This is a genomic window from Halostagnicola bangensis, from assembly GCF_054653435.1.
Window position 1 is genome coordinate 3,152,614 of the sequence record NZ_BAAIGG010000002.1, and the last position, 54,408, is coordinate 3,207,021.

Sequence of the window (54,408 nt, forward strand, 5' to 3'; positions counted from 1 at the left end):
GGTTGATGGACGTACGGGAGCGGTCGCTCGAGGCCGACAGCGAACCCCCACAGCGGCATCAGCGTCGCGACGAAAACACCCCAGAGCATCAGCCCGTACACTACCCCGGCCAGAGCGGTCACGGTCGGGAAGCCGGCGTACCGCTCGAGTACCCCCACCCCGGGTAGGTCGGTCGCGCTCAGCAGTGTTATCACGCCGAGAAAAAAGACCCCGGCGAAGATGCTATGAGCGGTGTGAATCAGCCACCCGATGTGAACTCCGTCCTGTCCGTAAAGAGCCGCGACGGACTCCATTCGTCCCGTTTCGTGTAACAACAGCCCGAAAGCGGCTCCTGCGATGAGTGCGCCCACCATGGCGCTGGTGAACGCTTCGTTCTCCGCATCTCGAATACCCACCGCTTGTTCGACGGCCATTCCTGCTGGAACCGACGGGGCATCGTTCGATTGTTATGGGGAGAATACTGCGGCGTACCTGTTTGCGAGCGTTCCGTCCCGCCCCTGCTCGAATCCGCAATGTGAGTTGCGTTCGCGACGGATTGTGATAGCCAGAGACACTTGTACAGCGGTGTCCGCGATGGCACTCGAACTCGAGGGGGCGTGCTCCGCGTAACGCCGTCGAAAGAGCCACCGAAGTCGGTCGCGTTCGGTGCGTCCAAACCGAAAACCGAAAACCGATCGATAAACCGAGTCTCGGCGCGAGGAATCGAGGAAGAGAGCGATTCGCTCGAGGGATTGACGATCCACCACGTGTACTCACTCGCCTTCGAACTCCGTCTCGGACGACGGCGAATCGAGAGGGGGATCTCGACCCGCGATGGGGGTTGCTCCGAGCCGACCCGGCCCGGGGAACCATCGAGGAACCCGCTCGCAGTACTCCTCGTAGGCCTCGCCGTGTTTGTCCGCGAGGTGTGGCTCTTCGTACTCGAGAACGCGCCGATGAAACCCGAGCCAGCAGACGACGCCCCACCAGAGGACGTGGAGCGATTTGTACCGGACGGCCTGGCCGCCGATAGCCAGCACGACGCCGAGGTACATCGGATTTCGCGAGTACGCGTAGACACCGCCTGTGACGAGTTCCGGAGGTTCGTCGCTCGGCGACGGCGTTCCCGAGCCCTCGGTTACAAATCGCCCCGCCGTGTGCAGGTACAGAACGATTCCGGAGACGAGCAACGCGTAGCCGACCGTTCGCACGCTTCGGCGCTCGAGGGTCGGTGATCGGCGATCGTACCGAGCCAGCACTCGGGGGACGAGCCCCGCGACCGTTCCGGGAACGAGGACCGAAAAGACCGCCGTTTTCAGGAGCGGTGATACCATACGACCACCTCGACGCACACAACGAAAATAGTAGGGCTCGATTCGGAGGGCATACCCGTGTGTGCCAGCCAGCTATCGGCGATGGATAACATAGTGTGCCAGCCAGCTACCCTCGACGGATAAGACAGTGTGCCAACCGGCTCCCGCCAGCGGCTGTCGTGAGAGTGTTGGCCCAACCGCCGGTGCCAACGACATTACTGTGCCGGCCCGCCACTACTACCATACGATCTCATTTCACAAGACCCGGGGGCCAAACGGTGAACAAACGTGCGCAGTTGTCGGGGTGTAGTAACCGGTTCCTAACACAGACAATTATATTAATCCACATGTTGACTTAAATGACCGGAGTACCCAAGCCCGTTCATCAACCGGCTTGGCGCTGTTCGTTCGCATCAGTTCGATCCCAACAGAACGGGACACCGTCGATGGTCACATCTCTCGTTCGTCCCGACGGCAGGATCGACTGGACTACCCATGATACAATTCGAGTCCCACCCAGATCGCGTCAGTAGTATGAATACCCACTCGGACTCGAAAGTCACGTCCGGGGGTGGAGACAGATGACGACGATCGCAGAGATCACGATCACAGCGGCTGACTTCGCGCTCGCCGAGACGTGTCAGTCGAATCCGGATCTCGAGCTTCGAGTCGAGAGCGTGGTCGGAGAAGGGCAACAAACGATGCCACTCGTGTGGTTCTCGAACACCGAACGCGACGAGTTAGAGACCGCACTGACGAACGATCCGACGGTAGGCGGTTTCCAACAACTGCTAACCAGTTCCGACGGCGCGGAATGGCTCTACCGCCTCGAGTACGATTCGGCGGTCGCAGATCGGTGTAACTGCGTCTTCGAGCACGACGGGGCGATACTCGACGCGCAGGTTTCCGACGGTCAGTGGACGCTCAGACTGCTCTTTCCGCGGCGAGAGAGCCTTTCGAGTGCGATGGAGGCCATCGAACGCCACGACGTCGTCGTCGACGTTCGACGCATGGTCGAGGCGGGTCGAAACGCTGACCTCGAGGCGACCGCCGCACTAACGGAACCACAGCGTGAAGCGATCGCCGAGGCCTACCAGCAGGGATACTACGACGTCCCGCGAGAGATTTCTCTGGAGGAACTCGCTCGAGAATTGAACATCTCTCACCAGGCGCTCTCCGAACGACTTCGCCGAGCGAACCGCGTGCTCGCCGGGGAGCAACTGAACCAACCTCGAGGCGAGATTATCCGGAACTGAGAGCAGTCCCTCGCCGATAGACCCCCGGTCGATAGCTGAATGACGCGATTGGCTTTCCTGTCGATTCAACGATGACTTCTCGAGTGGTGGGACATGTCTCGTATTCGATGCCCCAAGAAAGGAATCCATACACCAGAGAGACAGTTTAACGGCCGGTATTGACTGATCTGTACCCTTTCGGCTTCGCGAACGAACGTGTCAGTTCTCACGCTAGTCTAGCTGTAGTGACGGATCGGCCAGCATACAGGAACTGTAGTGAAACACCCACGAAGGTTCTCCGCTCCCTGACGCGATAGCAGCCGGTGTATATATAGGTGCGAGTTCGTGGTGGTGACGGTGTGGACACCCCGTGATCGCCCGAAGATCACACTGTCCACGTCGATAGCGAGAGCTGTCTGCAAGCGTCGGGGCCGGTCGAACGGCCCTGATCGTTTCGCCCTGTGAGCGCCGGTCACCCTCTCCGGAGGGTGTTCGATCCGGCTGTTTCCCGGAAACAGTCCGCACCGAACTGATGGCCAACGACAGCATCGGGAGAGCGATCTTTCGTCGAGCGGGTATAACTGGCTGAAAGGGAGTTTATCTAGTCAACGAGCATTGCTGTCCTCTGAACGGATTCGACGGCGAACGGGTGGAATCTGACGGCGAACGGGCGGAATCCGACGGCGATAACGGGGAGTCGGAAGGACGTCCGATAGCGACATCGGACGGGTTTTCGATCCGTTCAGCATGTTCTAGAAGCAATCCTCGGTCGTGATTCTCCTTTTCTAGCGTTGAAATTCGCCGATGGACGGACCGATCAGAAGTACGCCTGCGTCTGGACGGTACCCGTCACGGTTACCGTTCGGCCGTCTTCCTCGACCGAGTAGTCCTCGAGGGTCGCAAATTCGTCGGTGATATCTCGGTTCCGGCGGACGTATTCTTCGACGTCGTCTGCCACCGCATACCGCTCCAAATCGAACAGGAAGACGGTAGAAACGTCCGTCGTCTGCCCGTCGATCGACTCGGCGCTCGTTCCGCCCAGCAGTCCCGTACGCCAGTCGTTTTCCTCTTCTTCGTCCTCCGTTTCCTCTTGTTCGTTCTCCGTTTCCTCGGAATCGTCATCGAATTCGAGCAAGAACCCGGAATTGACGTGTCCCTGGTCGAACTGCGACAACAGTTCGTTGGCATCGTCGTCGTCAGTGAGCCGGTCGGAGCCCTCGACGTTTGCGTCGATGACGATTTCGAGCGTCTCGAGGAGGTCGATATCCCTCTGATCGGACGTGACCTGGACGATCGTTTCGCCGGAGACACCGTACACCGCGTCGAAAGCTTCATAGAAGTCAAACCCTTCGTACTGGCCCTCATCCGTGAGATTGTCGTCGGCCCAGCTTTCGAGGTTCTCTTCGATCTCCTCGGGATCGAACGAGCCGCCGATAACGTCCACGCTGATGCTAGAGCTTTGCGATTCAGTTGCTTCGGACTGACTGCCGAACGATGTCTGTGTGTGAGTAAACTCCCAGTCCCACGTCATGGACTGGGTCAGCTGCCAGTCAATTTCGGACGCTGGCGCGCTCACTCGAGACCGAAGTCGGGAAACAGACCCTCCCTCGAGCGGTCCGTAATCGTCGAGTTCGTCCGCATTATCGAAGATCGCTTCGGGAACCGCACTCTCGAAGCTCATCTCGGAGCGGTTTCCATCCGAAAACTCGAAGTCTTCGACCCGATCTTCGTACTGGCTCGTATCCAGTATCTCCTCGAGCGTCGGATCGACGAGCCAGTTGCCGATCGGTACACTATCGTACTCGTCACTGAGAAACGGAACGCTTCCAGTACAGCCGGCCAATCCGGCGATACCCACCGCTGCAATGCCTGTGCTACTGTGCCGGATGAGATCCCGGCGTGATAGGTCTTCCCCCATACTCACCACGGTGACAATCAACTTGAATAACAATTCCGATTCAAGTAAAACTCAGGATTATTGACGATGAAATAGGTTTTACTATTTATATGCGGATACTATCGCGCGGCAACTCCTCGGCCACGTCGCACTGTTACTGGGCATACCACCCTGTCGATACTCAGGCCGCTCGCTCGAGCGTCTCTTCGTTCGCTTCGATCAACTGGATCAGGACCGAGGCGAACAGTGATTCGACGCTCCAGATTGCGGTTTCGCTGCCGTCGTCGTCGACGACGCTCAGGAGGATACTGTTGTCGTCGACGACCGCGATTCGACCGGAGCGTTCGTCCTCCGCTCGCGGCTCCAATGGCTCGTAGACGCGAACGTTCTCGCGGGCCTCGAGCCGGTCACGAACAGGTTCCGAACTGCTGAACGCGGTTACCGATACGCCGCTGGTCGCACGCTCTTCGAGGACCTGTTCGATCGACGAATCGAGCAGGCTCGGGAGGCGAGCGGCGAAGACGATTCGCTCCTCGGCGTTCGCCAGCAGATCGGCGACCCGATCGTTGATCCGACGGCTTCCCCGAACGGTCCAGATCTCCTCGGTGGTTTCCTCCGCGGGGGTATCTTCCTGTACCCGTTCGACGTACTCGAGCGCGCGCTCCTGTTCGTTTTCGAACCGTTCGCGAAGCGTCTCCCGAGCTTCCTCGACGCTGACCGGACGATACCGAATCGGACTTGCGTGATGGACCTCGAGAAGTCCCCGTTGCTCGAGGTTTTCTGCGACGCTGTACACCTGCGATCGGGGAACGTCGGTAATCTCGGCGATGTCCCGGGCCGTTCCCGAACCGAGGCGGTGGAGTGCGATGAAGACCTTGGCCTCGTAACCGGTGAGTCCGAGGCGTTCGAACGCGTCGACGGCGGCACCCTGGTCGTTGGAACCGGTCTCATCACCGCCGTGCGCTTCGTCGCTTCCGGTCGTCATTCGTTCTTACCCCCGCCGGCATTCGCGTCCGACTCCTCGGACTCGACCCGGCCCCCGTCGCTCGCGGCCGGGGTCGACGTTGGACTCCGAGAGGGATCGAAGGAGACGTCTGGGCCGAAATACCGCGTCCAGAGCACGAGCAAGGTGGGCAAGACGACGACGCTCGCGAGGAACGCGTACGTGATCGTCAGTGCGGTGATGATGCCGAACTGTCTGAGCACGGGCAGGATGGCAAACGCCAGCGTTCCGAAGCCACCGACCGTCGTCGCCGCGCTGCCAAGCAGTGCGCCGCCGGTTCCGGTCACGGTCGTTCGCATCGCGTGCCAGACGTTCCTCTGGCGCTCGAGCTCGAGTGTGTACCGCGCGCTGATGTGGATGCTGTAGGCGACGCCAAGCCCGATCGTCAGGCTCGTGATCATTCCGGTCAGGACGTTAAAGGGCATCCCGATGAGGTACATCGTTCCGAGGATCCAGCTCACGGCGAACGCCACCGGCAGGAGCGTCACCGCGCCGAGGGTCGCGCTGTTACCCGTGAGCCGGTAGGCCGCCGAGAGGAAGACGAAGACGGAGACGAGCGTGATCATCAGACTCTGCAGGACCGTATCCAGGAGGTCCTGCTCGACGACGTAGTTGACGACCGGGTCGCCGGTCGCGATGGCGCTCCAGCGCTCGTCCGGATCGGTGACGAACTGGTCGCCGCCGCCACCGCTGTCGCCGATCCCCGCCGCGATCTCGCGCATCTCATCGGTCGTATCCTCGAAAGCGGCGTCGCCGTCGGTGGCCACGACGAGCCGGACCGACTCGTACTCACCGTCGGCGTTGCGATGGATGACTTCGTTCGCCGCGTCTTCGTCCACCTCGAACAGCTCGTCGTACAGCGCGGAGACGTTCTCGTCGGGAACGTTGTCACCCGTCGTATCCGCCGCGGTGAACGACTCGTTGAACGACTCGTTCTGGGCGGCGACATCTTCCATCACCGAAAGCGGGCTCTGAACGTCGGCCTCGCCGTTGGGAAGCGTGTACGCGATGTCGCTCTCCGAAGCGTCCTCTTCGGCCGCGTGGATACGCTCTAGCGTCTCGTCGTGGGCGACATCACCCTGGGTTAGTATCTGAGCCTGTGAATCCTCCCGCTGGAAGTTCTCGTTGACGTACTCGAGGTCGTCGGTCGCCTGATACTCGCCGGGGCTCATCGGCCCGGGCAGGTTCTCCGTCCACCCTGGCGGACTCTCGGCGAGGAAGTCCTCCTCGTCGAAACTCGTGTCGACCTGACTCGCGCCGTAGACGCCGCCCGCGGTGAGCAACAGGACCGCCACGAGGAGGATTACCGGCGCTTTTCTGGCCGCGGTCGAACCGACCGTGAGAACGTCGCTGAACCGCCCCTCACCCGTCCCGAACGCTCGTTTCCGGCGATCGTAGCCGCGGGACTCGAGGAACGTGTCGATCTCGATTTTCGCCGCCGGAATGAGGCCGCCGAAGACAATCAACGCGGCGACGATACCGACCGAACTCACGATGCCGAACTCCTGGATAGGACCGATCGGACTCACGAGATTCGCGAGGAAGCCGATCGCGGTCGTCGCGGTGACCCAGACGAGCGCGACGCCGACGCCCGCGAGGGCGACGGTCATCGAGCCCCGAACCGTGTCCGTGGCCTCGTCAGCCTCCCGTTGCTCCCCGGTCGCTTCGCTCCCCGTTCGTTCATCCGAGGTGCGTTGCACCTCGCGTTGCTCCCGATGGCGCATAAAGACGTGAATCGCGTAGTCGATAGAGAGCCCGATGAGCAAGACGGGGACGGCGACGAACATCTGGTTGAACGAAATCCCGACCCAGCCCATGAAGCCGAACGTCCAGACCAGGACGGCTCCGATTCCCGCGACGCCGAGAACGATGTCGATCGGATCTCGGTAGGCGACCAGCAGGGCACCGACGACGAACAACAGTGCGAGCGGTCCGACGATCGCCAGACTGTCCTCCATCGAGCCGTCGATCTCGTCGGTGAGAATGCCGCCGCCGAAGACGATGTACTCGCCGGCCATTTCGTCGTCGTACTCGCCCGCGAGTTCCCGAATGTCGAGTTGGCTGTCGACTATTTCGTCGTCGACAGCACCCATCTCCGCGTCGACGCCACCGTCGGCCGACTGCGTGATCGACGTCATCCGAGCGTCGGCGTCCGTCGAGCCCGGATCGTAGGACGACGCCATGAGTCCGAGTGCGTCGTTGTTGCCTTCGTCGTCGTCGAGCGTCTGTTCGACGATATCCTCGAACGCCTCGTCGTCGAGCTCCTCGAGCGCCTCGATCTGTTCGTCGAGCGACGGCTGGTCGTCTTCTTCGCCGCCTTCACCACCCGCTTCGAGCTCCTCCTGGTCTTCCTCGAGCTGTTCGGAGTCCTCCTCGAGTTGGGCGTACTCGTCTTCGAGAACCCCCATCGTCGCGGCGGTGTAGACGCCCTCCATCTGCTCCGTGAGTTCCTCGTAGGCGTCCTGCTCCGTGGCTTCCTCGCCGTACTCGGCCTCAAGCTGTACGAGCTGAGCCTCGATATCTCGAGCGTCGTCAGCCGCCTGTTCGAACTGGGCGGTCTGTTCGTCGTCGAGACCAACTGTGGCCTCCTCTATCGCCTCGTCGAAATCACCCTCCAGTGCTTCGGCCTGTTGTTCGTACTCGGGGTCGTCGGGATCGGTCGTCGCGTTCAGCTCCTCGTAGTCCCGCTGGGTATCTCGCACGTCGTCGATCCCTTGCTCGAGTTGCTCGCTCGTCGCGTCGAGTTCCGCGCTTCGGTTCTCGATCTCCTCGCCCCGCTCCTCGAGTTCGGTGACCTGTTGGTCGGTGATCGCGGCGAACGCGACCATGTTTTCGACGCCGAATATCGGATCGTCCTCGACAAGGGTCTCGTTGATCGACTCGTTCTCACGGAGTTGTTCCTGGAACTCGAGCGATTCGATCAGCGACTCCTGCGTGAGGACGCTCTCGCCGGCCCGATCGCCGTCGTGCTCGTTTGTATAGATTAGCTGGAGACTCGTCGTGTTCTCGGCCTCCTCGATGGTGAAGTTGTCGTCGATGTACTCCTGGGCCTGTCCTTCGGGCGAGTCGCTCTCGAACTGGTCGAGCGAGGAATCGTCGTCGACCATCGTCGCTCCCGCGCCCACGAGCGCGGTCAAGACCAAGAGGACAACGAGGACGATTTTGGTGTGTGTCGTTACGATATCGGCGAGACGTTCGGGAACGCTCATCGAGACGGACCTCCGGAGACGGGTGGGAAATCGGCGGAAACCATTCTGTTGTTACGATCCTACAAAACGCTCGCTCAAGTACTTATTGGGAATCTAACACTATTGTGAATGTCACAACTGTTGATAATACGGAAGAAAACGCGCCAACAGTGACGTATACAGCAATCGCGATTATATTTGGAGAAACTATCACCAAAGTATGACATACCAACCAACCGAGTCAACGCGCCGGTCGGGTTCGAAACTACGTCTTCAGGTGAGGCCGTTCGTCAGGAATAGCGCTCGCGCTGGGTAACAAAAATATCGGCGGCGAACACAGTACGTCCATGGGTCACGATCACGCAGATCCCGAGTACGCCGGACGACTCCATCACGTCGAACTCTCCGCGTCGAATCTCGAGCGGGCGGTCGAGTTCTGGGAGTGGTGGCTGGGCGAACTCGGTTACGAACCGAAAAGCGAGTGGGACGGAGGCCGTTCCTGGACCAATGGGTCGTTGTATATCGTCCTCGTGCAAGCCGAGGACACCGACCACCCGTTCGATCGCCGGGCTCCCGGGTTGGACCACCTCGCCTTTCACGCCCGTTCACGCCGACAGGTCGACGAGTTCACGGCGGGTGTTCGAAACCGGTCGGATGCAACCGTTCTCTTCGAAGATCAACACCCCTACGCCGGCGGCTACTACGCGCTCTATTGTGAGGGGCCGGACGGGATGAAGATCGAACTCGTCGGGTCCGAGTGAGCCCGCCGAGTTCCGAAGGACTTCCGACCGAATGTGACAATCCCCGGGACCTCGAGGATCCTCTCCGTCGAGGAGCCGCCAAAATCACGTAATCGTGACCGTCTGAAGGTCCTCGGCGAATCGAACGTCACCGTCGTACTCGGCCGAAATGGACTCGAGCATCTCCTCGTGACGACCCTCGGTGTGGGGATAGAGGTGGGTCAGATAGACGCGTCCGATATCCGAGCCGGCGAGTTCCGCGCCGAGTTTCTCGGGCGTCGGGTGGTTCGACACGTCGACGTCGTCGGGGAACGAACAGTCGTGGAGCAAAATGGCGCATTCCTCGGCGAAGTTCACCAGTCCGGCGAAGGCCTCGCTGTCGCCGCTGAACGTGAACCGATCGTCGAATCGATAGGCGAGACAGGGCAGTGAATGTCGGGTTTCGTAAGCCGAAACGTCGAACCCGGCGACGTCGAAATCCCCGGCGACGACCTCCCTGACCTGCAACTCGAGTTTGTCCTGCATGTACTCGTGAACCTCGAGAAGCCCGTCGATCATCGCCTTCGTCCCCTGCGGGCCGACGATCTCGAAGGTCTCCTCGCCCGCGAGCCAGCGGGCTTTCATCAGCGGTAGCAAGTCGGCCACGTGATCCAGATGGTGGTGAGTGAGCAGGACACTCGAGATTTCTTCGTAGCCGATCCCCGATTGTTGGAGCCGGTGGAGGACGCCCGATCCGCAGTCGATCAGGAGCGTGTGTTCGTCCTCCTGTACGACGATCCCCGTCTGGAACCGTTCGCCGGTGGGCATCGCGCTTCCGGTCCCGAGGAAGGTGATTCGCATGGTCGGTTCGACACCGCCCTGCCCGATAAACGTGGCTCTCTGCTGCCTTGAGCGAGGCGGGCCGCTCGGCTCGTCCCGGTAAACGGTGACGGACTCGCGCAACGATACCTCTCGAGTAGGATTACCTCTCCAGTAACAGAGGCCCTATTACCCCGCCAATTCGGCCGCTCGTTCAGTGCGTGTCGATGTGATGGACCGCTTCGGGAGACAGCAGGCGATCCGTCGGGAGCTTGACCCATCCGTTCGCGAGGATCCGGACACGGCCTTCGTGAAGAACTGTTTCGCCGTCGATATCGCCGTAGACGACGGCGTCCTCATATTCTTGCTCGAGAAACTCGGCGAGATCGAAGTCGACGGCAGGCTCGGTTGAGAGGACCATAAGATACCATCGAATTGAACGGTCAAAAATGTGACTGAGGCGGGTAAAACTTTGACCGAGAGTGGACTGAGACTTCGACCGGACTCCCGTTCGAGTTCCATTCCCAGAGAGACCCTTAGCGCGCGTCAGAGACGGATCGCTGACGACCTTTCGGCACGACCGACTGCAGTTCGCCGTGGACGTAGAGTCCGACACCGAGGGGCTCGAGCTTCCCTCCTTCGACGGCATCGCCGTCTCGCCCCGGTCGCCCCTCCGACTCGACCCCGATCTCGTGCGCCGCGATCAGGTACCCCCAGTCGCCGTCCCACTCGAGTTCCTGATCCTGGCCGTCGGTGAACGCTCGAGCCTCCTCTCGGGAAAGTTCGATGACGCAGTCGGTCGCGTGCGGACCGAACCGCTGGACCGCGTCGGTCGTCGGCTTCCAGTGTTCCTGACGCGTTCGCAGACAGGTCATCCCGATCGCTTCGATCTCGATCGGCGAGGGAGCTTCGCCCGCGTAGACCCAGATCTTGCCCGCGCCCTTCTCCCAGAACGTATAGTCGTCGAAGGTCTCCGGCGGAATCCCGAAGCGGTCGTGGAAGTACTCGACGACTTCCTCCCGGCTCGCCCGCCCTTCGACCCGACGCTCGTCCGCGGTCGCCGGCAATCGATCGAATCGATAACCGACGTTCTCCTCGAGTTCGCCGCTCTCGGGCGTTTCGCTCGCACGCTCATCGTCGCCCTCCGAACGCTCTCCAGCCATCACGCGGTCACCTCCAGTTTCGCGACGAAAAAGCCACCAGTATCGTTCTGGTGGGGGTAGATCCGCGCCGCCTTCTCGAGTGACGAATCGAACTCCTCGTCGTCCCAGCTCTCGAGGCCGGACGAGTGCTCGAGGTCGAGATCGAAGTCGACGACCTCGCAGGACTCGGTCTCGAGGGCGTGCTGGACGACGGCCTCGTTCTCCTCGGGGGCGAACGTACACGTCGAGTAGACGACGGTGCCACCCTCTCGAGTGGTCTGGATGGCCCGTCGAAGGATCCCCTTCTGAATGCCCGCAACGGAGTGAAGGTGGTCCTCGGACCAGTCCTCGAGTGCGTCCGGGTTCTTTCGAATGGTTCCCTCGCACGAACACGGGGCGTCGACGAGCGCCCGATCGAAGGAATCGAAGTCGAACGGCTTCATCGAGAAGTTTCTGGCGTCTTGATTAGTCACCGCCAGGCTCGTCGCGCCGAGTCGTTCCGCGTTGAATCGGAGCGCCGAGAGTCGTCCGAGATTGTTGTCGTTCGCGACGACCGTTCCCTGGTCGTCCATCAGCGCCGCGATCTGGGTCGTCTTCCCGCCCGGCGCGCCGCAGGCGTCCCAGACGCGCTCACCGGGTTGGGGGTCCAACACGCCCGCCGGCACCGCCGAGACTTCCTCTTGTCCGTAGGTGAACCCGTGAAACGACGTCCACGTCGATCCCGGCGAATCGGTCTCGAGGGTTAATACGCGCGGGTTCCAGTCGGCCTGTTCGTACGCGACGCCCGTCTCCTCGAGCACCGCGATCGTTCGGTCGACCGACGCCTTGATCGTGTTCACGCGGACGGCCGTCCCGAGCGGCCGCCGGCACGCCTCGAGAAACGCCTCGAAATCGTCGATAATCGGTCGATACCGCTCGAATGGCTCCATTGCACCCTCTTTCGTTCGCACCTCGTTTGTGGGTTTCGAACCGCCGGCGAGAGCCCGATTCGACCGCCATCCGATCCGTTCGGTTGCGATTTGCCTATTGATTTATAGTGATCCCGCCGGTCTCAACACGTATGTCACGTGTTCGCTTACAGGGGGCACAAGCCGACCTCGAAAACGCCACGCTCGTCGAGGGATTTCCCGGCATCGGGCTGGTTGGAAAGATCGCAACCGACCACCTCATCGAGGAACTGGACATGCGCTACTACGCCAGCGTTCACTGCGAAGGGTTGCCCCGGGTCGGCGTCTATCGCGAGGGCGATCGAACCGTCCAGCCGCCGGTTCGCCTCCACGTGAGCGAAGAACACAACGTGCTCGCACTGCAGAGCGACACGCCAATCAGCGCGAGCGCCGTCGACACCGTCGCCGACTGTGTCACGAGCTGGATCGTCGATCAGGATGCACGACCGATCTACCTGAGCGGCCGTCCCACGGAACGAGAGGGAACGCCGACGATCAGCGGTATCGGGACCGGAAACGCCGGGGACGAACTCGATGAAATCGGAATCGATCCCCCCTCGGAAAACGGGGTTGTCAGCGGTCCAACTGGTGCGCTGATCAATCGAGCGGCCCAACTGGACTACGACAGTCTCGGTCTAATCGTCGAATGCAATCCGAACTTTCCCGACCCCGAAGCGGCCAGTGCCCTCCTCGAGAAGGCGATCGCCCCAATCGCGGATCTCTCGATCGACGTCGAGGCGCTTCTCGAGCGAGACGAGGAGTTCCGAGAACACCGCGAACAGTTCGCCCAGCGAATGCAAGAGATCGGGCAGGACGAAAGTACGCAGGCGAGGCCGCTTCGGATGTATCAGTAGGTGCGGGCCGGTACGAACGTATCACTCTGGTCGGTATATCGTGGATGAAATATATTCGGGTTCAGAGTTGAACCGACTCGTTTCGGTCGGCGCTGCCATCCGGTTTTGACGGCGTTTCCGAAAAACGGACTTTCACACTGGCGTTCCGTTCCTGTCGGTTGTTTTGCGTCAGAAAGGTACCACGTGTTTTTTAGTGCAGGGTTCGTTCAGGAAGGATAGAGATGACTACCGAATCCCACGATGTCGTGGTCGTCGGCGGCGGAACCGCCGGTTGTTTCGCTTCGGCGACCGCAGCACGGGAGGGGCTCGACGTCGTCCTCCTCGAGCGGAAAACGGAGGAGGAGGGTGGGAAGATCGCCTGCGGTGACGGTCTGAAAGGCAAGAGTTCACTCCCGGACGTTATCGACCGAGATCGACTCAAATCAGAGTCGTTCACCAATCAACATATCGAACGGGCGATTTTCGAAAACCCCCAATCCGGTGAAGAAGTCGACATCCCCTTCAACGAAACCGGAGCCGTCATCGATCGGTGGAAGTACGGCCAGATCCTGCTCGACGAGGCGGATCGGGCCGGCGTGGATCTGCACTACAACACCGTCGTCAAAGACGTTATTCAGCCGAACAGACGGGTCGAAGGTGTAACCGCCGTTCGGAACGGCAACCCGATCGAGTACGAAGCTGACATCGTCATCGACGGTGCCGGTGCGCTCTCGCTGTTGCAGGACAAGACTGACTTCTCTACTTCGACGTTCGACACGCGCGTCGACTACTCGCAATTTTGTTCGGCCTACCGCGAAGTCGTCGAGGTCCCCGAGCCGGTGGAGTGGGACGACGCGCTCGTATTCAAGCCGACCGAAGAGCTCGGCTATCTGTGGTACTTCCCGCGTTCGTCGACCGAGATCAACGCCGGACTTGGCTTCCAGATGAACAAGCCCTCGATGCCCCTCGTCGACGTCCTCAAGGACGACCTCGCGAACCATCCCGAGTTTCAGGGCGCCGAGGTCAAGAACAAGCTCGGTGCGGCGCTTCCGACGCGGAGACCGTACGACTCCGCGGTACACCCTGGATACGTCGCTGTCGGCGACTCAGCCGGACACGTCAACCCCTGTACCGGCGGCGGCATTCCGGGAGCGGCGAAGGCCGGCCACTGGGCGGCCAAAATCGCGACCGAAGCGATCAGCGACGGCGACGTCAGCGAGGCCGCGTTGTGGGAGTACAATCGCCGCGTGCAGACCGACTTCGGGAAGCGCTTCGCCGCGATGGATCTGTACAACATCTTCGGTGGGGCACACGACATCGACGATCTCATCGGCGTTATTACAGCACTGCCCGGCCAGCAACTCGTCGACGCGCTGGGGAAGAAAGGGACCGCAGACATGACCCTCGGTCTGAAGCTCAAAACGATCGTGAAGACCTTTGGCCACTGGGACGTCCTTTACAAGCTCTATAAACTCCAACAGGAAGCGAACTCCCTCAAAGACGTCTACGATAGCTATCCGAACGATCCCGAATACTTCGACGCCTGGCGGCAGGAACGAGACGCCGTAATGGATGATGTTTACGAATTGACTGGTGCGGAGTCGAAGTACTGAACGCCCGTCACTCACCCCCGTCCGCTTCCGCTTTCATAACCCCCTTTTTTGCTCGTCACTGACTGGCTACACATGACAAGCGATATCGCCCCCGGAACGTGTCCAACCGCAAACGGTATGCCGATGCTCGGGCTCGGCACGTGGCAAAACACCGATCCGGAGCAGTGCGCCGAAAGCGTCCGAACCGCCCTCGAGATGGGGTATCGACACATCGACACCGCCCAGATGTACGACAACGAGGCGGCCGTCGGGGAGGGCATCGCCCGGGCCGACGTCGACCGGGAGGATATCTTCCTCGCGACGAAAATCGTCCCGGCGAATCTCGCTCGAGAGGACGTACTCGAGACGGGGCGCGAGAGCATCGAGCGCCTCGGCGTCGATTCCGTCGACCTGCTGTACGTCCACTGGCCGACCAAAGCCTACGATCACGAGGAGACCCTCGGCGCGTTCTCGGAATTATATAATGAGGGTCTCATCGATAACGTCGGCGTGAGTAACTTCGAACCCGAACAGCTCGAGGTCGCGGTCGACGTCTGTGACGCGCCGATCTTCGCCAATCAGGTCGAACTGCACCCGATGCTCCCTCAGGAGCACATCCGGGAGGCCTGTGATAACCTCGGCATCGAAGTCGTCGCCTACTCCCCACTGGCTCGAGGCGGCGTCTTCGACCAGCCCGTGTTACAAGAAATCGCGGCCAAACACGACGTGAGCGAAGTGCAGGTCAGCCTCGCGTGGCTCCGCGAGTGCGGTGTCAGCGCGATCCCGAAAGCGACCGGCGAGGCTCACATCCGAGACAACTGGGAATCGATCACCCTCGAACTGGATCGAGCGGATCTCGAGGCGATCGATGCGATCGAGGAGACGCATCGAGAGGTCGATCCGGCGTTCGGTCCGTGGAACTGAGTTAGACCGACGACCAGAGTGTCCTTCGGCGTACCCGATAGGTCTCGTTAACGCGGGTATGCCGCCGTTATAGCACTGAACGAGTGGCTATCAGCGATCGCGGAAGAGACAGGGCGACCCGATGAACCTCGGAGCGATCAGCGGTCCTCCTCGAGACGAGGACGGCTGACCGCTCGGAATGAACCACGTGATCGACGAGCGGATAAATACGTATCAGAGAAGGTGATGATTTCAGGATCGGATGGCGCTCCTTACATACGATAAAAGCCATTTGTGGCCCCTATATAGGGCATTTATCCCGTTTCAGGAAAATTCCGAACCATAGCATTTCCATAACAATATACGGTCAACTCATAGCCCGACGTGTAATGAATACACGAGGTGTTCCTGAATGAACTGTCTCTTTTTTACGAACACGCCTGCACACGTTCATCTCTACAAACACACCATCGAACGTCTCGAGGAACTGGGCCACGACGTCCTGGTGTTCGCCAGAAGTGACGAGTGTACGGAGGCGTTGCTGAGCGCTCACGACCTGCCGTATCGAATCTACGGCGGTCGAGGTGACGCGAAGCACTCACTGCTGTGGGAACTGCCCATCCAACTCGGACGAATCGTCCGCCGCGCCCGGAACTTCGACCCGGACGTCATCTTCGGAATCGGCCCCTACGCCGCGTACACGGGGATCGTAACGGGTTCGCCCGCTATCGCGGTCCTCGACTCGGAGCCCTCGCTGGATCACGTCGTCGCCCGGCCGTTCGTTCGCGCGTTTCTCACCCCCGAGGCGTTCCAGAAGGAACTCGGCGAGAACCACTACCGGTTCAAGGGGTTCAAGGAATCGGCGTACCTCCACCCCGAAATCTTCGAGGCCGATCCCGACATCCGCGACGCCCTCAACGTCGACCCCGACGAATCGTTCGCGATTGTTCGGCTCAACTCCTTCAACGGCCACCACGACGTGGGCCAAAAAGGGTTCTCGACCGAACAACGCCGACGGCTCCTCGAGACGCTCGCGGATGAAACGACCGTCTTCGTCTCCGACGAGGGAAGCAAACTGGACCTCGAGCGCCTCGACGTGCGCCCGTTCGACCTCCATCCGGCGAAGCTCCACGACGCGCTTTCGGAGGCCGACCTGCTGGTCGCGGACACCCAGACGATGGTCACCGAAGCCGCCCTGCTCGGAACGCCGGCGATCAGGTCGAATTCCTTCGTCGGCGAGTCGGATATGGGCAACTTCCTCGAGCTCGAAGAGGAGGGGCTCATCTACAACCTCTCCTCGTTCGAGGCGGTGCTCGAGCGATCGCAGACGCTACTCGCGGATGAATCCACCCCACGGCGGTGGGAGCGCCGCCGCGACGAGTACGTCTCGGATATGGTGAACCTGACCGACCTCCTGTGTACCGTCGCGCTCACGTTCACCGACTCGGCGCGCGAGACAACTCTGGGCGACGTCGCGGAGGTGAGCGGATGAACGTCTGCTCGGTCGTCGGGGCCAGACCGCAGTTCGTCAAGGCCGCGGTCGTCTCCCGAGAGCTTCGAGAGGTCGGCGAAGAGGTGCTCGTCCACACCGGCCAACACTACGACGAAGAGCTGTCGGACGTCTTCTTCGACGAACTCGAGATACCGGAGCCCGAGTACAACCTCGGCGTCGAGTCGGACACCCACGGCCGACAGACGGCGGCGATGATCGCCGAACTCGAGCCCGTTCTCGAGGAGACTCAACCCGACGTTCTCCTGCTGTACGGCGACACTAACTCGACGCTCGCGGGTGCGGTCGTCGGATCGAAACGCGACGTCGCCGTTGCACACGTCGAAGCGGGCCTTCGGAGTTACAACCGCGAGATGCCCGAAGAGATCAATCGGATCCTCACGGACCACGCCTCCGACGTGTGTTTCGCGCCGAGCAAAGCCGCCGTCGAGAACCTGGCCGACGAGGGGATCACGGACGGCGTCTACTGGACGGGTGACGTCATGTACGATACGATTCTCGAGGCCCGCACCCGGGCACACAGCCGGTCGGATATTCTCGAGGATCTCGACCTCGCTCCCGACGAGTTCGTGCTTGCAACGGTCCACCGAGCGAGCAACACGGACGACAGGTCGAACCTCGAGTCGATCCTCGAGGGACTCGCGTCCTCGCCGTTGCCCGTCGTCTTCCCCGCCCATCCGCGAACGGTTTCTCGACTCGAGGAGTACGAACTCTGGAATCGTGCAACCGACGAACTCGAACTGGTCGAACCGCAGGGATACCTCGACTTCGTTCGACTGCTGGATGCGGCCGAACGCGTCGCGACCGACTCCGGCGGCGTCCAGAAGGAGGCGTTCTTCCTCGAGACCCCGTGCGTGACGCTTCGGGAGGAGACGGAGTGGACCGAGACGGTCGAGTGCGGTTGGAACGAACTCGTCGGGCCCGACGAGGGTCGAATTCGAGAAGCGCTCGACCGCGAGCGGGGAACGCATTCGACTCCACAGCCCTACGGCGACGGCGTCGCGAGCCTTCGAATCGTCGGGCTCCTCCAGCAGGCGTTCGACGACGACTCGAGCCCCGACGTGGAACCGCTCCCGAACAACCTCGCGGACTGATGGTCCTCGACTCACCTCCCCGCGCGCTAAACCGGCACACAAACGACCTGAGAGACCACAAAGATGACAATCGACGGTGTTGCCGATCAGTGTATGCGGTCGTCGGAACCGAGGCAGTTCAATGGGAACAACCCTCATACGATAGATTCACCGGCGATCCGAACTTCCGACAGACGTTTCCGCTCCCCCAAAGCGTTTAACCGAAGTAATTATATCTAATTACAGACGATGACCGAAAACTTCCCCGAGTACGTCGACGTCGATTACGACGACGGCGACGGCCAGACGCCCGAGGAGTATCCACACATACACGACAAGATCGAGAAGGCCATCGAGGTTACCCGACAGGGACTCGAGCAGTACGAGAATCCCGCGGTCATGTGGACCGGCGGCAAGGACTCGACGCTCGTGCTCTACTTCGTCAAAGAGGTCGCGGATCGGTTCGACCTCGAGGTCCCGCCCGCGATCTTCATCGATCACTACCAGCACTTCGACGAGATCCACGACTTCGTCGACCACTGGGCAGACAAATGGGATCTCGATGTGATCTACGCCCGGAACGAGGACATCGGCGAGTACGTCGACGAACACGGCCTCGAACCCGGCGACGACATCGACATCTCCGAGCTCTCCGAACACAACCAGCACCACGTCGACAACATCCTCGAGTACGAGGAGGACACCTTCCCGTTCCTGCTCGATACCTACGCGGGCAACCACCTCCTGAAGACGGTCGCGCTCAACGACGCGCTCGAGGAGTACGACGTTGACGGCGTCATCTCCGGTGTGCGCTGGGACGAACAGGAGGCCCGCGCCGACGAGACGTTCTTCTCGCCGCGACACGATCCGGACATCTACCCGCCACACGACCGCGTCCAGCCCATCCTGCAGTTCGACGAGGCGGCCGTCTGGGAAGCCTTCTGGAACTTCGCGGTACCGGATACTGTTGCCGAATTCCCCGACGACGGTTACGTCCCACAGAGCGACGACGACCTGCCGAACGACCTCACGCAGGACGACATCCCGGTTTCTCCGAAGTACTTCGCCGGGTTCCGATCGCTCGGGAGCGAGGTTTCGACCGAAAAGGCAGACAACGACCCGGCTTGGTTGCAAGACCTCGAGGGAACGACCGAACGCGCGGGCCGCGCCCAGGACAAAGAGGACCTGATGGAGCGCCTGCGCGATCTCGGCTACATGTAAGACGGTCGAACGTCGACGACGAAGCGTACAGTCGCTGTTCTTTCTTCGAGTTCGCCGCTCGAGGCGTCGCACCTACGTTCGAAAAATCGTCGGTCGTTCCTATCGCGCTCTCTCTCAGTACGTCGCTCTGTACTCGCCGTGTTTGACGCCGATTGCGAGCATGATCGCACCGAACAGCGCCATTGACGGCAGGACCATCATCATGATCGTGTCCGTGGCCATCGGGGCCATCGGTGTCAGTTCGGGAAGTGCAAATAGCGCTCCGGTTCCGGCGGCGAGAACGAGCGCGAACGCGCCGATCGTCTTGGTCAAGTCGAGTTCCATAGCAAATCTGGGTAACAGGTCGACCTAAGTCGAACGGAATCAGAACACAGTTCAAAAAAGTGGATTGTGATGATCGCGAGTCGAACTGAGTAGTTGGTACTGCTGTTTCTTTATTCAAAGTTGGGCGTGTGACTCGCGGTAAGTACAGGCGGAGACGTTACCGCTGGAGTCCAGCGCAAGCGCAGCACCCGCGAGCGACCGACGGGAGCGAGCGGCCTTTTTAGCGTAGATTTTTGCGCCGAGAGGTAAGTGAGCGCAGCGAGCGAACCCGAGGCGTAAAAAGGTACGTATGCACACGTAGTTACCGATTTTTCCATTTTGGTTTCAAGTGTATTTTCTTCATAAATAAGCCGCGCTACTATCTACTGTTATCCGGAGGGTCGCACGAGATTCGCCAACGCGACCACGATCCCGAAGAACCATCCGAGCGGGAAGGATAGCCCGAGCCACATCCCCGCGTAGGCCGCTCCCTCGAGTTCGAAGTTCGCCCGAAGGTACTCGTTGGCCCCGCCGACGAACAAGACGTTGTCGAGTATCCAGACCGCGAAGTCGTAGCTTGGCTCGAGAATTACCCCCTCGAGCGAGGGCGTGACGAGTGCGGCGACGACGGGCGGGAGGAAGATCGCCGTCATCGCGAATGGGTAGGCCAGCAACACCGAGACGAGTCGTCCACCGATCTTCGAGAAGCCGGCCGCGAGCGCCGTCGAGACGACGGCCACACCGCTCGCCGCGGCGATCGGAATGACGGCTTCGGTCGGCAACTGAAGGTGTGCGACAACGGTCAATCCACCCCAGACGAGGACGGCGATTGCCGTGACGCCGACTACGCCGATACGCGTCGTCGTCGAGTCCAGTTTCGAGGCGTAAAATCGCGTCGCGAGACCGAGAACCGTTAGCGGATACATCGCGAGCAATCCGACGACGCCGAGGACACTCCACACTCGGTAGACGATCTGCTGTGGAAGCGTTTCGGGTTCCCACTTGCCCATAACCGAGTGGCCGCGACCGCGTTGCCGAGGAAAGACGAGTTCCATCCACGCACCGTGTAACCGTTGTAAATCGACCCTCACAGCGCCGACGATACCACCACCGCCACCAGAGCGAGACCGGGTAGACATACGACATCCAAACTACCCATCCACCGTAAGTTTTCCTGCTCCGAACTCGCGATGTCGCCCCAGCTCGCGGCCGTTCGTTCGGCTCGAGAACGCATTCGAGCCGCTTAGTAGTCAACATCGACCGCGGCTCCGATGTCGACCGGGGTCCCGTCGTCGGCGCTTTGATATAGCGCGTCCATCACGGCCATGTTCGCGACAGCCTCGGCGCCGTCCGTTCGGGGCGTCTCTCCGTTTTTGACACACGATGCGAAGTGGTCAATCTCGAGACGGTACTGATCAGTCGGATCGAACGTTTCGACGGCGTGGCGACCGTCGACCTGATATTCAAGTTCCAGCGGTTCGTCCGTGGGAACGTCAAACGCGTTCCGAACCTCGAGCCAGCCGTTTTCGGCTTCGACCCGGTAGTACTGGACTTTCTGCGTGTCGAAGCCTGACGCGATGCGGGCCGACGCGCCGCTTGCGTACTCGAGGATGCCGGCCAGTTCCGTATCGACGCCAGAATCGCGCGAATCGTCGGTGTGGGCGTAGGCGCGGGACGGCTCCCCGAGGAATTGGCGGGCGACCGAAACCGGGTAACAACCGACGTCCATCAGACTGCCGCCGTCGAGTTCCGGTGACAGACGGATATCGTCCGGACGCCCGGTCAACGAGAACTTGAACGACGACGTGACGGACCGAATTGTGTCAAACTGTTCGTCCGCAATCTCGAGGGCGCGTTCCGTCCGCGGATGGTACTGGTACATGTACCCCTCCATCAGCGTGACGTTCCGTTGCTCGCAGTACTCGACGAGTTCGCGGGCCTCTACCGTGTCGACAGCCAGCGGCTTTTCGCAGAGAACGTCAACGCCCGCGTCCGCGGCGGCTTTCGTCCACTCGGCGTGCAAGGCGTTCGGAAGCGGGACGTAGACGGCGTCGATCGGTGCGTCCTCGAGCAATCGACCGTAGCCGTCGTACACGTGCTCGATTTCGTACTCGTCCGCGATCGACCGTGCTCGGTCCTGACTTCGCGAAGCGATCGCGACGACATCGTGGTCGCTGGTCTGTGCGGCCGGAAGGAACGCTTTCTGTGCAATCCCTGCCGTACTGAGAACTCCGAAATCCATGGATCAACAGTGGGCGGAACGGTATTAAAACCTGTATGTGTTCACAACGAATCAGTTCGACGGGCCCAACGGCATGCCGGCGCTACCGCCGAGCGACTGCGGACTCGAGTCCCGTCACGTCCTCGAGAGAGGGAATCGACTCCTGGGCACCTTCCGTTTCGGTCGCCAGCGAGGCGGCGACCGTCGCGAGTTCCGTTGCGTCCTCGATCGAACGACCACTCGCCAACTGCGCGCCGAGATACCCGCAGAACACGTCGCCCGCGCCGGTCGTGTCGACCGGGTCGACCGGCGGTGGACTCACGCGGTGGTCCGTCTCTCCCGAAACGATCACATCGTCACCACCTCTCGTTCGAACGACCGTCCCGTCGAACGTCTCGAGGTGGTCCCCAAGCGTGTCGTACTCGGTTTCGTTGACGACGACGATATCGACGGCGGGCTCCTCAAGGAGCGGTTTGACGCCGTCGGTTGGGACGGGGTTAAGGACGACCGTCGGCCGCACCGGTTCCTCGTCAAGTCGCCCCAGCACGGATTTCATCGCGGGTACCGGAATTTCGTTTTGCATGAGCAAAACGTCCGCTCGCTGGATCCGCTCGTAGTGGTTGTCTGCGTAGCGAGCATCGACGCTCTCGTTTGCCCCGCCGAGAATCCCGATCCAGGATTCGCCGTCCTCGTCGACGAAAATGTACGCCTTTCCGGTTTCTGTTTCGTCCTCGGCGATTTGTTCGACCGTTACCCCCCGTTCCTCGAGCGTCGAAAGGACATCGTACCGTTTCTGATCCGAACCGACCCTCGCCAACAGCGTCGATTCGACCGAGCACTGTGCGGCCGCGACGGCCTGGTTCGAACCCTTTCCCCCGATGCGGTTTCGGAACTCCGTCTCGGCGATCGTCGCAGGAACGTCACTGGTCCGGACGGTTTCACCCATGTCGGGAAACCATTCGTAGGTTGACTCGAGCGAGCGGATTTCGCCTCGAGAACAGTAGGTGGCCCTGTCGACGTTGATGCTCCCCAATGTGACGACGTTCGACATTCGTATTCGATTCTAGATCGGTGTAGCTATATCCTCGTTCTGGTCTCTACGAGAAATCGTACCGGATCGACTGGTCACTGGGCCTGATAGCGAGGCGGCGATGAGTGCCGCGATCAGGGGTGATTTAAATCGGGACTGTTGAGTCACGCTAATGGATCGTCGGACGGTAATCGGTGGAATACAGTCACCACCAATCGCCTTTCTTCTCGCTGTTGTTGTTGCACTCGTTTCGTGGGCCGCGCTTGCTGATACCGGAGCGACTGCAACGATGCTTTCGATCACGCTATTTTGTATCGTTCTCTGGATCTTGACGCCGGTTCCGCCCGCCTACACCGGTTTGATCGGGATCGGCCTCATCGCGGTCGCGTTCTCGACCGAGATGGCGCTCACCGGGTTCCAAGAGCCGGCAACCTGGCTCGTCGGGTTCGGACTGCTGATGGGTGAAGCGACGCGACGGAGCGGGCTTGCGAACTGGGCGGGACGACGAATCACGGATCGAAGCATTTCGCCCGCAGTTGGCTCGAATCCGTTGCAAGCCTACCGGCGGCTGTTGCTCGCGCTCTCGTTGGGCGCGCACGCACTCGCGTTGCTCGTCCCCTCGTCGCTCGTTCGCGTTCTCGTGCTGGCACCGATTCTGAAAGAAACCGGCGAGTTGTTCGAGTCGCGGCAGGCTCGAGTGGGGATCTATCTCGGGCCGCTATTCGTTACGTTCTACGGTTCTTCGGGCATTCTGACCGCCGATCTGCCGAACATTATCCTCACCGGGTTCGGCCAGTCGATCGCCGGCCAGCAGATCTCCTGGACGGAGTGGTTCACGCACATGTACCCCGTGATGGGGATCGCACGCGTATTGGTCGTCATCGCGGTCGTGTACTACCTGTTCCGTCCCGAACCCGAATCGTCGTTCGAACTGCCGGCGACCGACGGACTGGCCGCCAGCGGAACCGAAAAGCGGATGCTCGGCTTTCTGCTCGTCGGCGCGTTCATCTGGGCGACCGACTTCGTCCACGGCTTTCACCCGGTCGTCGGTGCGGTCGTCGTCGTCGTGCTCGCGTTCCTCCCGCAGATTGGGGCCGCCAACTTTCAAAACGTGGGCGGCGAAACCGACTTCTCGATCCTGTTTTTCATCGCCGCCGTCTTCGCGATCGGTGACGGGCTCGTCCACACCGGATTCTCCGACAATGCCGCAACCTATTTGCTCGAGTTGATTCCGACGGACGCACCGTTGGCGGTAATTCTCGCGTTTATCTTCTTCATCACGATCATCCTCACGTTCTTGATGGAGGGACTCGCCGTTGCGAGCGTCCTCACGCCGATACTGATCCCCTACGCGGAAGCTGCTGGGATCCCGCTCACGCCCGTGTTGATGTCGGAGGCAATGGCGTTGAGTACGTACTTCTTCCCATATCAGTCGGCGGTACTGATCGTCATCCTCGCGGAGGGTATCGTCGACACCAAAGAGTTGATCTACACCACCGTGGCGTGCTCGCTCGCGACGATCGTGTTTTTGCTCCCGCTCCAGTTTGCGGTGTTTGCGTTGCTGTACTGAGTGGGATTCACCCTTCTCTCGATGACAGCCGGTGAGAGTCACACGCCCTCGGGATCGCTATCAACCATCGTCTCTCGCTGGCTCGAGACCTCCCAATCGTGGGGTGTCCCCCTCGAGTTCGTCGCCTTCCGTCGTCAGTCGCCGTCGTCAATCGTCGTCCGTCTCCGGGCCGGGGTCCGTCGAAGCGACTTCGCTCGCGTTCGGTACCGAGACTTCGTCCTCGTCTCTCAGGAACAGCGACCGCTGGGTTCCGAACGCGAGCGCCATCGACGCGACGGCGATCAGGGCGATGATCGAAAACGGCCCGCCGGTGATGATCGCCGCCGCCTGAAGCGCGTCGACGCCGCCGGTGACGATCAACAGCGAGGCGAGCGCGCCGATCAGGAAGCCCCAGACAACCCGGTTAATCGTCGACGGGCGTTGCGCGCCGCCGGTGGTGAGCATCCCGAGTGCGAGCGTCGAGGAGTCCGCGGACGTGATGAGAAAGAGGAGAACGAGTAAAAGAAACATCCCCGTCAAGACCTCGCCGAGCGGAAGCGCCTCGAACAGCGGGTATCCAGCACCCGCTTCGTCGTACATCTCCATCGCGGAGAGCACGTCGGCATCCCCCTCTCGCTGGAGGAAGATCGCCGTTCCACCCATCGTCGCGAACCAGGGGATTGTGATGCCAGTCGAGGCGAGGACGCCGGTCGCGGCGACCTGTCGAACGGTCCGGCCACGCGAAATCCGCGCGATGAACAGGCCGACAAAGGGCGTCCAGGAGAACCACCACGCCCAGTAGAAGATCGTCCAGTCGCCGATCCAGGTCGAAACGCCGCCGGCACCCGTCTCGGCGGTCCCGGTGTAGAAACTCATCTGAATGAACTGGCTGATGTAGGTGCCGAGCGCTTCGGTTCCGATCGCCGTGATGTAGTTCGTCGGTCCAACTACGAACGTCACGACCGTCAGCAGCCCGAACAGGCCCAGATTGACGTACGAGATTCGGCGGATTCCCTTCTGGACCCCGAGCGCCACCGAGGCCGTAAACGCGACGGTCATCCCGGTGATGATGAGGACGGTTCCCAGATCGCCGACCGAGGCTCCGGTCGTCCACTCGATACCGACCAGAAACTGGCTCCCGACAAGCCCGAGCGTGGTCGCCACACCGCCGATCGTCGCGAACACCGCGAGGATATCGACAACCTTCGCGATGGGGCTGTCGAGGTTATCGATACCGATCCACGGGGCCAGCACGGTCGAAATTCGCATCGGCGCGTCGTAGCGGTACGCACAGTAAGCGATCGGCAAGGCGACGACGACGTAGGCCGTCCACGCGGAGACGCCCCAGTGGAAGAACGTGTACTGAATCGCGCCGACGGCGGCCTCGGAAGACTGGGATTCAGCACCGATGAACGGGGAGACGGCATCGAAGTGCGAAACCGCCTCCGCGGGTCCCCAGAAGACGATTCCCGCGGCGATTCCCGCCGAGTACAACATCGCGAAGTACGAGAGGAACGAAAACTCCGGGTCTTCGTCCTCCTCGCCGAGTTTGATGTTCCCCCAGGGGCCGAAAATCAAGAAGAGGACGAACATGACGAGAAAGAACATGACGATCAGATACCACCAGCCGAACCCGGTCCAGATGACCTCGTTTGTGGTATCCATGTAATTCGTCGCCGCGTCCGGCGCGAAGACGAACGCGAGCACTGCCGCCACTGCGATTGCGAACCCGACGCCGAACACGACCGGGTCTAACTCCTCGAGAAAGGCGTCGTTCGAACCTCTGGGGTCCGATTTACCCATTAGATGGAGTGCTCCAGTTCGGTTGGTGACGGGGATGGAATGCGACTCGGTACCCTCGCCGTAGTCGCGCGATTATCACCGACTGTGAACGGTCTGAAGTCGAGAGGCCGCTATTCACGTCTACCTGAGTGTTTCCGAGACTCCGTAAGTGTGCTGGGCTTGCACTATCGTGGTAATTCGTGAGACTTCGAACGGGAAATCGCACGGCTCACTGTCTGTTCTGACCACCAGTCAGACTTCAACACGCTCACAACCCTCAGGAACACGACGGAGGACCGCTCGAGTCGACCCAGTCGCTACTGCCCGGCTTCGTCTACGCTAGAAAAATGTCTGACTTAGTCGCTAATAAACTTGTTATCTCGCCAGTTGACGCCCGTCTGGGCAGCCTTCCGGTCTCCCGGTCCTTCCACAACTTCGACGTCCGCCGGACGCGGCTCGCCGTCGACGATTCGGGTGGCCTCGAGGTCGCCGTCGTGTTCGGAGATGGCTGTCAGTGTCCCCTTCTCTGCGGCCTGTGCGATATCACAGAGCACGAGAAACATTTCGTACTGGAGCAACGAGTTCTGGAGGACCGTCTCGCGGTCGCCTTTGAACGCGGCGAACTCGACGAGTTCGGATTCGATCTCCTCCTCTTCTTCCTCGTCCCAGCGGAAGGAGTTGCGTCGCTCCTCGGGGTCTTCTTCGTAGACTCTGTTTTCGGTGACGCTGGCTTTGAGCTGGGCGGCGGGCGTGTACTTGCTCACCGATTCGTCTTCGGAGACGGCCTTGAGTATGAGCGTGTTGTTTCGACGCGTGAGTTCGACGTCAGTGACGCCGTCTGGATAGACCGCCTCGTCCAGATGGTCGCGAAGATCTTCGAGTGGCAATTCGAGGGTCGAGTGGAGCCGATATACGTGTCGTGAATCCTCTGTTGACATGGTGGGAAGGTGTGCCGGCGATAGTCGCTGGTTGCTAGTACGGGAGCGTGCCATATATGACCTGCTGTTATATACGGACACATTTGGCCCGTACCAATGTAGTTATCCGTCCGATACGCGATTAGGCCGTGTTCAGCGTCTCGGCGAGTTCGTCGCGTTCCTCGAGTTCGGTGAGGATGTCGGAGCCGCCGACGAACTCGCCGTCGACGTACGTCTGCGGAATGGTCTCCCAACCGCTGTGTTCCTCGAGTGCCGCGCGATACTCGGCGAGCGAGTCGAGGACATCGACGGTCTCGAACTCGTCGCGGTGCTCGCTGATGAGGCCCAGTGCACTTCGGGAGTACCCACACTGAGGCATCAGTTCGGTTCCTTTCATGAACAGAACAACCTCGTTCTCCGCGAGGGTTTCTTCGACGTGTTCGTCGACTTCGTCTTGGTCGTGGCCCTGATTCGGTGGGAATTCCATACCCGATCATACGAGCGTGTATCAGATAGGCCTTGCGTCATTATCCAGCATTCACCGTCCCGGTATTTGTCGGAAAATACGATTTCCGCTGAATCGAATACAGCCTTCGTCGAAGCGGATCCACGCGTTCGAAGTCAATTCGGCGGCAGTTAGACCGCAGTGAGTAGCTTCTCGACTAGCGTTTCCGGGACGGAGAAAAAGGGCGAGTGACTCGCCTCGAGTGCGTGGACTTTATCGCAGGGAAGCGCCTCGAGCATCTCCCGCTGGGCTCCGGGCGTGATCGCCCGATCCTGTTCGCAGCGCAGGTAGACCCGTGGGACACTCCCGAACTCGTCCGGGGTGGTTTCCACCGGCGTAACCATTCCCGCCAAGGGCTCGGGCCGAAGCAGTGATTGAGCGAGTTCCACGTCGGGTTCCGAGCAGTCGCCGTAGAACGCCTCTCGAGTCGCACTGTCCGGGACACGAGCCTCTCCGGCGTCCTCGTCGACGACGAGGTTCTGCGTGACTACCGATTCCTCGTCCGATTTCGAGTAGTCAACGAGCGAGTTGCCGTGTTCGGGAAGGAACGCCGAGAGGTAGACGAGCGTATCGATCTCGTCGGCGTAGTATTCGGCTGCTTGCGTAATGATCACGCCAGCCATACTGTGCCCGACCAGAATCGACGAGGTATCCTGGGCTTCAAGCACATCTCCGACGCGTTCGACGTGGCTCTCGAGGGTGACTTCCTCGACCGGGGTCGTGTCGGTTCCATGTGCAGGAAGATCGATCGTGACGACATCGTGACCGGCTTCCTCGAGTTTCGGTACGACTTTGTGCCACGCCCACGCGCCGTGCCATGCTCCGTGAACTAGAACGAACGTACTCATAGTCGATCACCGGAAACGGGCAGCGTTGCGGTTTCCATACGGGGAAATTCAATAGTAAGATCAAAAGAGTTATGGTGATTGAAAATTCCGACGAGAGAGACGTTATCCCAGCACAAGTCGTGTGAAAACCAGAGACATAACGAGTGCAATTTTCGTTCGAAGAACCATTTCACGACGGCTCGAGACGCACGATTCGGTCGTCGCCCTCAAGCGGGAACCCCCCGTCCGCTCGGCCGTCGCGATTCGACGTGAGCAGGTACAACGCTCCGTCGGGTCCCTGCTCGACGTGTCGGAGTCGGCCGTACTCGCCCTCGAAAAGCGGCTGGGCGGTCGCCGTCAACCGGTCGTCAAGCCATCCCTCGTCGTAGCGGGTCCCCTCTCCGTCTCCGTTGCTCGTTTCGCTTTCGTCGTTTACGGCTCCGGTCCCGTTACTCGAGGATTCGTCACCCCTCGAGAGCGTCACGGCGTACAGCGTTGCCGAGGGTAATCCGCAGACGAACAGTCGGTTTTCCCAGTTCGAAATCGCATCGCCATCGTAGAAGACGATTCCGGATGGCGCCCACGTTTCGTCGGGGCTCGTGTTGAGAACCGGTGGTGTCACCTCGTCGTACTCGTCGTCTCCGTACGCTTCGTACTCCGGATCGTCGGGGCCGCCGCGAACCACGTCCCACCCGTAGTTGCCGCCGGGATCGACGATCGAGACCTCGTCTCGAGCGACCGGACCGTGTTCGGCCGCGAACGGGAACTCGTCCGGACAAAAGTCGATTCCCTGCGGATTCCGATGGCCGAGGGAGTAGGTCCGGGAATCACTTTCGTCACCGAAATCGGGGTTCCCCGAAGCGGGATCGCCATCGGCTGTCACGCGGAGAATCGCTCCCGCCAGCGAGCTCGGATCCTGCGTCAGAGCCGGCGTTTCCGCGTCGCCGGTCGTCACCCAGAGATCGTCTTCGGGCCCGAACGTGATTCGTCCGCCGTTGTGGGTCGTCGCTCCCGGTATTCCATCGATGATCGGCCCGATATCCTCGGTCTCGAGATCATATCGAACGACGCGGTTTTCGACCTCTCCGGTCTCAACGGTGTAGTAGACGAATAGGTCCGGCTCGTCCGGATAGGACGGGTGGACCGCGACGCCGAGGGTTCCACCTTCACCGGGTGCCGACCGACCCGGGAGGTCGTCGGCCTCGAGGATCATCTCGCCGTCCGCCGCCTCAAGTTGTTCGTCCTCGCCCATCGCGTCCGCGTCGAAACGCCTGACGCCACCGTCTCGTTCGGTTACGAACGCGTCGTCGTCAGCGAAGGTGATGTCCCACGGGATCTCGAGGCCGGAGACGATCGTCGTCGATTCGACGTCCGCTTCAGCGGGCACGCCATCGGCGGGTTCCCAACTGGGTTCGGACCACTCGTATTCGGGTGCGTCTCCCGGCGCCGCGAGTTCCGTTTCGTTCGAATCCTCGAGACAACCGGCGAACAGAATCGATGTCGCACCAACCGTCTGGATGAAACGCCGTCGGGACGGACGGTTCATACGAATCGAGACGACCTGAAGCCACGACTGTGCTTCGGTTAATGTCCCACTCTTCCGGTAGCTGGTTCGTACGCGGATGACTCTTGACCGGCTCGATCACGACTTCATCGGGCCGATCACAAAAACGAGACGCCGTCAGTCGGCGGTCGTCGCCGAGCGAGCGTCGTCCGCGCTCGAGGAACGCCAAAGTCCCTGCACGTACGCGCCGATGAACATCCCCGCGATACCCCAGAGGATCGCGTAGTTTCCGATTCCGAGGCTGGCGTAGGCCGCGCCGGGACAGATTCCAGACAGTCCCCAGCCGACGCCGAAGATGCCGCCCCCGATGACGACGTTCTTGTCGAGCGTCTTGAGTCGTCGACCGTACGACGCCCCGGTCATCGGCGCTCGACCGAGCAGTCGCGGTGCCGTAAAGAAGACGATACCCGTCACGACGGCGGCACCGAACATGACGAACAGCAGGCCGAAGTCCTCGAACAGTAAGAACGAGAGGACGACCTCCGGTTGGGCCATCTGGCTCAGGCCGAGCCCGAATCCGAAGATCAGGCCGCCGACGAACACCAGCGGCATGAACAGTGGGTGTTGCTCGTGTTCGGCGCTCATGGCAATCCGGCCACCCCCAGGGCCTGCACGAGCTGTGCGGTCCCGATCGCGATCAGGAGGAAGGTTGCGACGCCCACGAACGACGCGCCCGAGACCGATCCGACGCCGCAGACGCCGTGACCGGAGGTACAGCCCTTCCCGACCCTGGTTCCGATCCCGATGAGGACCCCGCCAATCAGCAGTCGCCACCACTCGACGCCGGTCACCCAGAGGCCTTCCTGAGGCGAGAGCGTGACAGCATATATCGCCGCCCCGGCGACGATGCCGAGCGTGAAGACGACTCGCCAGTCGCGCGATGGACGGTACTGCTGGAACCGAGAGAGGTTCGAGGTGTACGATAACGTTGACTCGAGAAACGTGCTTGCACCGGCCGGAATCGCCGTTCCGAGGTAGATCACCGCGATCCCGAGTCCGACGAGCAATCCCCCAGCCGCGTAGTGGCTGATTCCGTTCGGGAACGGGTCTGAAAGGAGGGCCACGAATAACGGTAGTTCACTCATTACTCTCGAGAAAGCAGTCAGCGGGTATCAATGTGTTACACGCGGGGAAAATTGTGTGTAACTCGGCTGGCCGCCACTGATTCGGTCAGTCCGCGGCCGCTTTCGAGGAGAGGACGTCGAGTTTCTCCGCGGTGTAGCCGAAGACGTCGCGATAGCCGTTGGCCGACATGAGAACTGGATAGAACGGCTCGTCGGCGACTTGCTTCTCGCCGTCTGCGGCCGCGAAGGAATCGCCTTCGTCGACTCGAGTGAAGTTATCGACGAACACCTCGTAGGTATCGGCCTGATCCTTCCAGATGCAATCGATGAGTCGGTAGATGGGGAGTTCACGTCTAACCGTATCGCCCGGAAGCGCGCCGGTTGCAGTGAGGAACGCACGCGTGAGGCTATAGGCGTTTTCGGCGGCAGTTTCGCTCCCCTGGAGCCCGCACTCGACTTCGATCGTATCGATCTCGGTAAAGAGCCGTCCTTCCGAGAAGTTCCCGGTTTCGACCATCGCCGCGACGGGCAGTTGCGGACAGAGTCCTCTGGCAGTGTCGGTTACGCTCTCGACGATCGCGAAGGGTTCGTTGTGGCTCTGTGTCGAGTGCATCGAAAAGGTGAAACAGCCCTCGAGTTCGTCGGTGAGTTCAGCAGCCAGTTGCCCTTCGTGTGTTTCTGCCTCCGGATTGCCGGGGAACGTACGATTTAGATCCTCGTCGACGTATCGAACCTGTTGCTCGAGCGCTCGTTCGTTTGCGACGACGAGCTTGACGGGACGTTCGACGGCCGGCCGCTGCTCGAGCAGTCGTTCGACGGCTCGAACGCCGCAAGGCTCGTCGCCGTGAACGCCGGCGAGGATCGCCAACTCCGGCGTACCCGACCCGATCTGTGCGACTCTCATTGTCGGATATAGGTCGGTCAGCCTCAAAGGCAATTCGGTTGGGAGATGCCACGGTATCGAGTAGCACAACGGAGCTATACCCGATATGGAATCGTCCCGTCGGTCAACCGGTCACCGCTGTGAACAACACGGGCGGAGGGTACCTCGCTGGGGGAGTTCCGTATTCGACGGGATATCGACTCGCCGAACCAACACGAAGACACTCGAGCCCGACGTCCGTCACTCGAGGGAATCGGCGTAGGCGAAATCGACGTCGCGGGCCGCCGGTTTTGAGCCGTCGAGTCGAATCCCCCAGTCGTCGATCCGTTCGGGGTCCTCGAGCGCGTTCGTGAGGACGGTTCGAACATCGAGCAGGTCGACGCCGTAGTAGTCTCGAGGGACGCCCTGAAGGTACTCAAGCGCCGTCCGAAACAGCGAGCGCATGCCGTCGTCGTCCCGAAAGTCGACATGTTTGTACGCCCCGGCGGCGACCTGAACCATCCCGTGGAGAAACGCACTCTCGGTCCGTCCGCGGCCGTAGTTGTACCACTCCGCTTCGAAGCAATCGTGACTCTCGTGGAAGGCACCCGAGTTGAACAGGCGAACGCCGTGAATCGACGCCCGCCGGAGCGTTCCGTGCTCCCAGCGGCCGTCTTCCTCGAGCCACCCGGGCGGGTTTCCCGCGGGCGGTCCGACCGTCGGATCGTTCGTATGTTCGTCCATGCGGATACCAGCCCGACCAGGGAAATATCGGTTCGGGTCGTCCCCGTCGAATGGGTCCGTGCTCCCGATCGCGATCGGTTCTTCGAGCGAACGAGTAACCAAACGGCCATTGAACTTATCCGGTACCCATTGTTACCTCCGAGTAATGCAACAGCCGTACGGTCGTTGTGAGGACTGTGGTGAGCGCCTCTACGAACACATCGAAGGTGGGTACAACTGTACAAACTGTGGCGAGCGCTACAGTGAGGACTTTTTTGATATCTACTCTGAGCCGTCGAAAGCCGCGGTGGCGACTCGTTGAGAACGCAGACAGTTGTCAGTGCTTCTTGGAGTCCGTTTCTGGATCGAACCCTTGCCACCGACTCGAGGCAGCGCGGAATCGCAGGGTATTCAAACGATAGTCTCTAACAGTGGCGTGTGTGCGAGGGTAGCCAAGCGGTCAACGGCGACGGACTCAAGATCCGTTCGTGTAGACGTTCGTGGGTTCAATTCCCTCCCCTCGCATCACGCAAAGCGCACTACCGCGCGAGCGGGATGCCAAGGAATTGAATGACGCCGAGGTTCTGCGCAACGCGCAGGTTCTCGGAGGTGGTTCAATTCCCTCCCCTCGCATCACGCAAAGCGCACTACCGCGCGATTGCGCAGGTAGCGCCGTGATGCGGTAGTTCGCCGAGCACGATGCGGAAGATCAGCACGAAGCGATCTTCCCTCGCAAACTTACTACTGAAGATGAACTCGAGCGATAGCGCCGTTTTTCAAATTCGCTGAGACGAGAACGACTCCACACACCTCTTAGCGCGCGGTCCACCCCCCATCTGCGGCCAGACACTCGCCGGTCACGTAGCTTGCGGCGTCGCTCGCCAGGAAGACGACGGGACCCGCGATCTCTTCGGGCGAGGCGAAGCGCTCGAGCGGCGTTCGATCCAGAATCGACTGTCGGAGCCGGTCGTTCGCCTCGAGTTCCTCGGTCAACGCCGTCGAGACGTATCCAGGTGCGACGGCGTTGACTCTCACGTTGGGAGCCCAGTCCAGTGCCATACTCTTGGTCAGGCCGACGAGGCCGTGCTTCGAGGCGACGTACGGATGCTGACGGGGGAGTCCGACGAGCCCGCCGACGCTCGCGACGTTGATCACCGAGCCGCCGTCGCTCTCGAGGAGCGACTCCGCCGCGGCGGTCGTCACCTCGAACGCCCCGTTCAAGTTGACCTCGAGGACGCTCTCGAGGCTCTCCGTTGACACGTCTTCGGGCCGGCCGAGCGCATCGTCCGGGTTGAACCCGGCGTTGTTAACAACGATATCGAGCGCACCGAATTCGGATTCGGTGCGCTCGATCACCGCCGAAACCGCGTCCGGATCGGTTACGTCGGCGTCGGCGGCCATTGCGGTACCGCCGCTGGATTCAATTTCCTCGGCGACCGCATCGACTTCCTCGGCAGTTCGAGCGGTCGGAACGACCGCCGCTCCCGCGGCGGCTAACTCGAGTGCAACCGCTTTGCCGATACCTCGTCCGCCGCCCGTTACGACCGCAACCCGCCCCTCGAGATCAAATGCGTCGATCATTGTGTTCCCATATCGTTGTCTCAGATGCGTTGGCCCGAGTTCGTAATCTCGATTCCGTGAACCCCTGCTGTTTCCGTAGTGATCAGTTGGTCACCTGTCCTCTTGGATATACCGCCAGTTGAAGGACTCGAGCACCGAAACCAGCAAACCACCACAACTTTTCGTTTCCACCGCTGATACTCGAGTAATGGACGAACTCGAGCGGGCCGACGACAGAGCTGACTGTGCGCTCCGTGCAGCCAGAGCGGGCGCTTCTATCGCTGAAGACTCGTTTCGAACCACACTCGACGTCGAAACGAAAGACGGGAAGACGGACGTCGTCACACAGGCCGACCGCGACGCACAGGTCGCCGTGATCGAGGCGATTCGGGAGGAGTTTCCCGACGATGCGGTCGTCGGCGAGGAAGACGACGAACTCAAGGAAGTTCCCGAATCCGGCCCCGCCTGGATCGTCGATCCGATCGACGGAACGAACAACTACGTTCGCGGCCTCCGCGTGTTCGGGACCGCCGTCGCGGCGGTTATCGACGGCGAACCTGTCGCCGGAGCGACCGTGCTTCCGGCGCTCGAGGATACCTACCGCGTCGGTCCCGAAGGCGTCTTCCGAAACGAACGGGCGATCTCGGTTAGCGAGACGGCGGACCCCGAAGCGGCCACCGTCTGTCCGACCTTCTGGTGGGACTTCGACCAGCGCGATCAGTACGCCGCGGCCAATCGAGCGGTCGTCGAACGCTTCGGCGACATGCGTCGGTTCGGCTGTGCCCAGGCGACGCTGGCGATGGTCGCCTGCGGCGGCCTCGACGGAACGATGACGAACCTGCCGACGAACGCCTGGGATACCGTCGCGGGCGTCGCGATGATCCGAGAAGCCGGCGGAACCGTGACCGATCTCGAGGGCGAACGGTGGAGACACGACAGCGTCGGGCTCGTGGCTTCTAACGGCTCGATTCACGACGAACTGCTCGAGGCGACGCAGGCGATTGAGGGCTGAAGGCAAGGCTCGAGGCGCTCTCTCGTTTTGGATTGGCCGGTTTCAGCGCGTACGATAAACCGGAAACGGTAAGCGGTCGCCCCAACGGATATCGGTTATGGACGACTTCATCGAACGGTTCGGTCCGGAACACGTCTGGGCCGCGACCGTCGCGATCCTCGCTTCCGGGATCGCCCTACTGGCGATCTTCTTCCCGCAGCGAGTGTACGTTGACATCATCTGGCACTATTACTGGGGACCGGTGGTCGCCGACGCCCACGGCTGGAACTGCGTCGCGTGGGCCGGCGGTGAACAGGTTGAGTGTGCGGCCGGCACGGAGGGGCCGACGGCGTCGCCGGGGTACACCTGGCAGTCGTACGCGGGCTACATCCCGACGCTTATTCTCGGCGTCATCGGCATCATCTTCCTGATCCAGCGCCTCGATATCGACCGGTATCGCGCCGGCTTCTACGGGCTGTTTCCGTTCATGCTCTTCGGCGGTGCACTTCGCGTCGTCGAGGACGCGAACGTTGCGGCCTACAGAGACACTGGTGAGCTCGCGATCGAACTGCCGTGGTCCGGTTTTCTCATTAGCCCGCTCATCTACTTCGTCGTCTTCATCATCGCCGCAATCGCGGTCGTCGTCTCGGTGTGGCTCGAGCGAAACGACCACGTCTCGGGCTATGAGTACCCGCTTGCGGGAATCGGCACGGTGCTTCTTGTGGTGACCGTCGGTTATCTCGGCTACCTCACGGCAACTGAGCCGTACGCGACGTTCTATGGGTGGCTCCTGGTCGTCACGCTGGTCGGCGCGACCGTCGCGACCGGAATTACCTGGTTGCTCATCCGGACGCTCGTACCCGGAATCAATCGCGGGACGGAGTACATGGGACTCGTCGTCATCTGGGCCCACGCGGTCGACGGCGTCGCGAACGTCATCGGGCTCGACTGGGCGACCGCGTTCGGCCACTCGTCGAATCTCGTCCCCAAACACCCTGTCAACGAGTGGATCGTCGACACGACTGGATCGCTGTTACCCGCGGACATCGTCGCGGTGACCGGTGAAGCCTGGCCGTTCCTCCTCGTCAAACTGGCCGCCGCGGTGTTCGTCATCTGGATCTTCGATGAGACGGTCTTCGAGGATAGCCCGCGCTATGCAATCTTGCTCATGATCACCGTCGTCGCGGTCGGACTCGGGCCGGGCACGCGAGACATGCTTCGAGCGACGTTCGGCGTCTGATTCGATCTCAAGGTGTTTTCCGGGCGGTTCGCTCGAGCAAACGTCGGGCGGCTACGGGACTTTTTTGATCTGCTCACGTTCGAATGACTCTCTCCTGAGCTATGACGGCTCCGAACGGGGCCTTTAATCGCACGCGGCGGAAACGGGCACGTATGACTACGACAGCGGGATGGTTCGCGGCCGTCGCGTCCGATTCCGACGCGAGCGATGACGCACTCGCCGCCACGATACGCGAGGGGAACGCGAGCGAACCGGATTCCTGGCCCGCACGGGCGGTCGACGCAGGGATCGTCGACGACGAGAACGAGTACTACGATCTCCTCCACCGAGCGACGATGGCCGCGACTCGAGCGGCCGTCACCGAACGCGAGCGAGCCGACGACAGCCAGTTGATCCACGCGATTCGCGCGATGGACGACTGCCAGCGAACCGCGAACGAGCTGGCTGAACGGGTCGCGGAGTGGGGCGGAACGCTCGACCCCGACGCCGGAACGGGAATCGAATACGCTCGAGCGCTCGCGAGCAACGATCCAGACCCCGACGAGACGGCCGTCACTTCGCTGGCCGAGCAGGTCGTCGAACTCGAGGACGAGGCAGAACGGTTGCGCGCGTACATCGAACAGACGATGCCGACCGTCGCGCCGAATCTGAGCGCGCTTGCCGGGCCCGTCCTCGGCGCGAGGCTGATCTCGCTGGCCGGCGGCCTCGAGTCGCTGGCGAAGAAACCGAGCGGGACCGTGCAAGTCCTGGGTGCCGAGGACGCGCTCTTTGCCCACCTCCGCGGGCACGCTCCGTCGCCGAAACACGGCATCATCTACATGCACGACGGCGTGCGCAAGACGCCGATGGAGAATCGCGGCTCGGCGGCGCGGGCGCTCGCCGGCAAGCTCTCGATCGGTGCGCGAGTCGACCACTACTCGGGGGAGTACCGCCCCGACCTTGAGGCCGAACTGACCGAGCGCCTCGAGACAATTCGGGCTCGAACCGGCGACGAGTACAACGGCGGGGGCGAGGGCAGTGATGCGGTCGCCGATGCTGATGGGGTCGACGACACCGACGGAGGTGCCGACGATGAGTAACCTCCCACAGGGCGTCGAGCGCCGCCAAATCGACGGCGAGGAGCGACTCGCCACTCGAGGGGAGCCGGTCTACGGGGAACCGATCGAAGACCAGTGGCGCGCGTGGGACCCTCACCGATCGAAACTCGGCGCAATGCTCGAGCTGGGGGTGGACCATGGACTCGAGGGCGAGGAAACGGTGCTCTACCTCGGCGCTGCGAGCGGGACGACGGTGAGCCACGTCGCGGACTTCTCTGGGCCGACCTATGCCGTGGAGTTCGCCCCACGGCCCGCTCGAGAGCTCCTTTCGGCTGCTGAGTCGCGGCCGCGCCTGTTTCCGCTGTTGAAAGACGCCCGGAAACCCGAGACGTACGCCCACGTCGTGGAGTCGGACGTCGAGGTTATCATCCAAGATGTCGCGACTCGAGGACAGGCCCGAGTCGCACTCGAGAACCGGCAGTTTCTGGCAGACGACGGACGCCTGTTGCTCGCGGTCAAGGCCAGGAGCGAAGACGTGACGCGCGACCCAGAGGACGTGTTCGCGGACGTTCGCGAGGAGCTGACGGCGAGTCCGGACGGCTACGAGATCCTCGAGACCCAGCGGCTGGATGATTACCACACGGACCACCTCGCGATCGTCGCGCGCCCCCAGTAACGCGGTAATAGCGTGTTTCTTCGGCGAAACGCTCGCTCGAGACCGCTCTCGGGCGTACCAGGTTCCGATCGCCGAGAGCGCTTCCGAGTCCAAACCGTATTTACCACCTCGGCCGAAAGCCACAGACGATGGAACGCGGGTCGTCGGAATCGTTCACACGGATGGGCACACTGGGCATCGAAGAGGAATGTTTCGTCGTCGACGGCGACGGACGGCCCACGAGCGGGACGGACGAACTCGTCTACGAGCACGACCCACCCGAAATTCTCGAGGGTCGGCTCGATCACGAACTGTTCAAGTTCGTCATCGAAACCCAGACGCCGCTGATCGAACGTCCCGAAGACGCCCGCGGTGCGCTCCTCGAGATTCGACGGGCGCTGGTCGAATACGCCGAGGAACACGGGTACCAGATCGCCGCCGCGGGATTGCACCCCCTCGCGAAGTGGCGCGAACTCGAGCACGCGGAGAAGCCAAGGTACCAGTCGCAACTCGATCGGATTCAGTACCCACAACACCGGAACACGACCGCTGGCGTCCACGTTCACGTCGGCGTCGACGACGCCGACAAAGCGGTCTGGATCGCGAACGAACTGCGCTGGTACGTCCCGATCATGCTCGCGCTTTCGGCGAACTCGCCGTACTGGAACGGGTTCGACACCGGCCTCGAGTCTGCACGGGGAAAAATATTCGAAGCGCTACCGAACACGGGTATGCCGACCTACTTCGAGGACTACGAGGCCTTCGACACGTTCGAGCGGCGGATGCTCGAGGCCGATTCGATTCGCGACAGGGGTGAGCTGTGGTACGACGTTCGCCCGCACACAGAGCACGGAACGGTCGAGATTCGAACGCCGGACGGGCAGGCCGATCCCGATATCGTGCTGGCGTTTGTCGAATACTGCCACGCACTCGTCGAAGCGCTCGCCGAGGAGTACGAGGACGGGACGACGGGCGAACGACACCGGCGCGAACTCCTCGACGACAATAAGTGGCGGGCGATCCGGAACGGTCACGACGCGACGTTCATCGATCGCGATCTCGAGGGCACCGTCGGGCTTGGCGAGGTCGTCGATCGAGAGTGCGAACGATTGGGCATCGACGGCATCAAAGACGTCTACGACTCCCCGAGCGGGACGGACACCCAGCGCCGGCTTCGACAGGAGGAGGGGACGGATGCGCTGTGTGAGTCGCTGCTTCTCGAGGGAGAGTGAGTAGAATCGGCTTGCGAACGATTCACTACCCGCTGCAAAGCTTTAACACCGCGGACAACTTTGTCCCCGACGAGAGGACACATGGCTTCAGACGAGATCGACGAGCACCAGCCAGATGGTCCGGACGACCGAGCGGACGGTCCGAACGATTCATCCGAGACTGGCGAACGAATGCGTGAAACGGCGGCTGACGAGGTCGACCAGCGGATCGTCGATCTCCTCTCGTGGATCCTCGATACGGAAACGAGAGCGAAGATCTACGTCTACTTGCTGGCGAATCCAGGAAGTACGTCGGAGGAGGTCGCCAAGGGGACCGGCCTCTATCCGAGTACCGTCCGGGAAGCACTCGCGGAGCTCAACGACGAAGACCGCGTTATCCGGGAAAAACGCGCCAGCGAAGGCGCGGGGAACAACCCCTACGAGTACACGGCTATCCAGCCGAGCGACCTCGTCGGCGGCGTCGTCGATCAGGTCCAACAGGAACTGAACACCATCTTCACGCTCGACAGACTGCTCGATCGAGACGGCCCGCGGGAACTCGAGGACGATGAAGACGCCGAACCCGTGACGATCACGGTCGACGAGGACGACGTGGCCGCGCTCGAGGAAGAATTCGAGAACGGAGAGAGCAACGACGGGGCGTCCGACGATGGCACAGAAACGGATTCCGTTACGGAAGACTCCAGTTCTGAGGATCAAGACTCATCGGCTGATGACGCGTCGGATTTAGGGTCAGAATAACTGTACCGACGGTAGTAAGATAGGCCGGGTGACAGTCTCGAGAACCGGTCTCGTCGACTTCAACGGCTCAGTGTTGTCGGTTAACGCGTTGTCGCTTCACGTCTCATTGATCTCCGAAACTTCGGTTGACACTGGCCACTGTGAGTCACTCGTCGTGAATTCCGAGAATGCCCGGTCGCTCGAGTTCGAGATCACGGTCGACGGCTCGAGCGCTCACGGTCGGCCACTGGCCGGTGGCCGTCAGCGGTTCGAACTCGTTGTCGGTAACGAGAACGGTTCCTTCGCTTTTTGCACCCTGTATGGTCGGATTCCAGGCGTAGGCCATCGGCGCTCGCACGGCCGCCTCGTGATCCGGCGTGGCGATCCATTCGCGGCCGGCGAAGCCAGCGGCACCGCCCTGGTGGTGGAGTTCCCACTCGCCGTCCCAGCCGACTTCGTCGTAGGCGTGCTGGATCGCGTCGAAGACGTCGCCCGCCCTTGGGGTCGTCTCCGGTGTTTTGGTTGTAGTTGCGAGTTCTTGCGTGGCCGCAAGCGCCGTGGTCTCGACTCGAGTCGCGGCCGCGTGGCGTTCCTCGAGCCACGCCGGCGGGTCGAACGCGACGGTTCTGGTACAACTCGCGTGTAGACCGTCTCGCTGGGCGGTCACCGATACGAGCGCGTAGTCGCCGAGTTCCTCGCGTTTGGGCGTGTAGTGGCGATACTCCGTGGCGCGCTCGGAGCCGCCGACGAGGATGACGGGCGCTTCGATTTCTCGAGCCGATAGCGCGACCCGGAGCGCGGAGGCGACTTCGTGTTCGGTGTCCTCGCTACGGAGTTCGTGACAGACGGATTCGACCGCGGCGGCGGTTTCGGCCCCGAGATCGCGGTATCGATCGCAGTCTTGCTCGGTCAACGGCTGGCGAAGCGTCGTTGGATCGACCCGTTCGAACCACGGGATGTCGATATCCGCCGCGGCGTTTTTCCCTGCGTACTCCGTGAGTGCGTCCTCGAGGGACGTTTCGTGCCACGGGAATCGTTCGACTGCAGGTGGTTCCTCGAGGTCCGGACACTCCTCCTCGAGGATGCGGTCGGCTTCGATGTTGTCGGTGAGAAGCGTCAGTTCGTCACCGTCGTAACCGATTGCCGCGACGCCGGCGTCCGCGGCTCGGTCGATCACGTTCGAGCCGCCGGTGAGCCAGGTAAACGAGTTCGGACGGGCAAACCAGACCGACGCAAGGTCGCGATTCTCGAGATAGTCGTCGAGTCGCTCGAGTTTCTCCATGCCGGGTGCTGGCGTGGGTGGCTCTTGAATGCGACGAAGCCGCTCGTTTACTCGTCTCGCGATTTTCTTCGCTATACTCACTCGAAGACAGGAGTTCAATCTGGAGTCGGTAGTTGTTCGTTCGATAGTGTTTTGGGTAATTGATATTCTTCCACAGTTCAGCTGTAAAATGATTTCAACACCCCACTATCGCCGACAACAGGGATTTCCACATCCTCCCCAACCGATTCGGTCACTCGCACGCTCGTTCCCTCATCCCTCGCACGGGTTTTGATCGGGGTTCGATCGAACCCCGATCCAGCGCGCGCCGCCGCGCGTGCTGTGGTCGGTGCAGAGGCGCGTATGCCGTGGCTACTTCGCTGACAAGTGGTTCGTTTGTCGAGGGATTCGCACGTCTCGAGTGATTCTCAGGACCGAATCTCTCGGAGCTTCTCTCGGCCCGGCGCGATCAGTTCGTCGAGGTAGCTCGCGAGCGTGCCTTTGGCGTCTGCGGGATGGAGTTCGCCGGACTCGAGGTCCGCCTCGAGCGCTTCGTAGCTCTCGTAGGTAATATCGCCGCCGTACTCGTCGGGTCGCTCGACGACGACTTCCTCGAAGCGGGGGAAGACGTGGTACTCGAACAGTTCGAGAACCGGGTTCTCGAGGTCGCCTTCCGGATCGGCCGTCGGCGGACAGAACGCGGAGTTGACCTTGTCCTCGAGTTCGTCCGTCGAGTCCTCCATCGAGATGGTGACGCCCTCGCTTGAGGACATCTTGCCCTCGCCCGAGGTGAGATCGGCGACGATCGGCGTGTGGAGGCATGGCCGAACGTCGTAGCCCAGTTCAGGCAACTCCTCGCGGGCAAGCATGTGGACTTTCCGCTGGTCGATTCCGCCCACGGCGAGATCGAGGTCGAGATACTCGATGTCCAGAGTCTGCATCAGCGGGTAGACGACGTGGCTCACCTTCGCCGTCTCGCCGCCCTGAATCTCAGCCATCGCGCGCTGGGCACGGTTCAGCGTCGTCTCGAGCTCTAAGGTGTGCAAGTCCAGCGTGTACTCCTCGTCGAGCTGGAACTCCGAGCCGTAGACGAACTCGGTCTGGTCCTCCTCGAGTCCGTAGGCCAGAAACTGCGCACGCATCTGTTCGGCCGTCTCGCGGATTTCCTCGAAGGTTCCCTTGCCGTTGAGGTAGGCGTGGACATCCGCGAGCAAGACGACGACCTCGAGGCCGGCCTCCTGTAAGTCGATCAGTTTGTTCGCGGTCAGCAGATGCCCGAGGTGGAGCACACCCGAGGGTTCGTAGCCAACGTAGGCGCGCTTGCCGTCGGGATTCGAAGCGAGTTCCCGCACCTCCTCGTCGGTGACGACCTCCTCGGCGTTTCGCATAATCAACTCGTACGCGTCCATACGTGGACGCAACCGGGGCAGGGATTTATGCGTTCTTGAACGATGCCACCACTTCTGATAGTGTGGGGCTTCCCTTTCGAGCGCTCAGAAAAGAGAAGGCGTTCGAAGAAGGAAAGCAGGAGGAGGAGGAGACGCTCTCGAAGAGTTCTAGAATATCGAATGGGAACCACCCGCGGACTTTTATGTGTTCATCTGTTGATCCCTTAGTACGCGAATCGCCCTTCAGAACTACAGCTGAAATTACCCGAATGCGTCCTCACAGGGTACCGAAGACGATATCCACGCCGATCTCTGCTGATCTCGTTGGTGGACGGCTGCCGTGAACGTCGATGCCTTCAACTGACTGAACACGAGGAGATCATGAGCGAAATTAGACAAGACGCGGAAACAGACGATCCGACTGCCCAGACCGGGGTCGAGGCTCTCCAGGCGAGTCCCGACTTTCGAGGACCGGTCGAATCCTCGAGACATCACGAGTCGAACGATCACCTCGCGCTCGTCTACGAATCCCGAGACGAGCAGTTCCAGACCGCGATTCCGTTCGTCCGGCAAGGACTCGAGCGAGGCGAACGATGTCTATACATTGCAGATGAGAACAGCAAGGCGGAGGTTCGAGCGGCGATGGAGACCGCGGGAATCGATACGGAAGCAACACTCGAGTCGGGCGCGCTCACCATTGACACTGCGGCAAACTCCTACCTTCAAAACGGAGCGTTCGATCCAGACGAGATGCTGTCGATTCTCTCGACGGCGATCGACGACGCCACCGAATCGTACAACGGCTTCCGAATTACGGGAGAAATGACGTGGGTGCTCAGCGAGAGCACTGACCTCGAGGATCTCATCGAGTACGAAACGAAACTCAACCAGTTTTTCCCACAGGCTAACGCCATCGCACTCTGTCAGTACAACCGCAAGCGGTTCTCTCCGGAGATAATCCGGGATATCATCAAGACACATCCCTACGTGGTCCAACAACAGACAATCTGTCAGAATTTCTACTACACGCCCCCTGCTGATTTCTTCGGTCCTGAAACCCCAAAAAACACTGTCAATCGGATGATGGACACGCTCTATGACCGATCGACGGCGAAGAACGAACTGGAGGAACGCCAGCAGTCGCTCCACGAGCAAACCGAAATCATGGCCGACTCGACACAGACCTTCGAGGAAAAACTTCAAGATCTGTTCGAACTCGGCTGTGAACGGTTCGGCCTCGATTTCGGCGGCCTCGCCCGCGTCGAACCCGAAACGGATTCGTTCGAACTCGAGTATACAAACGCGACCGAGGACGCGTTCGAACCCGGTCTCGAAATGCCGCTTTCGGAGACGTTTTGTCCCGCAGTGATCGATCGATCCGGCGTCACAGCTGTGACCGATCCATCGCTGGACGATTTCGACGAAACCATCGCGCATCAAGAATGCGGCGTATCGGCGTATCTCGGCACGTATCTGGAGTTCGAGGCGACGGCAAACCGAACGTTCTTCTTCGTTTCTCAAGAGCAAAAAAGCGAAGGGTTCAGCGACGACGAACGCACGTTTCATCGGTTGCTGAGTCAGTGGGTCAAATACGAACTCGAGCAGGAGAAACGCGAGCGCCACCAGCGAACGCTGTACGAGATCGCAGCGGATACGGATCGGACGTTCGAGGAAAAACTAGACGCGATCTTCGAACTCGGTTGCGAACGCTTCGATCTCGATGTCGGCTGTATCGCCCGGATCGACAAACCGAACGATGCGCTGGAGATCGAACTGACGAGCGAATCCGATGGCGAGGTTGTTCCGGAAGGAGAAGTCCCGCTCTCGGAAGCGTACTGTCAGTCGATAGTGAGCGGCCAAGAAACCATCAGCGTTACCGATCCGGTAGGCGACGGATTCGAAGAGACCGCCGCCTACGACGAGTACGGGATCGAGACCTACCTCGGAACGCGAATCGAACTCGAGGCGTGTCAGGACAGAACGTTCTTTTTCGTCTCCGACGAGGGACGGTCGCGGGAGTTCTCCGCCGCCGAGCGAACCTTCCATCACTTGATGGGCCAATGGATCAAATACGAACTCGAGCAAAGACACCGAGAGGAGGACCTCAAGGAGTCGAACGAACGGCTGGAACAGTTCGCCTACGCGGCGTCTCACGACCTCCAAGAGCCCCTCCGGATGGTCTCGAGTTACCTCGAACTAATCGACCGACGCTACGGTGAGGAGCTCGACGACACCGGCGAGGAGTTCCTCGAGTTTGCCGTCGATGGAGCTGATCGCATGCGGGAAATGATCGATGCGTTGCTCACGTACTCCCGCGTTGAAACCCACGGAAAGTCCTTCGAACCGGTCGAGATGGACGACGTTTTCGAAGGGGTTCTCGAAAGCCTCCAGATTCAGGTCGAAGAGCAGAACGCGGCGATTTCCACGGAGTCACTCCCCTGTGTGAGGGGCGACTCGAGTCAGCTCCAGCAGGTCGTCCAGAACCTGCTGAGTAACGCGATCAAGTACAGCGGCGAGGAGCCGCCCCAGATTCACGTGTCTGCCGAACAACACGGTCGGAAAACGATTATTTCGGTCCATGACGACGGGATCGGGATCGACTCCGATAACGCGGATCGGATCTTCGATGTTTTCGACCGGCTGCACAGCCGCGAGGAGTACGCGGGCACCGGTATCGGTCTCGCTATCTGCGAGCGGATCATCGAACGCCACGGTGGCGAAATCTGGGTAGAATCCGAACCTGGCGAGGGGTCGACGTTCTCGTTTTCGCTGCAAACCTCCGGGGAGTTCGCCTCGACGCGGCCGAGTTGATCTCACCGGGACCCGCATCGATTGGAGGGGGTGGAGATCGAACCGTTTCCGTAGTAAAACGGTATTACCACCGACAGTGATGCGAACGCGATTGGAACGGTCACCGGCGCTTTTGGGATCCGACTCGAACCGATTCCGCGATGAGTGACCCCAGTCCCAACGACGACGGCGAGACGAGCGTGGGTTCAGATCACCGGGCCGGAGACGAGTTTACCGACGACGATATCGGCGCGGACGATCGAATCAAATCCGATGAACGAACGACGAACGCCGCGCAGGTCGACGCAGGTGGGGATCCGCGAAACGAGTCGACGCAGATCGCGAACGAAGAGCGCCGGCGAAACACGGCGTTCGTCAGCGGCATCGTCGCCGTGATCGGTGCCTGGGTTGTGCTGTCGGTGCTGGTCTACGACGTCGCGACGGCATCACTGTGGAACAACGTCGCGGTCGGTGCCGTCGTTTTCCTCGCCGCAGGCTACAACTACTACCGGTTATCGAACGACATCCCGCTTAGCACCGGTATCGCGACGCTCGTCGCACTCCTCGGTATCTGGCTGATCGTTGCGGCGGCACTTCTCGAGATGACGATGGGCCTCTTCTGGAGCACCGCCGTCTCGGGACTACTTATCGCGGGGCTGGCCGGGTACAACGCCTACGAATCTCGCGAAGCGACGACGGTCGCGACAGATCCCGATACCGGGACGCGATGAGAGAAACAGTTCGTTCTCACCGGGTGGCTGACGACTCGAGTTGTCGAAGTCGATAGGCTGCGGCGTAGTGGCCGGTTGCGACGACTGCAAAGGTGATCATCGCAATCGCAAACGCGATCGCGAGTGCCGGAGAGATGTCGTTGATGTAACTATTGCCGAGTTGACCGAACGCGAGTGCAACCGGACCGATAGAGATGAGCGAGCATTCGATCGGCGATTCGCGAAACAGTTCGGAATAACTGATTGTTTCAGACCGGACCATAATTCAAACAGGGGTTACGATTGTTGAGGGTCGGGTTGTCGTATTCTTTTTGGTTCGATCGTCAGCAGTTCGAACCGGCTTCGGTCGGACCGATACGTTCTTTCTTCACGCCCTCCAATCTCCGGTTATGCGGATCCGAGAGTTTAAAGACGTACTCGAGGACGTCACCGATCACAGCGCCGATCCGGAGGACTGGCGCGCTGTCGCCGGCGACCGCGCTGGCGGGGTCGGCGAAGACATGTATCTCGCCCACCCGAATGCGGGGGTGTTCTTCCTGAAGACGTACGCGAAGAATCCCTTCGAGGTCCACGGCGTTGGAACCCAAGTTGCTCGAAGCCTCGACGACGAAATCGGCTCGTTCCTGCCCAAACGCGAAAGCGGCGGCCGATTCGCCGTCCAGTCTCCGCCCGAAGACGAGGATCACGCCGAGTCCGTCGCGAAACGACTCGAGACGGTCGTCGAAACCCACGCGGACGCGCCGACAACCGCGGAGGATTTCTTCGACGACATGATGGACGCCCTCGAGAGTCCGGCGTTCGGTCCGATGGAGTACGATCAGTACGACCGCCCCGACGAACTCGACGGTCTCGCAGACCAGTTCGACGAGGCGGAGAAACTGTTGAGCGAGGAACTCGACGATCTCATCGAGGCCGACGGGGTCGACCGCGGATTCATGTGATTTCTGAGAATTCCTACCGCTTTCTCGCCGTCCACAGGATCGAACCCCTCCACGACCAGTTTTTTGCTCCCAATTTGGGGCGACGGTCCGCCGGAGAGGCTTTGTGTACTGGTCTCGAGCATCCACACATGAACGTCGAGGAAACGATTCGTGAGTACTACGAGACGTTACGCCGGGGCGGGCAACTACATCCGTATTTCCTCGAGGGCGACTCGACGACCAAGTTCGGGGTGAGCGAGGCGGTTTTCGGCTACGAAGACGTCGCCGACGCCCTTCGCGAACAGGCCGAATCGACCGCGGAGTGGACCGTCGAGAGCGAAAACCTCGTCGTCGACGACCGCGACGAGTACGCGATTTTCGCCGACGAGGTGACCCTCGCGTGGACCGACACGCAGAGCGGGCAGCGGTGGCGATTCGACACACGGTGGAGCGGAACGCTCGAGCGGCAGGGCCTGGATGCCGATCAAGCGGAATGGAAGTTCAGAACGATGCACGTCAGCGCCCCGCACCAACTGTGAGCCGACGAGACACGACGTCGAGAGAGCTTTCGGACGATAATCGTCTCATGATCGGTTTCGTCTGTCTCGTTGGCCTTTCGGGCGGGTTGATGGCGATCTCCGGCGACGCCTCCGTCCCCGTCGTCGGGCTGGCGACGATCGGCGGACTGGTGGTTGGGAGCTGTCTACTCTGGTATCTTCGCTGGATCCTTCGATGATTTCCCCGGCTTCGATTTCGGCCGTCCGTCGGAAACGGCGGGGACGGTCGCTCGCCGTCATAGGGTCTTGTAAGTCATTTCCAGCCAGACGCCACCCCGCTCTGGTGACTGATCGGTAAACAGTGACAACCGACCCTATCAAGCTATGGATACGGTCACTCTTCGCTGGGTTGTTCGATGAGTCGGGCGATCGTCACGACCGTCTTGAACTCCGAGGGCTGTCCGCGAACTCTTACGACGCCGTCTTCCGGAAGGTATTCGATAAATTCGACGGAACTCGCCTTCGGGAGGTGGAGGTGTTGCAGTTCGAGTTTGATCTCCCGGAGAAAGTCGTCCGGGATGTTCGGCGGGTGGGTATCCGTTTCCCAGGACGCGACCGTTTCGAGTAGCTCCTCGACGGTAACTTCGCCTCCGTGCTCTTTGAGATAATAGATAGCGTACCGCCGACGTTCGTCACTGAGCAGGTCGAAAACCGTATCGAGCGAAACCATTAGTGTCTAGTCGCATCCGATCGCTATAGCTGTCTCGGCGGTCGTCCGCAACGGGGAGGCCGCCGAAAACCGCGGATGACATCGAGGGGAAGATTACGCAACCGAGATGGACAGCAACAGTCGAGATGGACAGTAACAGGAGCAAGAGACGTGTGAAACGGAGCGGTCGGTGACCGCTTTCCCGAACGGCGGTGGTTACCGCTCGACTCGCCGAACCCAGGTTCCCGGAGAGTCGAGTTCGTCGTGGGTCGGAAGGTTCCCCGGCCGTTCCCACACCAGACTCGCGGTCTCGAGGTCCCGAATTCTGACGACGTGTTCGAAGAAGTTCTTTCCGCGTTCGTACTGTCGTTGCTTGAGTCCGAGTCCGAGCAGTCGGCGGAACAGTTGCTGGAGCGGCCCGCGACCCTGTCTGCGGGCGTCGAGCTTTCGACGCAGGTCTTCATACTCGTCGTCGAAAGCGTGGTCCATCAGTAGTTCTGCGTAGCCCTCGACGACGGTCATCGCGGCGTCGAGATCGCGAAACGCGGCCTTGTTGAATCTCCCCTCCGCGAGCGCGTCGATCCCGTCCTCCATGCGGCTCTCGAGGTGGTCCGACAGCCACGGAGCGGCACCGAACTCCGCGGCGTGTGTCACCTCGTGAAAGGCGATCCAGCGACGGAACCTGTCGGAGTCGACCTCGAGCACTTCGGCGGCGTTGAGGATGTTCGGCCTGACGAAGTAGAGGGCGTGGTCGTCGGTGGGTCTGTCGGCGAGCAACAACGGATCGTACTGGCCAAGCACGTTTCGTCCGAGAAAAGACAGCAATACCGTCATCGTTCCCGTGTTGATCGTTCTGGCGACGCCCGGGAACACCTCGGTGTGGTTCTCGACCGGTGCCATTACCCGCTCGAAGGTGGCGACGTTGGCGTCGATCCAGTGGTGGCGGTTCTGGATTTCGATGGTCTCGGGGACGTCGAAGTCGGCTCCCGAAACCTCGCGAACGCCTGCTCTGGCCTCGCGGACATCCTCGGCGTACGCTTCGCGTTCGCCGGGCGCGAGATCCAGCGATCCGGGATCAGTTGCAGCCTTGGCGGCGTCGGCGGCGGATTGCCAGTCGACTGCATCGTCACCGGAGGCCCCGGCGACTGCCCGGGCGCTGCGATAAAGATTCATAGCTGAACTAGGACGAGCGGACGCAAAAGCGTTCGGCCCGGTCGCTGTCTGCGGAACTTAGTTGACGATGACGTCCGGCTCTTCGCGTTGCTCAAACTCGTCTTCGTCGTCGTCACCGCGGAACTTCTTCAGGGCGACACCGATGCCGACCAGAAGTGCGAGTCCGATGAGGACGCCGATTGCACCCTTGCCACTCGAGTCATCTTCGGCGGCTGCGGCCTCGTCCTCTTCCTCGGAATCGAGCGCTTCCGTTTCGACCCGTTCGCCGAACGGAAGCGCGTCGTCGATCACTTTCGGACCGAATTGGGTGTCGCCGTCCAGATGCAACTCGATGAGGGTAAACTTCTTGTTGCCCATACGATGGACATCCACGGGAGCGCACTTAGCCGTTGTGCTGATCGAAGCGAGAACGGCCAGTGAAACGGAAGCGAACGGGAGCGTGGACGCCCAGAACCACGGAAGCCGGCGTAGCACTCGCAACGAACTCGAGAGATGTCTGGTCGAATACACTTCGGGTGTCGGCCACTGCTCCTCGCTCGTCAAGTAGTCGACCTGATTCGAGAGAGAACGACCGATTTTTGGCGTTTCTTCGAACTCCAAACCGAGTGGTGAGTGTGTCGACATGTTCCGATTTGTTTGGCCGGTACATTCATGTTTCTCGGCAATTCAGTCCCGCTATTGCAGGTTTTGCGGTGGTACTCTCGTTCCAGAGACGACCGGTACGATTAAGTGTCCATCACCTGCGGTCTTTCGTATGAGTGGACGACCGCTGGACGTCCTCGAGGCGTCACTCGACGAACGGGTTACAGTCCGATTGAAGAGCGGCGACGAGTACGTCGGCGACCTCACCGGCTATGACCAACACATGAACCTCGTCTTAGAAGACGTGACGATTCCCGTCGAAGACGAACTCGCAGAGGAAGCGCCGGGCGAAGACACAACCATTATACGCGGCGATAACGTCGTTTCGATCACTCCATGACTGGTGCAGGAACCCCGAGCCAAGGAAAGAAGAACAAGACGACACACGTCAAGTGCCGACGCTGTGGCAACAAATCGTACCACGTGAAGAAAGGCGAATGCTCCTCGTGTGGCTTCGGCAAATCGGCCAAACGGCGAGACTACGAGTGGCAGTCGAAGACCGGCGACAACTAATTCTGCAGGTATTCGCGTCTGCCGTTCTCGAGACACCCAAAGTGAAATCTGTGTAGCCGGTCGAATCCGTGCGTAGCGAGGCCAATGGACAGTCCTTAGTTCTGGGCGACGAACCGAACGGTATGGAGACGACAGACGCCTTTCGCGGCCTCGAGTGTGTCGACTGCGAGGCGACGTTCGACGCCGAGGACGCGAGCCACGAGTGTCCAGAGTGTGGCGGGATTCTCGATCCGAGCTACGAGTACGGGGCGATCGACCTCGATCGAACGCAACTCGAGTCGCGGCCGTTCGACTCGCTGTGGCGGTACGAGGAGCTGTTACCGTTCACGCGAGAGTCGGCCGTGACAATGGACGAGGGAACGACGCCGCTGGTCGAATGCGAAAAGCTGGCCGAGGAGTTGGGCGTCGGGCGAGTCCTGCTCAAAGACGAAGGTCGCAACCCGACGGGGACGTTCAAGGATCGGGGCCAGACCGTCGCCGTGACGGCCGCGACACAGCACGGGGCGAGCGACGTTGCACTGGCGACGGCGGGCAACGCGGGGCAGGCTGGGGCCGCCTACGCCGGTCGGGCCAACCTCGACTCTCACGTTTTCGTTCCTTCCCGCTCGAGTTTCACGAACAAGGCGATGATCAACGTCCACGGCGGCGACATGAACGTCGTCGGGGGTCGAATCGGAGACGCGGGCGCGGCCTTCGAGGAGGCGCTCGCGGAGAACGACGACTGGTACTCACTCCAGACGTTCTCGACGCCGTACCGCCACGAGGGCAAGAAGACGATGTTCTACGAGATCGTCGAGCAACTCGAGTGGGAGGTCCCTGACGCGATCGTTTATCCGACCGGCGGCGGCGTCGGCCTCGTCGGGATGTACAAAGCCGCACGGGAGTTCCGACGGCTCGGGATCACCGAAGAGCTACCGCGGCTCTACGCGGCGCAGGCCGAGGGCTGTGCCCCGATCGTCGAGGCGTTCGAGAACGGACGCGACGTGCACGAACCGGTCGAACACCCCGACACGATCTGCGGCGGAATCGAAATCCCCGACCCCGGCGCGAGCCCGTGGATTCTCGAGGCGCTCCGGGAGACCGACGGCGGCGCGGTCGCCACCGACGACGACGACATCCTCGAGGCGGCTATCGCCGTCGCGAAAGGCGAGGGACTCGAGATGGCACCCACCTGTGCCGCGGCCGCGAGCGGTGCGTGGGACCTCGCCGAAGGTGACGAGTTCGGCGGCGACGAGACGATTGTGATCCTGAACACGGGAACTGGGAACAAGGAAGCCGACGTGTTGCGCAGTCATTTGATGGGTCACGGAATCTGACCGGCTCGGGGAGGAGCAAAGCGGCCCCTGAGTTAGCGAACGATTGGAGGAAACTACATTGGTATCGTGGCCCATACCACGGCTACCGTTTTTGTGTCTCGATTCGTTGCAGTTCGCATGGACGTTGACGAGTACTTCGACGAGACAGCCGCGTTTTACGATGCCGTCTACGACGAGAGCGTCGACGGCGATCTCGAGTTCTACCGAGATCTCGCGCGGGAAGCGGACGGTCCGGTGCTCGAGGTCGGCTGTGGTACGGGCAGGATCTACCTCGAACTGCTTCGCGACGGCGTTGACGCCGATGGAATCGACATCTCGAGTGGCATGCTCGAGATCCTTCGAGAAAACGCGGCCGAAGACGAACTCGAGCCCACCGTTCGGGAAGTCGACGTCACTGCGTTCGAGGCCGATCGAGAGTACGCGCTCGTTATCGTTCCGTTCCGCACGTTCTTGCACGTCATCGAGATCGACGACCAACTCGAGGCGCTCGAGCGAATACACGACGCCCTCGCGCCCGGCGGCCGTCTCGTCCTCAACGCCTTCGTCCCGAGCTTCGAGGTGATCTGCGAACAGTACGGCACGTGGGAAGAACGAACGCTCGAGATTGAGGGGGGAGACGTACATGTACCGAACGAAGACCGAAATCATCAACGAGGTGGAACAAATCGCTCATATTCGGACAGTGGTTCTCGACCAATCTGGCGACGAACGCTTCCGGACGGATACACCGTTGAACCTGGTCTCGCGGCGAGAATTTGAGTTGCTTTTTCGGCTCTCGTCGTATTCATCGTGGCAGGGTTTCGGCGGCTTCGATCGGAATCCGCTCGAAGACGCGAGTCAGGAGATGGTCTGGATCGCCGAGAAGTAGGCACCTCCTGGACGCGGATGGGAAAAGCGGCCGGCGCTCTTTCGAGTTCATGCGTCCGAGTCACACGGGGACAACCAGCAGACTGCACGCTAGTTCGAGAGCGATTTATCCGCCGAGCGTGTTCGACTCGAGGAGGCCCAGTCGATGTCTACTGATCCGGATACAAACGAGTCATCCCCTCCAGAACCGAGCGAGACCGTCAGCGAGCGGTCAGCATCCGAGGTCGACACCGACTCCGTGACGTTCAGCAGGGAAGGAATCCGCATCGGATTTCTTACGTGCGCTCCGATCGCGATCGGCGTCGCGGGCTACGGCGTTGCGTTCGGCGTGCTCGCCCGACAGTCGGGGTTAAGCGTCGCCGAGGCCGCGTTGATGAGCGCGGTCGTGTTAGCCGGTGCATCCCAGATCGTCGCAGTCGAACTCTGGGCGGATCCGGTTCCGATCGCGACGGTCGTCTTCGCGACGTTCGCGATCAACCTTCGGTACTCGTTGATGGGAGCGGCGTTGGAGCCGTGGTTTCGCCACCTCACTTCGAAGCAGGCCTACGGTAGCCTGTTTTTTATGGTCGACGAAAACTGGGCGCTGACGATGCGCGAGTTCAAATCCGGGGGGAGCCTCGGCGCATTTCTCCTCGGGAGCGGCATCGTTCTGTGGTTGTTCTGGGTCGCCTCGACGATTCTGGGCGCGACCGTCGGCGGCGCGATCGGCGAGCCCGAGCAGTACGGCTTCGATTTCATCCTCGCGGCTGTCTTCGTCGCCCTCGCGGTCGAACTCTGGGACGGTTCGTCGACGCTCCTCCCGTGGCTCGTCGCACTCGGAACCGCGATCGCCGCCGCGAACGTCTTTCCCGGACAGTGGTACATCCTCATCGGTGGACTCGCCGCGGCACTCGTCGAGGTGATTCGCCATGATGGGTGAGGAATTCCTCACCCTCGAGCCGATCGTCGTCGCAGTTATCCTCGCGATGGCGGCCGCCACGATCGTCACGAAGGTCGGCGGGTTGTGGCTCCTGAGTCGATTCGACGTGAGCGACCGGGTCGAAGCGGGATTATCGGTGCTCCCCGGCGCGATCGTGATCGCACTCCTCGGGCCCGAACTCGCGGAAGGCGGCCCCGCGGAGTGGGGGGCCGCCGCCGTCGTCGTGCTGGTCATGTGGCGAACGGAGAATATCCTGCTGGCCCTCGTTGCCGGGGTTATCGCCGTCGTCGCGTTCCGGTCGATCGGGTGACGCTCGCCGCCGTTGTCACGATCGATGTCGACCGCCCGACGGTCGCAAAACTGCGACGGTCCGACCGTTTTTCGAGAAAGCGCCGATTCGCAGGGCTTTTGCTCGTTGTCGGAAAACGGAGCGGTATGACTGCGCCCTGGGCGGACTGGAACCACATCCTCAAGATCGATCCCGACAAGGATCTTCCCGAGGGTGTCACCTACGGCGATCTCTGTG

Annotated in this window: 57 protein-coding genes and 1 tRNA gene (2 of these 58 cut by a window edge); 29 read left to right on the forward strand and 29 right to left on the reverse strand. The window is 61.1% G+C overall.

Annotation, left to right across the window (positions count from 1 at the left end):
- Together ACYQ14_RS17405 and ACYQ14_RS17410 are read right to left on the reverse strand one after the other, a co-directional pair.
- Positions 1 to 413, reverse strand: the 5' portion of a protein-coding gene (locus tag ACYQ14_RS17405; RefSeq protein WP_459889743.1) for a hypothetical protein. 88 nt of this gene lie to the left of the window's left edge; the window shows 413 of its 501 coding nt (coding positions 1-413); it begins with the start codon at positions 411 to 413; its stop codon lies off the left edge, out of view.
- Positions 414 to 752: 339 nt separating this feature from the next.
- A complete protein-coding gene (locus ACYQ14_RS17410) occupies positions 753 to 1,313 on the reverse strand; it encodes a methyltransferase family protein (protein ID WP_459889744.1) in 561 nt (186 codons plus the stop codon).
- A gap of 560 nt (positions 1,314 to 1,873) precedes the next feature.
- Between ACYQ14_RS17410 and ACYQ14_RS17415 the strand changes: the two genes are divergently transcribed.
- On the forward strand, positions 1,874 to 2,548 hold the full coding sequence (locus tag ACYQ14_RS17415) for a helix-turn-helix domain-containing protein (protein WP_459889746.1): 675 nt from the start codon (positions 1,874 to 1,876) through the stop codon (positions 2,546 to 2,548).
- Positions 2,549 to 3,344: 796 nt separating this feature from the next.
- Here ACYQ14_RS17415 and ACYQ14_RS17420 read toward each other — a convergent pair.
- From ACYQ14_RS17420 to ACYQ14_RS17430, 3 genes are all read right to left on the reverse strand, one after another.
- Positions 3,345 to 4,445 carry a hypothetical protein gene (locus ACYQ14_RS17420; protein WP_459889748.1) on the reverse strand — a complete coding sequence of 367 codons (1,101 nt, stop codon included), beginning with the start codon at positions 4,443 to 4,445 and terminating at the stop codon, positions 3,345 to 3,347.
- 160 nt (positions 4,446 to 4,605) lie between these two features.
- Complete coding sequence (locus tag ACYQ14_RS17425; protein ID WP_459889750.1) at positions 4,606 to 5,409, reverse strand: TrmB family transcriptional regulator; 804 nt, start codon at positions 5,407 to 5,409, stop codon at positions 4,606 to 4,608.
- Positions 5,406 to 8,636, reverse strand: a complete 3,231-nt coding sequence (locus ACYQ14_RS17430) for an efflux RND transporter permease subunit (protein ID WP_459889752.1) — start codon at positions 8,634 to 8,636, stop codon at positions 5,406 to 5,408. Before ACYQ14_RS17430 ends, ACYQ14_RS17425 begins: the two co-directional genes overlap by 4 nt.
- A gap of 326 nt (positions 8,637 to 8,962) precedes the next feature.
- Here ACYQ14_RS17430 and ACYQ14_RS17435 point away from each other — a divergent pair, with 326 nt between their 5' ends.
- Positions 8,963 to 9,376: a VOC family protein gene (locus tag ACYQ14_RS17435; RefSeq protein WP_459889754.1), complete on the forward strand. Its 414-nt coding sequence runs from the start codon at positions 8,963 to 8,965 to the stop codon at positions 9,374 to 9,376.
- Between the two features lie 84 nt (positions 9,377 to 9,460).
- On the opposite strand, the gene ACYQ14_RS17440 is transcribed toward ACYQ14_RS17435, so the two are convergent.
- From ACYQ14_RS17440 to ACYQ14_RS17455, 4 genes are all read right to left on the reverse strand, one after another.
- Entirely contained in the window at positions 9,461 to 10,195 is a 735-nt protein-coding gene (locus tag ACYQ14_RS17440; protein WP_459889756.1) for an MBL fold metallo-hydrolase, read from the reverse strand.
- Between the two features lie 172 nt (positions 10,196 to 10,367).
- On the reverse strand, positions 10,368 to 10,574 hold the full coding sequence (locus ACYQ14_RS17445) for a hypothetical protein (RefSeq protein ID WP_459889758.1): 207 nt from the start codon (positions 10,572 to 10,574) through the stop codon (positions 10,368 to 10,370).
- A 115-nt stretch (positions 10,575 to 10,689) separates the two neighbouring features.
- The gene (locus ACYQ14_RS17450; protein ID WP_459889760.1) at positions 10,690 to 11,316 is read right to left on the reverse strand and encodes a DUF7122 family protein; all 627 of its coding nucleotides are present in this window, start codon (positions 11,314 to 11,316) and stop codon (positions 10,690 to 10,692) included.
- A complete protein-coding gene (locus ACYQ14_RS17455; RefSeq protein WP_459889762.1) occupies positions 11,316 to 12,224 on the reverse strand; it encodes an RsmB/NOP family class I SAM-dependent RNA methyltransferase in 909 nt (302 codons plus the stop codon). The genes ACYQ14_RS17450 and ACYQ14_RS17455 overlap by 1 nt, the downstream gene beginning before the upstream one ends.
- Positions 12,225 to 12,355: 131 nt before the next feature.
- Here ACYQ14_RS17455 and ACYQ14_RS17460 point away from each other — a divergent pair, with 131 nt between their 5' ends.
- The 6 genes from ACYQ14_RS17460 to ACYQ14_RS17485 all read left to right on the forward strand — a co-directional run bounded on the left by ACYQ14_RS17460 (position 12,356) and on the right by ACYQ14_RS17485 (position 19,374).
- A complete protein-coding gene (locus ACYQ14_RS17460) occupies positions 12,356 to 13,096 on the forward strand; it encodes a proteasome assembly chaperone family protein (protein ID WP_459889764.1) in 741 nt (246 codons plus the stop codon).
- 221 nt (positions 13,097 to 13,317) lie between these two features.
- Positions 13,318 to 14,688, forward strand: coding sequence for a geranylgeranyl reductase family protein (locus ACYQ14_RS17465; RefSeq protein WP_459889765.1), 1,371 nt, complete (start codon positions 13,318 to 13,320; stop codon positions 14,686 to 14,688).
- Positions 14,689 to 14,760: 72 nt separating this feature from the next.
- The gene (locus ACYQ14_RS17470) at positions 14,761 to 15,591 is read left to right on the forward strand and encodes an aldo/keto reductase (protein WP_459889767.1); all 831 of its coding nucleotides are present in this window, start codon (positions 14,761 to 14,763) and stop codon (positions 15,589 to 15,591) included.
- Positions 15,592 to 15,982: 391 nt separating this feature from the next.
- On the forward strand, positions 15,983 to 17,062 hold the full coding sequence (locus tag ACYQ14_RS17475; RefSeq protein ID WP_459889769.1) for a DUF354 domain-containing protein: 1,080 nt from the start codon (positions 15,983 to 15,985) through the stop codon (positions 17,060 to 17,062).
- Positions 17,059 to 18,174, forward strand: coding sequence for a non-hydrolyzing UDP-N-acetylglucosamine 2-epimerase (gene wecB / locus ACYQ14_RS17480; protein ID WP_459889771.1), 1,116 nt, complete (start codon positions 17,059 to 17,061; stop codon positions 18,172 to 18,174). The genes ACYQ14_RS17475 and wecB overlap by 4 nt, the downstream gene beginning before the upstream one ends.
- A gap of 228 nt (positions 18,175 to 18,402) precedes the next feature.
- Positions 18,403 to 19,374 (forward strand): phosphoadenosine phosphosulfate reductase family protein, encoded by a 972-nt coding sequence (locus tag ACYQ14_RS17485; RefSeq protein WP_459889773.1) that lies wholly within the window; start codon positions 18,403 to 18,405, stop codon positions 19,372 to 19,374.
- 114 nt (positions 19,375 to 19,488) lie between these two features.
- On the opposite strand, the gene ACYQ14_RS17490 is transcribed toward ACYQ14_RS17485, so the two are convergent.
- The 4 genes from ACYQ14_RS17490 to ACYQ14_RS17505 form a co-directional block, all read right to left on the reverse strand.
- On the reverse strand, positions 19,489 to 19,698 hold the full coding sequence (locus ACYQ14_RS17490) for a DUF7333 family protein (protein ID WP_459889775.1): 210 nt from the start codon (positions 19,696 to 19,698) through the stop codon (positions 19,489 to 19,491).
- Between the two features lie 368 nt (positions 19,699 to 20,066).
- Positions 20,067 to 20,816, reverse strand: a complete 750-nt coding sequence (locus tag ACYQ14_RS17495; RefSeq protein ID WP_459889777.1) for a hypothetical protein — start codon at positions 20,814 to 20,816, stop codon at positions 20,067 to 20,069.
- A gap of 104 nt (positions 20,817 to 20,920) precedes the next feature.
- A complete protein-coding gene (locus ACYQ14_RS17500) occupies positions 20,921 to 21,919 on the reverse strand; it encodes a Gfo/Idh/MocA family protein (protein WP_459889779.1) in 999 nt (332 codons plus the stop codon).
- An 82-nt stretch (positions 21,920 to 22,001) separates the two neighbouring features.
- Positions 22,002 to 22,949: a ribokinase gene (locus ACYQ14_RS17505; RefSeq protein ID WP_459889781.1), complete on the reverse strand. Its 948-nt coding sequence runs from the start codon at positions 22,947 to 22,949 to the stop codon at positions 22,002 to 22,004.
- Between the two features lie 151 nt (positions 22,950 to 23,100).
- Here ACYQ14_RS17505 and ACYQ14_RS17510 point away from each other — a divergent pair, with 151 nt between their 5' ends.
- The gene (locus ACYQ14_RS17510; protein WP_459889783.1) at positions 23,101 to 24,498 is read left to right on the forward strand and encodes an SLC13 family permease; all 1,398 of its coding nucleotides are present in this window, start codon (positions 23,101 to 23,103) and stop codon (positions 24,496 to 24,498) included.
- Positions 24,499 to 24,645: 147 nt separating this feature from the next.
- On the opposite strand, the gene ACYQ14_RS17515 is transcribed toward ACYQ14_RS17510, so the two are convergent.
- The 9 genes from ACYQ14_RS17515 to ACYQ14_RS17555 all read right to left on the reverse strand — a co-directional run bounded on the left by ACYQ14_RS17515 (position 24,646) and on the right by ACYQ14_RS17555 (position 32,742).
- Entirely contained in the window at positions 24,646 to 26,280 is a 1,635-nt protein-coding gene (locus ACYQ14_RS17515) for a BCCT family transporter (protein ID WP_459889785.1), read from the reverse strand.
- A gap of 335 nt (positions 26,281 to 26,615) precedes the next feature.
- Positions 26,616 to 27,197: a DUF7110 family protein gene (locus tag ACYQ14_RS17520; protein WP_283835590.1), complete on the reverse strand. Its 582-nt coding sequence runs from the start codon at positions 27,195 to 27,197 to the stop codon at positions 26,616 to 26,618.
- 121 nt (positions 27,198 to 27,318) lie between these two features.
- Positions 27,319 to 27,663, reverse strand: coding sequence for a glutaredoxin family protein (locus ACYQ14_RS17525; RefSeq protein WP_459889787.1), 345 nt, complete (start codon positions 27,661 to 27,663; stop codon positions 27,319 to 27,321).
- 149 nt (positions 27,664 to 27,812) lie between these two features.
- Positions 27,813 to 28,529 (reverse strand): alpha/beta fold hydrolase, encoded by a 717-nt coding sequence (locus ACYQ14_RS17530; protein WP_459889789.1) that lies wholly within the window; start codon positions 28,527 to 28,529, stop codon positions 27,813 to 27,815.
- A 169-nt stretch (positions 28,530 to 28,698) separates the two neighbouring features.
- A complete protein-coding gene (locus tag ACYQ14_RS17535; RefSeq protein ID WP_459889791.1) occupies positions 28,699 to 30,054 on the reverse strand; it encodes a PQQ-dependent sugar dehydrogenase in 1,356 nt (451 codons plus the stop codon).
- A gap of 135 nt (positions 30,055 to 30,189) precedes the next feature.
- Positions 30,190 to 30,657 (reverse strand): DUF6691 family protein, encoded by a 468-nt coding sequence (locus ACYQ14_RS17540; RefSeq protein WP_459889793.1) that lies wholly within the window; start codon positions 30,655 to 30,657, stop codon positions 30,190 to 30,192.
- Positions 30,654 to 31,157, reverse strand: a complete 504-nt coding sequence (locus ACYQ14_RS17545; protein ID WP_459889795.1) for a YeeE/YedE family protein — start codon at positions 31,155 to 31,157, stop codon at positions 30,654 to 30,656. Before ACYQ14_RS17545 ends, ACYQ14_RS17540 begins: the two co-directional genes overlap by 4 nt.
- Before the next feature lie 85 nt (positions 31,158 to 31,242).
- Positions 31,243 to 32,040, reverse strand: coding sequence for a M14 family metallopeptidase (locus ACYQ14_RS17550; RefSeq protein WP_459889797.1), 798 nt, complete (start codon positions 32,038 to 32,040; stop codon positions 31,243 to 31,245).
- A 219-nt stretch (positions 32,041 to 32,259) separates the two neighbouring features.
- Positions 32,260 to 32,742: a DUF309 domain-containing protein gene (locus ACYQ14_RS17555; protein WP_459889799.1), complete on the reverse strand. Its 483-nt coding sequence runs from the start codon at positions 32,740 to 32,742 to the stop codon at positions 32,260 to 32,262.
- 145 nt (positions 32,743 to 32,887) lie between these two features.
- On the opposite strand from ACYQ14_RS17555, the gene ACYQ14_RS17560 reads away from it, so the two are divergent.
- Both ACYQ14_RS17560 and ACYQ14_RS17565 read left to right on the forward strand, forming a co-directional pair.
- Positions 32,888 to 33,043 carry a hypothetical protein gene (locus ACYQ14_RS17560; protein ID WP_459889801.1) on the forward strand — a complete coding sequence of 52 codons (156 nt, stop codon included), beginning with the start codon at positions 32,888 to 32,890 and terminating at the stop codon, positions 33,041 to 33,043.
- A gap of 120 nt (positions 33,044 to 33,163) precedes the next feature.
- Positions 33,164 to 33,246, forward strand: a tRNA-Leu gene (locus ACYQ14_RS17565).
- Between the two features lie 288 nt (positions 33,247 to 33,534).
- Here the strand turns inward: ACYQ14_RS17565 and ACYQ14_RS17570 are convergent.
- Positions 33,535 to 34,302, reverse strand: coding sequence for an SDR family NAD(P)-dependent oxidoreductase (locus tag ACYQ14_RS17570; RefSeq protein WP_459889803.1), 768 nt, complete (start codon positions 34,300 to 34,302; stop codon positions 33,535 to 33,537).
- A 187-nt stretch (positions 34,303 to 34,489) separates the two neighbouring features.
- Between ACYQ14_RS17570 and ACYQ14_RS17575 the strand changes: the two genes are divergently transcribed.
- The 6 genes from ACYQ14_RS17575 (at position 34,490) to ACYQ14_RS17600 (ending at position 40,177) form a co-directional block, all read left to right on the forward strand.
- Positions 34,490 to 35,293 carry an inositol monophosphatase family protein gene (locus ACYQ14_RS17575; RefSeq protein ID WP_459889805.1) on the forward strand — a complete coding sequence of 268 codons (804 nt, stop codon included), beginning with the start codon at positions 34,490 to 34,492 and terminating at the stop codon, positions 35,291 to 35,293.
- Between the two features lie 97 nt (positions 35,294 to 35,390).
- Positions 35,391 to 36,512, forward strand: coding sequence for a DUF63 family protein (locus ACYQ14_RS17580; RefSeq protein ID WP_459889807.1), 1,122 nt, complete (start codon positions 35,391 to 35,393; stop codon positions 36,510 to 36,512).
- 152 nt (positions 36,513 to 36,664) lie between these two features.
- The gene (locus ACYQ14_RS17585) at positions 36,665 to 37,591 is read left to right on the forward strand and encodes an NOP5/NOP56 family protein (RefSeq protein WP_459889809.1); all 927 of its coding nucleotides are present in this window, start codon (positions 36,665 to 36,667) and stop codon (positions 37,589 to 37,591) included.
- Positions 37,584 to 38,225, forward strand: coding sequence for a fibrillarin-like rRNA/tRNA 2'-O-methyltransferase (locus ACYQ14_RS17590; RefSeq protein WP_459889811.1), 642 nt, complete (start codon positions 37,584 to 37,586; stop codon positions 38,223 to 38,225). Before ACYQ14_RS17585 ends, ACYQ14_RS17590 begins: the two co-directional genes overlap by 8 nt.
- A 128-nt stretch (positions 38,226 to 38,353) precedes the next feature.
- Entirely contained in the window at positions 38,354 to 39,436 is a 1,083-nt protein-coding gene (locus ACYQ14_RS17595; protein ID WP_459889812.1) for a glutamate--cysteine ligase, read from the forward strand.
- An 81-nt stretch (positions 39,437 to 39,517) separates the two neighbouring features.
- Positions 39,518 to 40,177, forward strand: coding sequence for a helix-turn-helix domain-containing protein (locus ACYQ14_RS17600; protein ID WP_459889813.1), 660 nt, complete (start codon positions 39,518 to 39,520; stop codon positions 40,175 to 40,177).
- Between the two features lie 145 nt (positions 40,178 to 40,322).
- On the opposite strand, the gene ACYQ14_RS17605 is transcribed toward ACYQ14_RS17600, so the two are convergent.
- Complete coding sequence (locus ACYQ14_RS17605) at positions 40,323 to 41,438, reverse strand: M24 family metallopeptidase (RefSeq protein ID WP_459890116.1); 1,116 nt, start codon at positions 41,436 to 41,438, stop codon at positions 40,323 to 40,325.
- Between the two features lie 407 nt (positions 41,439 to 41,845).
- Complete coding sequence (locus ACYQ14_RS17610) at positions 41,846 to 42,826, reverse strand: tyrosine--tRNA ligase (protein WP_283835608.1); 981 nt, start codon at positions 42,824 to 42,826, stop codon at positions 41,846 to 41,848.
- A gap of 360 nt (positions 42,827 to 43,186) precedes the next feature.
- Here ACYQ14_RS17610 and ACYQ14_RS17615 point away from each other — a divergent pair, with 360 nt between their 5' ends.
- On the forward strand, positions 43,187 to 45,616 hold the full coding sequence (locus ACYQ14_RS17615) for an MEDS domain-containing protein (RefSeq protein WP_459889815.1): 2,430 nt from the start codon (positions 43,187 to 43,189) through the stop codon (positions 45,614 to 45,616).
- A 140-nt stretch (positions 45,617 to 45,756) separates the two neighbouring features.
- The gene (locus ACYQ14_RS17620; protein WP_459889817.1) at positions 45,757 to 46,326 is read left to right on the forward strand and encodes an SPW repeat domain-containing protein; all 570 of its coding nucleotides are present in this window, start codon (positions 45,757 to 45,759) and stop codon (positions 46,324 to 46,326) included.
- 16 nt (positions 46,327 to 46,342) lie between these two features.
- On the opposite strand, the gene ACYQ14_RS17625 is transcribed toward ACYQ14_RS17620, so the two are convergent.
- Entirely contained in the window at positions 46,343 to 46,588 is a 246-nt protein-coding gene (locus ACYQ14_RS17625) for a hypothetical protein (protein ID WP_459889819.1), read from the reverse strand.
- 127 nt (positions 46,589 to 46,715) lie between these two features.
- Here ACYQ14_RS17625 and ACYQ14_RS17630 point away from each other — a divergent pair, with 127 nt between their 5' ends.
- From ACYQ14_RS17630 to ACYQ14_RS17640, 3 genes are all read left to right on the forward strand, one after another.
- Positions 46,716 to 47,267 carry a hypothetical protein gene (locus tag ACYQ14_RS17630; protein ID WP_459889821.1) on the forward strand — a complete coding sequence of 184 codons (552 nt, stop codon included), beginning with the start codon at positions 46,716 to 46,718 and terminating at the stop codon, positions 47,265 to 47,267.
- Positions 47,268 to 47,395: 128 nt separating this feature from the next.
- Positions 47,396 to 47,785 carry a nuclear transport factor 2 family protein gene (locus ACYQ14_RS17635; protein ID WP_283835613.1) on the forward strand — a complete coding sequence of 130 codons (390 nt, stop codon included), beginning with the start codon at positions 47,396 to 47,398 and terminating at the stop codon, positions 47,783 to 47,785.
- A gap of 47 nt (positions 47,786 to 47,832) precedes the next feature.
- Entirely contained in the window at positions 47,833 to 47,982 is a 150-nt protein-coding gene (locus ACYQ14_RS17640; protein ID WP_459889823.1) for a hypothetical protein, read from the forward strand.
- A gap of 155 nt (positions 47,983 to 48,137) precedes the next feature.
- On the opposite strand, the gene ACYQ14_RS17645 is transcribed toward ACYQ14_RS17640, so the two are convergent.
- The 3 genes from ACYQ14_RS17645 to ACYQ14_RS17655 form a co-directional block, all read right to left on the reverse strand.
- Positions 48,138 to 48,473, reverse strand: a complete 336-nt coding sequence (locus ACYQ14_RS17645; protein WP_459889825.1) for a DUF7344 domain-containing protein — start codon at positions 48,471 to 48,473, stop codon at positions 48,138 to 48,140.
- 195 nt (positions 48,474 to 48,668) lie between these two features.
- On the reverse strand, positions 48,669 to 49,625 hold the full coding sequence (locus ACYQ14_RS17650; RefSeq protein WP_459889827.1) for a zinc-dependent metalloprotease: 957 nt from the start codon (positions 49,623 to 49,625) through the stop codon (positions 48,669 to 48,671).
- Between the two features lie 57 nt (positions 49,626 to 49,682).
- The gene (locus ACYQ14_RS17655) at positions 49,683 to 49,982 is read right to left on the reverse strand and encodes a hypothetical protein (RefSeq protein ID WP_459889829.1); all 300 of its coding nucleotides are present in this window, start codon (positions 49,980 to 49,982) and stop codon (positions 49,683 to 49,685) included.
- Positions 49,983 to 50,379: 397 nt separating this feature from the next.
- On the opposite strand from ACYQ14_RS17655, the gene ACYQ14_RS17660 reads away from it, so the two are divergent.
- From ACYQ14_RS17660 to ACYQ14_RS17690, 7 genes are all read left to right on the forward strand, one after another.
- Entirely contained in the window at positions 50,380 to 50,607 is a 228-nt protein-coding gene (locus tag ACYQ14_RS17660) for an LSM domain-containing protein (RefSeq protein WP_283835620.1), read from the forward strand.
- Positions 50,604 to 50,780, forward strand: coding sequence for a 50S ribosomal protein L37e (locus ACYQ14_RS17665; protein ID WP_459889831.1), 177 nt, complete (start codon positions 50,604 to 50,606; stop codon positions 50,778 to 50,780). Before ACYQ14_RS17660 ends, ACYQ14_RS17665 begins: the two co-directional genes overlap by 4 nt.
- A 122-nt stretch (positions 50,781 to 50,902) precedes the next feature.
- The gene (locus ACYQ14_RS17670) at positions 50,903 to 52,096 is read left to right on the forward strand and encodes a threonine synthase (protein ID WP_459889833.1); all 1,194 of its coding nucleotides are present in this window, start codon (positions 50,903 to 50,905) and stop codon (positions 52,094 to 52,096) included.
- A gap of 117 nt (positions 52,097 to 52,213) precedes the next feature.
- A complete protein-coding gene (locus ACYQ14_RS17675; RefSeq protein WP_459889835.1) occupies positions 52,214 to 52,855 on the forward strand; it encodes a class I SAM-dependent methyltransferase in 642 nt (213 codons plus the stop codon).
- A 253-nt stretch (positions 52,856 to 53,108) separates the two neighbouring features.
- Positions 53,109 to 53,882 (forward strand): AzlC family ABC transporter permease, encoded by a 774-nt coding sequence (locus tag ACYQ14_RS17680; protein ID WP_459889837.1) that lies wholly within the window; start codon positions 53,109 to 53,111, stop codon positions 53,880 to 53,882.
- Positions 53,872 to 54,192: an AzlD family protein gene (locus tag ACYQ14_RS17685; RefSeq protein WP_459889839.1), complete on the forward strand. Its 321-nt coding sequence runs from the start codon at positions 53,872 to 53,874 to the stop codon at positions 54,190 to 54,192. Before ACYQ14_RS17680 ends, ACYQ14_RS17685 begins: the two co-directional genes overlap by 11 nt.
- Positions 54,193 to 54,317: 125 nt before the next feature.
- Positions 54,318 to 54,408: the start of a phosphoglycerol geranylgeranyltransferase gene (locus tag ACYQ14_RS17690; protein WP_459889841.1), read on the forward strand. Its footprint extends 611 nt past the window's final position; 91 of the gene's 702 nt are visible here — the first part of the coding sequence; it begins with the start codon at positions 54,318 to 54,320; its stop codon lies off the right edge, out of view.

What these genes read in the sequence shown, in the direction of transcription:
- ACYQ14_RS17410 (WP_459889744.1), bottom strand. Translation starts at nt 1,313, where the DNA reads ATGGTATCACCGCTCCTGAAAACGGCGGTCTTTTCGGTCCTCGTTCCC.
- ACYQ14_RS17415 (WP_459889746.1), top strand. Translation starts at nt 1,874, where the DNA reads ATGACGACGATCGCAGAGATCACGATCACAGCGGCTGACTTCGCGCTC.
- ACYQ14_RS17420 (WP_459889748.1), bottom strand. Translation starts at nt 4,445, where the DNA reads ATGGGGGAAGACCTATCACGCCGGGATCTCATCCGGCACAGTAGCACA.
- ACYQ14_RS17425 (WP_459889750.1), bottom strand. Translation starts at nt 5,409, where the DNA reads ATGACGACCGGAAGCGACGAAGCGCACGGCGGTGATGAGACCGGTTCC.
- ACYQ14_RS17430 (WP_459889752.1), bottom strand. Translation starts at nt 8,636, where the DNA reads ATGAGCGTTCCCGAACGTCTCGCCGATATCGTAACGACACACACCAAA.
- ACYQ14_RS17435 (WP_459889754.1), top strand. Translation starts at nt 8,963, where the DNA reads ATGGGTCACGATCACGCAGATCCCGAGTACGCCGGACGACTCCATCAC.
- ACYQ14_RS17440 (WP_459889756.1), bottom strand. Translation starts at nt 10,195, where the DNA reads ATGCGAATCACCTTCCTCGGGACCGGAAGCGCGATGCCCACCGGCGAA.
- ACYQ14_RS17445 (WP_459889758.1), bottom strand. Translation starts at nt 10,574, where the DNA reads ATGGTCCTCTCAACCGAGCCTGCCGTCGACTTCGATCTCGCCGAGTTT.
- ACYQ14_RS17450 (WP_459889760.1), bottom strand. Translation starts at nt 11,316, where the DNA reads ATGGCTGGAGAGCGTTCGGAGGGCGACGATGAGCGTGCGAGCGAAACG.
- ACYQ14_RS17455 (WP_459889762.1), bottom strand. Translation starts at nt 12,224, where the DNA reads ATGGAGCCATTCGAGCGGTATCGACCGATTATCGACGATTTCGAGGCG.
- ACYQ14_RS17460 (WP_459889764.1), top strand. Translation starts at nt 12,356, where the DNA reads ATGTCACGTGTTCGCTTACAGGGGGCACAAGCCGACCTCGAAAACGCC.
- ACYQ14_RS17465 (WP_459889765.1), top strand. Translation starts at nt 13,318, where the DNA reads ATGACTACCGAATCCCACGATGTCGTGGTCGTCGGCGGCGGAACCGCC.
- ACYQ14_RS17470 (WP_459889767.1), top strand. Translation starts at nt 14,761, where the DNA reads ATGACAAGCGATATCGCCCCCGGAACGTGTCCAACCGCAAACGGTATG.
- ACYQ14_RS17475 (WP_459889769.1), top strand. Translation starts at nt 15,983, where the DNA reads ATGAACTGTCTCTTTTTTACGAACACGCCTGCACACGTTCATCTCTAC.
- wecB (WP_459889771.1), top strand. Translation starts at nt 17,059, where the DNA reads ATGAACGTCTGCTCGGTCGTCGGGGCCAGACCGCAGTTCGTCAAGGCC.
- ACYQ14_RS17485 (WP_459889773.1), top strand. Translation starts at nt 18,403, where the DNA reads ATGACCGAAAACTTCCCCGAGTACGTCGACGTCGATTACGACGACGGC.
- ACYQ14_RS17490 (WP_459889775.1), bottom strand. Translation starts at nt 19,698, where the DNA reads ATGGAACTCGACTTGACCAAGACGATCGGCGCGTTCGCGCTCGTTCTC.
- ACYQ14_RS17495 (WP_459889777.1), bottom strand. Translation starts at nt 20,816, where the DNA reads ATGTCTACCCGGTCTCGCTCTGGTGGCGGTGGTGGTATCGTCGGCGCT.
- ACYQ14_RS17500 (WP_459889779.1), bottom strand. Translation starts at nt 21,919, where the DNA reads ATGGATTTCGGAGTTCTCAGTACGGCAGGGATTGCACAGAAAGCGTTC.
- ACYQ14_RS17505 (WP_459889781.1), bottom strand. Translation starts at nt 22,949, where the DNA reads ATGTCGAACGTCGTCACATTGGGGAGCATCAACGTCGACAGGGCCACC.
- ACYQ14_RS17510 (WP_459889783.1), top strand. Translation starts at nt 23,101, where the DNA reads ATGGATCGTCGGACGGTAATCGGTGGAATACAGTCACCACCAATCGCC.
- ACYQ14_RS17515 (WP_459889785.1), bottom strand. Translation starts at nt 26,280, where the DNA reads ATGGGTAAATCGGACCCCAGAGGTTCGAACGACGCCTTTCTCGAGGAG.
- ACYQ14_RS17520 (WP_283835590.1), bottom strand. Translation starts at nt 27,197, where the DNA reads ATGTCAACAGAGGATTCACGACACGTATATCGGCTCCACTCGACCCTC.
- ACYQ14_RS17525 (WP_459889787.1), bottom strand. Translation starts at nt 27,663, where the DNA reads ATGGAATTCCCACCGAATCAGGGCCACGACCAAGACGAAGTCGACGAA.
- ACYQ14_RS17530 (WP_459889789.1), bottom strand. Translation starts at nt 28,529, where the DNA reads ATGAGTACGTTCGTTCTAGTTCACGGAGCATGGCACGGCGCGTGGGCG.
- ACYQ14_RS17535 (WP_459889791.1), bottom strand. Translation starts at nt 30,054, where the DNA reads ATGAACCGTCCGTCCCGACGGCGTTTCATCCAGACGGTTGGTGCGACA.
- ACYQ14_RS17540 (WP_459889793.1), bottom strand. Translation starts at nt 30,657, where the DNA reads ATGAGCGCCGAACACGAGCAACACCCACTGTTCATGCCGCTGGTGTTC.
- ACYQ14_RS17545 (WP_459889795.1), bottom strand. Translation starts at nt 31,157, where the DNA reads ATGAGTGAACTACCGTTATTCGTGGCCCTCCTTTCAGACCCGTTCCCG.
- ACYQ14_RS17550 (WP_459889797.1), bottom strand. Translation starts at nt 32,040, where the DNA reads ATGAGAGTCGCACAGATCGGGTCGGGTACGCCGGAGTTGGCGATCCTC.
- ACYQ14_RS17555 (WP_459889799.1), bottom strand. Translation starts at nt 32,742, where the DNA reads ATGGACGAACATACGAACGATCCGACGGTCGGACCGCCCGCGGGAAAC.
- ACYQ14_RS17560 (WP_459889801.1), top strand. Translation starts at nt 32,888, where the DNA reads ATGCAACAGCCGTACGGTCGTTGTGAGGACTGTGGTGAGCGCCTCTAC.
- ACYQ14_RS17570 (WP_459889803.1), bottom strand. Translation starts at nt 34,302, where the DNA reads ATGATCGACGCATTTGATCTCGAGGGGCGGGTTGCGGTCGTAACGGGC.
- ACYQ14_RS17575 (WP_459889805.1), top strand. Translation starts at nt 34,490, where the DNA reads ATGGACGAACTCGAGCGGGCCGACGACAGAGCTGACTGTGCGCTCCGT.
- ACYQ14_RS17580 (WP_459889807.1), top strand. Translation starts at nt 35,391, where the DNA reads ATGGACGACTTCATCGAACGGTTCGGTCCGGAACACGTCTGGGCCGCG.
- ACYQ14_RS17585 (WP_459889809.1), top strand. Translation starts at nt 36,665, where the DNA reads ATGACTACGACAGCGGGATGGTTCGCGGCCGTCGCGTCCGATTCCGAC.
- ACYQ14_RS17590 (WP_459889811.1), top strand. Translation starts at nt 37,584, where the DNA reads ATGAGTAACCTCCCACAGGGCGTCGAGCGCCGCCAAATCGACGGCGAG.
- ACYQ14_RS17595 (WP_459889812.1), top strand. Translation starts at nt 38,354, where the DNA reads ATGGAACGCGGGTCGTCGGAATCGTTCACACGGATGGGCACACTGGGC.
- ACYQ14_RS17600 (WP_459889813.1), top strand. Translation starts at nt 39,518, where the DNA reads ATGGCTTCAGACGAGATCGACGAGCACCAGCCAGATGGTCCGGACGAC.
- ACYQ14_RS17605 (WP_459890116.1), bottom strand. Translation starts at nt 41,438, where the DNA reads ATGGAGAAACTCGAGCGACTCGACGACTATCTCGAGAATCGCGACCTT.
- ACYQ14_RS17610 (WP_283835608.1), bottom strand. Translation starts at nt 42,826, where the DNA reads ATGGACGCGTACGAGTTGATTATGCGAAACGCCGAGGAGGTCGTCACC.
- ACYQ14_RS17615 (WP_459889815.1), top strand. Translation starts at nt 43,187, where the DNA reads ATGAGCGAAATTAGACAAGACGCGGAAACAGACGATCCGACTGCCCAG.
- ACYQ14_RS17620 (WP_459889817.1), top strand. Translation starts at nt 45,757, where the DNA reads ATGAGTGACCCCAGTCCCAACGACGACGGCGAGACGAGCGTGGGTTCA.
- ACYQ14_RS17625 (WP_459889819.1), bottom strand. Translation starts at nt 46,588, where the DNA reads ATGGTCCGGTCTGAAACAATCAGTTATTCCGAACTGTTTCGCGAATCG.
- ACYQ14_RS17630 (WP_459889821.1), top strand. Translation starts at nt 46,716, where the DNA reads ATGCGGATCCGAGAGTTTAAAGACGTACTCGAGGACGTCACCGATCAC.
- ACYQ14_RS17635 (WP_283835613.1), top strand. Translation starts at nt 47,396, where the DNA reads ATGAACGTCGAGGAAACGATTCGTGAGTACTACGAGACGTTACGCCGG.
- ACYQ14_RS17640 (WP_459889823.1), top strand. Translation starts at nt 47,833, where the DNA reads ATGATCGGTTTCGTCTGTCTCGTTGGCCTTTCGGGCGGGTTGATGGCG.
- ACYQ14_RS17645 (WP_459889825.1), bottom strand. Translation starts at nt 48,473, where the DNA reads ATGGTTTCGCTCGATACGGTTTTCGACCTGCTCAGTGACGAACGTCGG.
- ACYQ14_RS17650 (WP_459889827.1), bottom strand. Translation starts at nt 49,625, where the DNA reads ATGAATCTTTATCGCAGCGCCCGGGCAGTCGCCGGGGCCTCCGGTGAC.
- ACYQ14_RS17655 (WP_459889829.1), bottom strand. Translation starts at nt 49,982, where the DNA reads ATGGGCAACAAGAAGTTTACCCTCATCGAGTTGCATCTGGACGGCGAC.
- ACYQ14_RS17660 (WP_283835620.1), top strand. Translation starts at nt 50,380, where the DNA reads ATGAGTGGACGACCGCTGGACGTCCTCGAGGCGTCACTCGACGAACGG.
- ACYQ14_RS17665 (WP_459889831.1), top strand. Translation starts at nt 50,604, where the DNA reads ATGACTGGTGCAGGAACCCCGAGCCAAGGAAAGAAGAACAAGACGACA.
- ACYQ14_RS17670 (WP_459889833.1), top strand. Translation starts at nt 50,903, where the DNA reads ATGGAGACGACAGACGCCTTTCGCGGCCTCGAGTGTGTCGACTGCGAG.
- ACYQ14_RS17675 (WP_459889835.1), top strand. Translation starts at nt 52,214, where the DNA reads ATGGACGTTGACGAGTACTTCGACGAGACAGCCGCGTTTTACGATGCC.
- ACYQ14_RS17680 (WP_459889837.1), top strand. Translation starts at nt 53,109, where the DNA reads ATGTCTACTGATCCGGATACAAACGAGTCATCCCCTCCAGAACCGAGC.
- ACYQ14_RS17685 (WP_459889839.1), top strand. Translation starts at nt 53,872, where the DNA reads ATGATGGGTGAGGAATTCCTCACCCTCGAGCCGATCGTCGTCGCAGTT.